The organism is Halorubrum sp. CGM4_25_10-8A (genome assembly GCF_005435025.1).
GTDB classification, from domain to species: domain Archaea; phylum Halobacteriota; class Halobacteria; order Halobacteriales; family Haloferacaceae; genus Halorubrum; species Halorubrum ezzemoulense.
This window is the reverse complement of record NZ_SGTX01000013.1, coordinates 1-53,849: the sequence shown is the minus strand read 5'-3', so window position 1 is coordinate 53,849 and position 53,849 is coordinate 1. Positions and strand designations below refer to the sequence as shown.

Annotated in this window: 56 protein-coding genes (1 of these 56 running past the window's edge); 30 read left to right on the top strand and 26 right to left on the bottom strand. The window is 69.3% G+C overall.

Going from position 1 to position 53,849, the window contains the following annotated elements; genetic code table 11:
* The 4 genes from EXE52_RS13430 to EXE52_RS13415 form a co-directional block, all read right to left on the bottom strand.
* Positions 1 to 182 carry the beginning of a bacteriorhodopsin gene (locus EXE52_RS13430; RefSeq protein WP_086216779.1) on the bottom strand. It extends 562 nt beyond the left edge of the window, so the window shows 182 of its 744 coding nt (coding positions 1–182); it begins with the start codon at positions 180 to 182; its stop codon lies beyond the left edge, outside the window.
* Complete coding sequence (locus tag EXE52_RS13425) at positions 179 to 1,723, bottom strand: methyl-accepting chemotaxis protein (RefSeq protein ID WP_049931314.1); 1,545 nt, start codon at positions 1,721 to 1,723, stop codon at positions 179 to 181. Before EXE52_RS13425 ends, EXE52_RS13430 begins: the two co-directional genes overlap by 4 nt.
* Positions 1,724 to 1,828: 105 nt before the next feature.
* A complete protein-coding gene (gene mutL / locus EXE52_RS13420) occupies positions 1,829 to 4,192 on the bottom strand; it encodes a DNA mismatch repair endonuclease MutL (protein ID WP_089307924.1) in 2,364 nt (787 codons plus the stop codon).
* 455 nt (positions 4,193 to 4,647) lie between these two features.
* Positions 4,648 to 5,781: an ABC transporter ATP-binding protein gene (locus EXE52_RS13415; RefSeq protein ID WP_049931312.1), complete on the bottom strand. Its 1,134-nt coding sequence runs from the start codon at positions 5,779 to 5,781 to the stop codon at positions 4,648 to 4,650.
* A gap of 204 nt (positions 5,782 to 5,985) precedes the next feature.
* Here EXE52_RS13415 and EXE52_RS13410 point away from each other — a divergent pair, with 204 nt between their 5' ends.
* The 3 genes from EXE52_RS13410 to EXE52_RS13400 are packed head-to-tail and all read left to right on the top strand — an operon-like array spanning position 5,986 to position 9,353.
* The gene (locus tag EXE52_RS13410) at positions 5,986 to 7,263 is read left to right on the top strand and encodes an extracellular solute-binding protein (protein WP_176450630.1); all 1,278 of its coding nucleotides are present in this window, start codon (positions 5,986 to 5,988) and stop codon (positions 7,261 to 7,263) included.
* A gap of 15 nt (positions 7,264 to 7,278) precedes the next feature.
* On the top strand, positions 7,279 to 8,274 hold the full coding sequence (locus tag EXE52_RS13405) for a carbohydrate ABC transporter permease (RefSeq protein WP_086215843.1): 996 nt from the start codon (positions 7,279 to 7,281) through the stop codon (positions 8,272 to 8,274).
* On the top strand, positions 8,271 to 9,353 hold the full coding sequence (locus EXE52_RS13400) for a sugar ABC transporter permease (protein ID WP_049931310.1): 1,083 nt from the start codon (positions 8,271 to 8,273) through the stop codon (positions 9,351 to 9,353). The genes EXE52_RS13405 and EXE52_RS13400 overlap by 4 nt, the downstream gene beginning before the upstream one ends.
* A gap of 182 nt (positions 9,354 to 9,535) precedes the next feature.
* Here EXE52_RS13400 and EXE52_RS13395 read toward each other — a convergent pair whose 3' ends face one another.
* Entirely contained in the window at positions 9,536 to 10,567 is a 1,032-nt protein-coding gene (locus EXE52_RS13395; protein ID WP_089307923.1) for a glutathione S-transferase family protein, read from the bottom strand.
* Between the two features lie 465 nt (positions 10,568 to 11,032).
* Between EXE52_RS13395 and EXE52_RS13390 the strand changes: the two genes are divergently transcribed.
* Positions 11,033 to 12,331, top strand: coding sequence for an FAD-binding oxidoreductase (locus EXE52_RS13390; protein ID WP_089307922.1), 1,299 nt, complete (start codon positions 11,033 to 11,035; stop codon positions 12,329 to 12,331).
* Positions 12,332 to 12,358: 27 nt separating this feature from the next.
* On the opposite strand, the gene EXE52_RS13385 is transcribed toward EXE52_RS13390, so the two are convergent.
* The 3 genes from EXE52_RS13385 to EXE52_RS13380 all read right to left on the bottom strand — a co-directional run bounded on the left by EXE52_RS13385 (position 12,359) and on the right by EXE52_RS13380 (position 13,461).
* Complete coding sequence (locus EXE52_RS13385; protein ID WP_086215845.1) at positions 12,359 to 12,775, bottom strand: Hsp20/alpha crystallin family protein; 417 nt, start codon at positions 12,773 to 12,775, stop codon at positions 12,359 to 12,361.
* 3 nt (positions 12,776 to 12,778) lie between these two features.
* A complete protein-coding gene (locus EXE52_RS18545; protein ID WP_017342671.1) occupies positions 12,779 to 12,934 on the bottom strand; it encodes a hypothetical protein in 156 nt (51 codons plus the stop codon).
* Positions 12,935 to 13,011: 77 nt separating this feature from the next.
* Entirely contained in the window at positions 13,012 to 13,461 is a 450-nt protein-coding gene (locus tag EXE52_RS13380) for a hypothetical protein (RefSeq protein WP_049931304.1), read from the bottom strand.
* A gap of 93 nt (positions 13,462 to 13,554) precedes the next feature.
* Here EXE52_RS13380 and EXE52_RS13375 point away from each other — a divergent pair, with 93 nt between their 5' ends.
* Together EXE52_RS13375 and EXE52_RS13370 are read left to right on the top strand one after the other, a co-directional pair.
* On the top strand, positions 13,555 to 15,408 hold the full coding sequence (locus tag EXE52_RS13375) for a radical SAM protein (protein ID WP_089307921.1): 1,854 nt from the start codon (positions 13,555 to 13,557) through the stop codon (positions 15,406 to 15,408).
* Between the two features lie 3 nt (positions 15,409 to 15,411).
* The gene (locus EXE52_RS13370) at positions 15,412 to 16,275 is read left to right on the top strand and encodes an MBL fold metallo-hydrolase (protein WP_089307920.1); all 864 of its coding nucleotides are present in this window, start codon (positions 15,412 to 15,414) and stop codon (positions 16,273 to 16,275) included.
* A 31-nt stretch (positions 16,276 to 16,306) separates the two neighbouring features.
* Here the strand turns inward: EXE52_RS13370 and EXE52_RS13365 are convergent, their stop codons facing one another.
* Entirely contained in the window at positions 16,307 to 16,927 is a 621-nt protein-coding gene (locus tag EXE52_RS13365; RefSeq protein ID WP_049931300.1) for an HAD family hydrolase, read from the bottom strand.
* 83 nt (positions 16,928 to 17,010) lie between these two features.
* Entirely contained in the window at positions 17,011 to 17,493 is a 483-nt protein-coding gene (locus tag EXE52_RS13360) for a hypothetical protein (RefSeq protein ID WP_049931299.1), read from the bottom strand.
* Positions 17,494 to 17,616: 123 nt separating this feature from the next.
* On the opposite strand from EXE52_RS13360, the gene EXE52_RS13355 reads away from it, so the two are divergent.
* The 9 genes from EXE52_RS13355 to EXE52_RS13315 all read left to right on the top strand — a co-directional run bounded on the left by EXE52_RS13355 (position 17,617) and on the right by EXE52_RS13315 (position 23,528).
* Positions 17,617 to 18,531 carry a hypothetical protein gene (locus tag EXE52_RS13355; protein ID WP_089307919.1) on the top strand — a complete coding sequence of 305 codons (915 nt, stop codon included), beginning with the start codon at positions 17,617 to 17,619 and terminating at the stop codon, positions 18,529 to 18,531.
* Positions 18,532 to 18,626: 95 nt separating this feature from the next.
* Positions 18,627 to 19,277 (top strand): halocyanin domain-containing protein, encoded by a 651-nt coding sequence (locus EXE52_RS13350; RefSeq protein ID WP_049931297.1) that lies wholly within the window; start codon positions 18,627 to 18,629, stop codon positions 19,275 to 19,277.
* A complete protein-coding gene (locus tag EXE52_RS13345; protein ID WP_049931296.1) occupies positions 19,274 to 19,663 on the top strand; it encodes a hypothetical protein in 390 nt (129 codons plus the stop codon). The genes EXE52_RS13350 and EXE52_RS13345 overlap by 4 nt, the downstream gene beginning before the upstream one ends.
* A 7-nt stretch (positions 19,664 to 19,670) precedes the next feature.
* Positions 19,671 to 20,480, top strand: coding sequence for a cytochrome bc complex cytochrome b subunit (locus EXE52_RS13340; RefSeq protein ID WP_049931295.1), 810 nt, complete (start codon positions 19,671 to 19,673; stop codon positions 20,478 to 20,480).
* Positions 20,481 to 20,484: 4 nt separating this feature from the next.
* Positions 20,485 to 21,273 carry a cytochrome b gene (locus EXE52_RS13335; RefSeq protein WP_049931294.1) on the top strand — a complete coding sequence of 263 codons (789 nt, stop codon included), beginning with the start codon at positions 20,485 to 20,487 and terminating at the stop codon, positions 21,271 to 21,273.
* 83 nt (positions 21,274 to 21,356) lie between these two features.
* Positions 21,357 to 21,788, top strand: a complete 432-nt coding sequence (locus tag EXE52_RS13330; protein WP_049931292.1) for a hypothetical protein — start codon at positions 21,357 to 21,359, stop codon at positions 21,786 to 21,788.
* A 4-nt stretch (positions 21,789 to 21,792) separates the two neighbouring features.
* Positions 21,793 to 22,077: a hypothetical protein gene (locus tag EXE52_RS13325; RefSeq protein ID WP_049931291.1), complete on the top strand. Its 285-nt coding sequence runs from the start codon at positions 21,793 to 21,795 to the stop codon at positions 22,075 to 22,077.
* 113 nt (positions 22,078 to 22,190) lie between these two features.
* Positions 22,191 to 22,922: an NAD(+)/NADH kinase gene (locus EXE52_RS13320; RefSeq protein WP_089307918.1), complete on the top strand. Its 732-nt coding sequence runs from the start codon at positions 22,191 to 22,193 to the stop codon at positions 22,920 to 22,922.
* A 162-nt stretch (positions 22,923 to 23,084) separates the two neighbouring features.
* Positions 23,085 to 23,528, top strand: a complete 444-nt coding sequence (locus EXE52_RS13315; RefSeq protein WP_049931289.1) for a hypothetical protein — start codon at positions 23,085 to 23,087, stop codon at positions 23,526 to 23,528.
* Positions 23,529 to 23,564: 36 nt separating this feature from the next.
* On the opposite strand, the gene EXE52_RS13310 is transcribed toward EXE52_RS13315, so the two are convergent.
* From EXE52_RS13310 to EXE52_RS13290, 5 genes are all read right to left on the bottom strand, one after another.
* The gene (locus tag EXE52_RS13310; RefSeq protein WP_089307917.1) at positions 23,565 to 24,887 is read right to left on the bottom strand and encodes a M28 family peptidase; all 1,323 of its coding nucleotides are present in this window, start codon (positions 24,885 to 24,887) and stop codon (positions 23,565 to 23,567) included.
* A gap of 93 nt (positions 24,888 to 24,980) precedes the next feature.
* A complete protein-coding gene (locus EXE52_RS13305; RefSeq protein ID WP_049931287.1) occupies positions 24,981 to 25,640 on the bottom strand; it encodes a DUF420 domain-containing protein in 660 nt (219 codons plus the stop codon).
* 162 nt (positions 25,641 to 25,802) lie between these two features.
* Complete coding sequence (locus tag EXE52_RS13300; protein ID WP_049931286.1) at positions 25,803 to 26,855, bottom strand: NAD(P)-dependent glycerol-1-phosphate dehydrogenase; 1,053 nt, start codon at positions 26,853 to 26,855, stop codon at positions 25,803 to 25,805.
* Positions 26,856 to 26,946: 91 nt separating this feature from the next.
* Positions 26,947 to 27,645: a LysE family translocator gene (locus EXE52_RS13295; RefSeq protein ID WP_049931285.1), complete on the bottom strand. Its 699-nt coding sequence runs from the start codon at positions 27,643 to 27,645 to the stop codon at positions 26,947 to 26,949.
* 131 nt (positions 27,646 to 27,776) lie between these two features.
* Complete coding sequence (locus EXE52_RS13290) at positions 27,777 to 28,577, bottom strand: DUF2103 domain-containing protein (RefSeq protein ID WP_089307916.1); 801 nt, start codon at positions 28,575 to 28,577, stop codon at positions 27,777 to 27,779.
* Positions 28,578 to 28,714: 137 nt separating this feature from the next.
* Here EXE52_RS13290 and EXE52_RS13285 point away from each other — a divergent pair, with 137 nt between their 5' ends.
* Positions 28,715 to 29,404: a hypothetical protein gene (locus EXE52_RS13285; RefSeq protein ID WP_086219713.1), complete on the top strand. Its 690-nt coding sequence runs from the start codon at positions 28,715 to 28,717 to the stop codon at positions 29,402 to 29,404.
* Positions 29,401 to 30,036, top strand: a complete 636-nt coding sequence (locus tag EXE52_RS13280; protein ID WP_089307915.1) for a hypothetical protein — start codon at positions 29,401 to 29,403, stop codon at positions 30,034 to 30,036. The genes EXE52_RS13285 and EXE52_RS13280 overlap by 4 nt, the downstream gene beginning before the upstream one ends.
* 28 nt (positions 30,037 to 30,064) lie before the next feature.
* Here the strand turns inward: EXE52_RS13280 and EXE52_RS13275 are convergent, their stop codons facing one another.
* The 3 genes from EXE52_RS13275 to aroA form a co-directional block, all read right to left on the bottom strand.
* On the bottom strand, positions 30,065 to 31,231 hold the full coding sequence (locus EXE52_RS13275) for a TRC40/GET3/ArsA family transport-energizing ATPase (RefSeq protein ID WP_089307914.1): 1,167 nt from the start codon (positions 31,229 to 31,231) through the stop codon (positions 30,065 to 30,067).
* A gap of 98 nt (positions 31,232 to 31,329) precedes the next feature.
* Positions 31,330 to 31,587, bottom strand: coding sequence for a hypothetical protein (locus EXE52_RS13270; protein ID WP_049931278.1), 258 nt, complete (start codon positions 31,585 to 31,587; stop codon positions 31,330 to 31,332).
* A 48-nt stretch (positions 31,588 to 31,635) separates the two neighbouring features.
* Positions 31,636 to 33,027 carry a 3-phosphoshikimate 1-carboxyvinyltransferase gene (aroA, locus tag EXE52_RS13265; protein WP_089307913.1) on the bottom strand — a complete coding sequence of 464 codons (1,392 nt, stop codon included), beginning with the start codon at positions 33,025 to 33,027 and terminating at the stop codon, positions 31,636 to 31,638.
* 130 nt (positions 33,028 to 33,157) lie between these two features.
* Between aroA and EXE52_RS13260 the strand changes: the two genes are divergently transcribed.
* Positions 33,158 to 33,685 (top strand): multiprotein bridging factor aMBF1, encoded by a 528-nt coding sequence (locus EXE52_RS13260; RefSeq protein ID WP_049931276.1) that lies wholly within the window; start codon positions 33,158 to 33,160, stop codon positions 33,683 to 33,685.
* 45 nt (positions 33,686 to 33,730) lie between these two features.
* On the opposite strand, the gene EXE52_RS13255 is transcribed toward EXE52_RS13260, so the two are convergent.
* Positions 33,731 to 34,489, bottom strand: a complete 759-nt coding sequence (locus EXE52_RS13255; RefSeq protein ID WP_086215858.1) for a DICT sensory domain-containing protein — start codon at positions 34,487 to 34,489, stop codon at positions 33,731 to 33,733.
* A gap of 157 nt (positions 34,490 to 34,646) precedes the next feature.
* Here EXE52_RS13255 and tpiA point away from each other — a divergent pair, with 157 nt between their 5' ends.
* The 5 genes from tpiA (at position 34,647) to EXE52_RS13230 (ending at position 39,894) form a co-directional block, all read left to right on the top strand.
* Complete coding sequence (tpiA, locus tag EXE52_RS13250; RefSeq protein WP_049931274.1) at positions 34,647 to 35,291, top strand: triose-phosphate isomerase; 645 nt, start codon at positions 34,647 to 34,649, stop codon at positions 35,289 to 35,291.
* A gap of 190 nt (positions 35,292 to 35,481) precedes the next feature.
* The gene (gene dnaK / locus EXE52_RS13245; protein ID WP_199239153.1) at positions 35,482 to 37,410 is read left to right on the top strand and encodes a molecular chaperone DnaK; all 1,929 of its coding nucleotides are present in this window, start codon (positions 35,482 to 35,484) and stop codon (positions 37,408 to 37,410) included.
* Positions 37,411 to 37,492: 82 nt separating this feature from the next.
* Positions 37,493 to 38,662: a molecular chaperone DnaJ gene (gene dnaJ / locus EXE52_RS13240; protein ID WP_049931272.1), complete on the top strand. Its 1,170-nt coding sequence runs from the start codon at positions 37,493 to 37,495 to the stop codon at positions 38,660 to 38,662.
* A gap of 73 nt (positions 38,663 to 38,735) precedes the next feature.
* Positions 38,736 to 39,056: a cupin domain-containing protein gene (locus EXE52_RS13235; protein WP_086219708.1), complete on the top strand. Its 321-nt coding sequence runs from the start codon at positions 38,736 to 38,738 to the stop codon at positions 39,054 to 39,056.
* Positions 39,057 to 39,141: 85 nt separating this feature from the next.
* Positions 39,142 to 39,894 (top strand): hypothetical protein, encoded by a 753-nt coding sequence (locus EXE52_RS13230; protein WP_049931270.1) that lies wholly within the window; start codon positions 39,142 to 39,144, stop codon positions 39,892 to 39,894.
* Positions 39,895 to 39,921: 27 nt separating this feature from the next.
* Here EXE52_RS13230 and EXE52_RS13225 read toward each other — a convergent pair whose 3' ends face one another.
* From EXE52_RS13225 to aglJ, 6 genes are all read right to left on the bottom strand, one after another.
* Positions 39,922 to 41,256 (bottom strand): ABC transporter ATP-binding protein, encoded by a 1,335-nt coding sequence (locus tag EXE52_RS13225; RefSeq protein WP_089307911.1) that lies wholly within the window; start codon positions 41,254 to 41,256, stop codon positions 39,922 to 39,924.
* Positions 41,249 to 42,307 (bottom strand): ABC transporter ATP-binding protein, encoded by a 1,059-nt coding sequence (locus EXE52_RS13220; protein WP_049931268.1) that lies wholly within the window; start codon positions 42,305 to 42,307, stop codon positions 41,249 to 41,251. The genes EXE52_RS13225 and EXE52_RS13220 overlap by 8 nt, the downstream gene beginning before the upstream one ends.
* Positions 42,307 to 43,491: an ABC transporter permease gene (locus tag EXE52_RS13215; protein WP_049931267.1), complete on the bottom strand. Its 1,185-nt coding sequence runs from the start codon at positions 43,489 to 43,491 to the stop codon at positions 42,307 to 42,309. The genes EXE52_RS13220 and EXE52_RS13215 overlap by 1 nt, the downstream gene beginning before the upstream one ends.
* Positions 43,492 to 43,505: 14 nt before the next feature.
* Positions 43,506 to 44,480 carry an ABC transporter permease gene (locus EXE52_RS13210; protein ID WP_049931266.1) on the bottom strand — a complete coding sequence of 325 codons (975 nt, stop codon included), beginning with the start codon at positions 44,478 to 44,480 and terminating at the stop codon, positions 43,506 to 43,508.
* A gap of 42 nt (positions 44,481 to 44,522) precedes the next feature.
* Positions 44,523 to 46,412: an ABC transporter substrate-binding protein gene (locus tag EXE52_RS13205; protein ID WP_089307910.1), complete on the bottom strand. Its 1,890-nt coding sequence runs from the start codon at positions 46,410 to 46,412 to the stop codon at positions 44,523 to 44,525.
* Positions 46,413 to 46,752: 340 nt separating this feature from the next.
* On the bottom strand, positions 46,753 to 47,760 hold the full coding sequence (gene aglJ, locus EXE52_RS13200) for an S-layer glycoprotein N-glycosyltransferase AglJ (RefSeq protein WP_086219706.1): 1,008 nt from the start codon (positions 47,758 to 47,760) through the stop codon (positions 46,753 to 46,755).
* Positions 47,761 to 47,908: 148 nt separating this feature from the next.
* Here aglJ and EXE52_RS13195 point away from each other — a divergent pair, with 148 nt between their 5' ends.
* On the top strand, positions 47,909 to 48,289 hold the full coding sequence (locus EXE52_RS13195; protein WP_089307909.1) for a hypothetical protein: 381 nt from the start codon (positions 47,909 to 47,911) through the stop codon (positions 48,287 to 48,289).
* Between the two features lie 54 nt (positions 48,290 to 48,343).
* Here EXE52_RS13195 and EXE52_RS13190 read toward each other — a convergent pair whose 3' ends face one another.
* The gene (locus EXE52_RS13190) at positions 48,344 to 48,703 is read right to left on the bottom strand and encodes a response regulator (protein WP_086215864.1); all 360 of its coding nucleotides are present in this window, start codon (positions 48,701 to 48,703) and stop codon (positions 48,344 to 48,346) included.
* A 176-nt stretch (positions 48,704 to 48,879) separates the two neighbouring features.
* On the opposite strand from EXE52_RS13190, the gene EXE52_RS13185 reads away from it, so the two are divergent.
* From EXE52_RS13185 to EXE52_RS13160, 6 genes are all read left to right on the top strand, one after another.
* Positions 48,880 to 49,911 (top strand): phosphate uptake regulator PhoU, encoded by a 1,032-nt coding sequence (locus tag EXE52_RS13185; RefSeq protein WP_049931258.1) that lies wholly within the window; start codon positions 48,880 to 48,882, stop codon positions 49,909 to 49,911.
* A 100-nt stretch (positions 49,912 to 50,011) separates the two neighbouring features.
* Complete coding sequence (locus EXE52_RS13180; RefSeq protein ID WP_049931257.1) at positions 50,012 to 50,194, top strand: hypothetical protein; 183 nt, start codon at positions 50,012 to 50,014, stop codon at positions 50,192 to 50,194.
* A gap of 80 nt (positions 50,195 to 50,274) precedes the next feature.
* Positions 50,275 to 50,502 carry a hypothetical protein gene (locus EXE52_RS13175; protein ID WP_004598402.1) on the top strand — a complete coding sequence of 76 codons (228 nt, stop codon included), beginning with the start codon at positions 50,275 to 50,277 and terminating at the stop codon, positions 50,500 to 50,502.
* A 96-nt stretch (positions 50,503 to 50,598) separates the two neighbouring features.
* A complete protein-coding gene (locus tag EXE52_RS13170; RefSeq protein ID WP_049931256.1) occupies positions 50,599 to 51,030 on the top strand; it encodes a CoxG family protein in 432 nt (143 codons plus the stop codon).
* The gene (locus EXE52_RS13165; protein WP_049931255.1) at positions 51,027 to 51,833 is read left to right on the top strand and encodes a carbon-nitrogen family hydrolase; all 807 of its coding nucleotides are present in this window, start codon (positions 51,027 to 51,029) and stop codon (positions 51,831 to 51,833) included. The genes EXE52_RS13170 and EXE52_RS13165 overlap by 4 nt, the downstream gene beginning before the upstream one ends.
* Positions 51,834 to 52,469: 636 nt before the next feature.
* On the top strand, positions 52,470 to 53,510 hold the full coding sequence (locus tag EXE52_RS13160; RefSeq protein WP_089307908.1) for a presenilin family intramembrane aspartyl protease PSH: 1,041 nt from the start codon (positions 52,470 to 52,472) through the stop codon (positions 53,508 to 53,510).
* Positions 53,511 to 53,849: the final 339 nt, after the last annotated feature.

The window sequence follows — 53,849 nt, the reverse complement described above, 5'->3', positions numbered from 1 at the left end:
CCGATACCGAGCGCCATTCCGGCATACGCGAGCCCGGCGAAGCCGGGTATCACCGCCAGCGCGGCCAGGCGACCGCGGTCCTCCGACTCGCCGAGCTTCGCGTACAGCGCCGCGGTGATCCCGAGGCCGACGAGGAAGGCGACCGCCGCGATCCAGTACGCGGCGCTGACCGCGCCCGTCATCGCGCACCTCCGTCGGTCGTCGCTCGCGAGCGCGCCGTTCCGCCCCCGGTGGCCGGCCCGTCGGCGCCGGATGTCTCATCAACGGTGAACGCCGCGACCCGGTCTTGGAGCGTCGTCACGGCGTCGGTCTGGAACTCGCGCAGGGAGTCGGACACGTCCTCGACGACCGACTGGCCCTCCTGTATCTCCGTCGCCGTCTGCTCCGCCGTCTCCGCGGTCTCGGTACTGAGCTCCGTGATCTCGTCGACGGAGCCGGCCGTGTCCTGTACCGTGTCGGCCTGGTCGGCGGTCGTCCGACGGATCTCCCCGAGCGAGCCGCTGATCTCGTCGACGGAGTCGGCGATCGTCTCGATGTCGGAGAGCGTCGACTCGACGGTGTCGGTCCCGGTCTGGACGCGCTCCTGTGTCGACCGGATCGACACCGTCACTTCCTCGGTCTGGTCGGCGATGTCGTCTATCATCGTATCAATCTCGTTCGCGCGCGACTGCGTCTCCTCGGCGAGCTCCTTTACCTCCTCGGCGACGACGCTGAAGCCGTCGCCGGAGCCGTCCGCCCGGGCCGCCTCGATCGAGGCGTTGAGCGCGAGCATGTTGGTCTGTTCCGCTATCTCGCCGATGATGTCGACGATCTCGGTGATCTCGTCCATCCCGTCCTGAAGCTGTTCGACCCGGTCGACGGCCTGCTCCGCCTCCTCCTCGACCTCGGCCATCTCGGCCAGCGCGCTCTGGGAGGAGCTGCGGGCGTCGTCGCTCGTCGCCGCGACCGCCTCGCTCCGGTCCGACAGGTCGTCGACGGTCGCCGCGATCTCCTCGGCGGACGCGCTGATGGTCTCGATGTCGGTCGCGATGGACTCGAGCTCCGCGCGCTGGTCGCCCGCCTGTCCCCGGATCGTCGTCGCGCTCTCGGTCGCGCCGGCGACGCGCCGCTCGACCTCGTTGCTCATCTCCGCCATCTCGCCGGCGTCGGCCTCGATCCGGTCGGCCATCTCGCGGACCGTCTCCACCGTCCCCTGGAGGTCGTCCATCATCCGGTTGAACGACTCGCCCACGGTCGCGAGGCTCTCGTCGCTCTCGTCGACGTCGACGCGCCGCGTGAGGTCGCCGGTCGCCGCCTCCTCCATCACCTCGGCGTACCGGTCGGCCGTCCGCCGGTAGCGGTCGGCCATCTCGGTCGCTTCCGCCCGCGCGCTCTCCAGTTCGTCTTGTGTCCGTTCCATCTCCGTCAGTCGGTCTTTCAGCGAGACCCGCATCTGCTCGATGGATCCCGCGAGCTCCCCGAACTCATCGGTCCGGGTGGACTGTACTTCCCTGTCGATGTCCCCGTTGGCGACGCGCCGCGTCTGCGCGCCGATCTCGGTGACGCTGGCGATCGTCTCGGCCGCGTTGATCGACCCGAGCGTCAGGAGACCGGCGACGGCCGCGACGACCGTCGCGTTCGCGTCGTCGGTGGCCAGCCCGACGGCGACGATGAACGCCCCCGTCGCCACGTATCCGACGCCAAGTTTCACCCCGTAGCTGTCTTTCACCGATGCGATCGGCATGTGATCCATCAGGGAAACCGACGTGTTAAACGGCGCCCCGATACTATCAGTTCTGATATCCGGGCGCCTCGCCGAGCCTCGATCCAGGTCCTCGCGCCGCCGGGCTCACTCCGCGCGCCGGCCGCCGTGTCCCGGGTAGTCGCGTTCGAACCGGGACCCGATCTCCTCGCGGTCGATCCGGATCACGACCGGACGCCCGTGCGGGCAGGCGTAGGGGTTGTCGCAGGCGTCGAGCCGGTCGAGGAGGTCGACGACCCGGCCCTCGGTCAGTGAGGTGTTCCCCGTCACCGAGGGGTAACAGGCGAGGTCAGCGAGCAGCTCGTCGACGGCGTCGACGACCGGTTCGTCGCCCTCGGCAGCGTCGTCGACCAGCGCGGACAGGGCGTCTCGCAGGAGGTCCGGGTCGAGCGCGGCGTCGAAGACGGCCGGGACCGCCGTCACCGCGACCTCGCGCTCGTCGGCGCGCTCCGCACGGAATCCGATCTCGGTGAGTTCGTCGACGAACTCCTCGAACAGCGCCGCCTCGCGGGCGGTCAACCCGACGCGGACCGGCTCCGCGAGGGCCTGCGCCTCCGCGCCGTCCGCGACGGTCGCCTTCAGCCGCTCGTAGTTCACGCGCTCGTCGGCCGCGTGCTGGTCGATCAGCACGAGCCCGTCCGGCGCCTCGGCGACGACGTACGTCTCATGAAGCTGACCGAGCACCCGCAGCGGAGGCAGCGAGTCGAACTCGCGCTCGGCCTCGGTCGCCTCGCCGTCCAGCGTCCGCTGCCGGGTCCGTGCCCGTGTTCGGGGTACCGACCGAGCCGCGTCCGCCCGGGCTCCCCTCCGGTCGCCCCCCGCCGCTCCGCTGCCATTCGCTGTCTCGTCGCCAGCCGTCGTTTCGTCGCCGACCGTCGTTCCGTCGCCGACCGTCGTTTCGTCCCCGACTTTCGTTTGGTCGCCGACTGCCGTCTCGTCGCTGGTTGCCGCTTCGCCTCGGCTCGGCTCGCACTCCGCGCCGTCGCTCTGCCGGCTCTGTGGACTGGGTCGGTCGTCGCCGCTCGCGTTGTGATTCGCGTCGCCGTCCCGGGGCTCGCCCGCGGGCTCTGCCGTTGGTTCGGCCCGGGTCCTCTCCCCCTCGCCGAGGTCGTCGACGGCCCACGCCGCGTCGTCGGACGGGTCCAGTTCGGTCGGCGTCGCGGGGTCGTCGTCGCCCTGACCCGGGTCGGCGTCGGTCACCGAGTCCGGGGTTCGGCCGGGATCTTCAGTGTTCGCCGACGTTCCGGGGTCGCCTGGCGTCCCGGAGTCGGAGACTGCCGCGGACTCGCGCCCCTCGCGGGCGGCGCGCTCGTGGTCGGTGTCCGCGCCGCCCACGGCCTCGGTGTCGGGCGTCTCGGGGGCGACCGCCGTCTCGTCGGGCGCCGACTGGCCCCGGGGCGCCGTCGACCGGATCAGGCCGTGGTCGAGCAGCGCTCCCTCGACGGCCGCCTCGACCGCTTCCCGGACCGCAGGCTCCTCGTCGAAGCGGACCTCCAGCTTGCGGGGGTGGACGTTCACGTCCACGTCGCCGGCCGGGACCTCGACGAAGAGGACCGCGAACGGGTAGCGGTCGGGGGCCAACTGACCGCCGTACGCCTCCAACGTCGCCTCGCGCAGCGTGCTCGCGGTGACGTACCGCCCGTTGACGTACGTCGAAAGGTAGTCGCGTGTCGAGCGCGTCGTCTCCGGGTGCGAGACGAGCCCCGTCACCCGCCGGACCGGTGCGTCGGCGGAGTCGTCGCCCGCGTCGGTTCCCTCCGGCGTCCATTCCACGTCGATCATCGACTCGGCGACCTCGCGGCCGTAGACGGCGAGGACGGCCGAGCGGAGGTCGCCGTTCCCCTCGGTCGCGAACGTCTCGCGGCCGTCGTGTTCGAGCGACACTGCCACGTCGGGGTTCGCCAGCGCGTACCCGGTCACCACGGTGTTGACGTGATCGAACTCGGTCGCGGTCCGCTTGAGGAACTTCTCGCGCGCGGGAGTGTTATAAAACAGGTCGTCGACCTCGACGGTTGTTCCCGCGGGACAGCCCGCCGGGCGGGCCTCGCCCACGTCGCCGCCCGCGACGGTGATCTCCGCGCCGGCCTCGGCCTCCGGGGGGCGCGAACGGACGGTGAGCCGCGAGACCGCGCCGACCGTGTACAGCGCCTCGCCGCGGAAGCCGAGCGTGGCGACGCCGCGGTCGAGGTCCTCGATGTCGCCGATCTTCGAGGTGGCGTGCTCCGCGACGGCCGCCTCCAGTTGGTCCTCGGGGATTCCGACGCCGTCGTCGCGGACGCGGATCCCCTCCGTCCCGCCCGCCTCGACCGAGACGGCGACGCGGCTCGCGCCCGCGTCGAGGCTGTTCTCGACCAGCTCCTTCACGACGCTCGCGGGCCGCTCGACGACCTCGCCCGCCGCGATCCGCTGGACGGTCCGCTCGTCCAATCGCTCGATGTCTGGCGGCTCCATTCGTACGCTCCGTCGGACGAGCGCGCACTTCAAGCCGTTGTCGGCGGTGACGGCGTGAGGGGAGGCGCTCGCGTGGTGCCGCTGTGCATACATGAACTGCGGCGGCGCGTGCCTGCGAGCGGCCGCCCTCGGCGGCCGCGAGACGGCACGCGCGAGGGAGTCGCCGGCTCCCGGAGCGAAGCGGAGGGTGCCAGCGACGAGGTTGGGGAGGGGTGAGGTGCGGTTGCGGTGCGGGGTGAGTCAAAGGGTCAGTCGCGAGGGCGAAGGCGCGCGACGCAAGCACCGCAAGGAGCGAGCAGCGCGACCGACTGAGAAGCGCAGCGAGCGTGCGCCCGCCTCGCGACTGGGGCTTTACCGGTGTCTGTCGAGGTTCCACTGGCCTCAAATCACAGCGCGCAGGCAAAGTACGAACGAACGGTTCACAGGTCCGGACTGTCTCCGAAAATCGACCTTATTCAAGCGACCGCGGCCGCGATCTCCTCGTCGGTGAGGAACACATCCTCGCCGGTCTCGGGGTCGAACAGGTGGATGTGTTCCTCCGCGAAGGAGACACCGACCTCGTCGCCGGCCTCCGGCTTCACGTCGGCGGGCGAGCGGGCGAGGAAGTCCTCGGTCACGGTGAGGTGGACGTAGTTGTCGGAGCCGATCGGCTCGACGACCTCGACGGTCGAGCGCAGGTTCTCGTCGCCGCTCGGTGACTCGTCCAAGACGATGTTCTCCGGGCGGATGCCCAGCGTGTACCGGCCGTTCCGAAGGTCGTGGCCCCGGACGTACTCCGCGGAAAGATCGAGGTCCAGCCCCGCCTCCTCGTTCCGGATCGTCGCGCCGGCGCCGTCCGTCTCCACGTCGACGTCGACGAAGTTCATCGACGGCGAGCCGATGAAGCCGGCGACGAACTCGTTGACCGGGTTCTGGTACACCTCGGTGGGCTCGCCGACCTGCTGGAGTTCGCCGTCGTTCAGGATGGCGAGCCGATCGCCCATCGTCATCGCCTCCTCCTGATCATGAGTGACGTACATCGCGGTGACGCCGAACTCCTTCTGGAGCTTCTGGATCTCCGCGCGCATTTCCGTGCGGAGCTTCGCGTCGAGGTTCGAGAGCGGCTCGTCGAAAAGGAACACCTCGGGCTCGCGCGCGATGGCGCGGCCGAGCGCGACGCGCTGCTTCTGCCCGCCCGAGAGTTCGTCGGGCTTGTCGTCGAGGAGGTTCTCGATGCCCATCATCTCCGCCATCTCGCGGACGCGCTCGTGGCGCTCCTCCGTGGTCATCTCCGTGCTCATCTTGAGCCCGAACGCCATGTTCTCGCGGACCGTCTTGTGGGGGTACAGCGCGTAGTTCTGGAACACCATCGCGACCGGGCGCTCCTTCGCGTGGATGTCGGTCACGTCTTCGTCGTCGAAGTGGACGGTTCCGGACGTCGGCTCTTCGAGGCCCGCCACCATTCGCAGTGTGGTGGTCTTCCCACAGCCCGACGGTCCGACAACGGTCACGAACTCCCCGTCGTCGATCTCCAGATCGAGGTCGTCGACGGCGACGATGGTTCCCCGGTCGAACTCCTTTCGGAGCGTATCGAGCGTGACGCGTGCCATTTCCCTGATGGCGGGTCCGCTGGCATATGAGTTCTTTGCTGTTTTCTTGATATATGGTGAAGGATCTCTTCTCAAATATCGGCTTTTCGCGTCGGTCCAGTCGATCGTCGAGTCCTGAACTCGACGCAGATCGATCCGGATCGATCGGGACGTACCCCAAACACTAAATGTATGAAAATATAATTCATCATTTGTTCTAGTCACATGAACGAGAAACGTAGAACGCTGCTCAAGGCGGTGGGGGGATCGACTGCGCTCGCGGCGCTCGCGGGCTGTATCAGCACCGGCGGCGACGGCGGGGACGGCTCCGACGGCGGGGACGGATCGGACGGCAGCGACGGCTCCGACGGCGGCACCACCGGCTCCGCGCGGCTGTGGGCCGACCTGGCCGACGCGGAGGACGAGGCGCTGACCGACTACATCGACCAGTACGAGTCGGATACGGGCAACACCATCAACAAGGAGGCGCCCGGCGGCGAGCTCGACCAGCAGCTCGAAACCGCGATCCCGGCCGGCGACGGTCCCGACTCGTGGATCTGGGCTCACGACTGGGTCGGCCGGTTCGCGGTCCGCGAGGACCCCCCGTTCCTCTACGACGCGAGCGACGACGTCGACGTCTCGCTCGACAGCTACACGCAGGCGGCGCGGGAGGCGGCGCAGTTCAACGACGGCCTCTACGGGCTCCCGTTCGCCTCCGAGACCGTCGCGCTGTTCTACAACGAGGACATGGTCGACGAGCCGCCGGAGACCATGGAGGAGATGGTCTCGATCATGGAGGAGTACCACGACCCGGAGAACGGGGAGTACGGCCTCTCGTACCCCGTGACGAACCCCTACTTCGTCAGCGGGTTCATCCAGGCGTACGGCGGGAACATCTTCGACGAGGGGAACCTCGAAGTCGGCGTCGACAGCGACGCGTGTAAGCGGGGCATGGACGCCCTCGAAACGCTGTCCGACTACGTGCCGGCCGACCCCGGCTACGAGTCGCAGATCGTCGCGTTCGCCGACGGACTCGCGCCGTTCGCGATCAACGGACCGTGGGAGCTCGGCAACCTCAGCGGCGAGGTCGAGAACCTCGGCGTTACGACGCTGCCGACCGTCGACGGGAACCACCCGCGCTCGTACTCGGGCATCCAGTTGTTCTACTTCAGCTCGATGCTTGCCGACGCCGACCAGTCCACGGTCGACGCGGCGACCGGACTCGCCGAGTGGTACACCACGAACGAGGATATCATCCAGACCAACGCCGAAGAGCAGGGGTACATCCCCGTGCTGGCCGACGTCGTGGGCAACGACGACCTCTCCAGCGAGGTCCAGGCGTTCGCCCAGCAGGTCGACCACGGCGTCCCCATCCCGACGCACCCGGACATGGACAGCGTCTGGACGCCCGTGACGGAGGCGTTAGAGCGCGTCTTCAACGACGAGCAGGACAGCGACGCCGCGCTCGACCAGGCCGCCTCCGAGATCCGGGAGGCGCTGTAGGCACCCCTCGGAGCGATGGCCTCTTCGCAACCTGGAACCGGCGTGAGCGGGCTGGCGCGTCTCCGATCGGCGCTGCCGTTCTCCAGTCGCGACTGGGGGCTGCTCCTCGTCGCGCCCGGCGTGCTGCTCTTCTCGAGTTTCATGCTGTACCCGATCTTCTACCTCTTCTACATCTCGCTGACCGACGCGACGTTCGCGGGGTCCGTGATCGGTGGGGGCGCCGACCTGATCGGGCTGGCGAACTACGCCCAGCTGATCGGCGACTCGCAGTTCTGGACCTCGATGACGACGACGTGGCTGTTCGTCGCCGTCTCGCTCGTGATCAAGGTGTTCCTCGCCGTGGGGATCGCGCTGCTGCTCAACCACGTGCGCGTCGCCGGGAAGCGCTACATGCGCGCGGCGGTGATCGTCCCGCTGGGGTTCCCCGGCATCTTCACGATCACCGTCTGGCGCGGAATGTTCAGCGACGCGCGATACGGCGTGTTCAACACGATACTGGGGCGATACAACGAGCTCATGTCGTCGCTGTCGGCGCCACAGGCCCTGCTGTTCGACGTGCCGATCGGCTTCCTGAGCGGCCGCTGGGAGGCGTTCTTCGCGTACGTCACCACGGAGGTGTGGCTGGCGTACCCGTTCATGGTGATCATCATCGTGAGCGCCTTACAGGACGTGCCCCGGTCGCTCCACGAGGCCGCGATGGTCGACGGCGCGGGGGCGCTCCAGCGGTTCCGCACCGTGACGCTGCCCGCGATCAAGGGACCGGTGCTGTTCGCGTCGATCCTCACGGCCGCGACCTCGTTCCAGCAGTTCCTGATCCCGTGGGTGTTCAATCAGGGCGGGCCGTCGAGACAGAACGAGCTGATCATCGTGTACGGCTACCGCGAGGCGATCACGTTCAACCAGTTCGGCCTGTCGGCGGCCATCCTGATCGTCGGGATCGCGTTCGTCGGCATGTTCATGTACGTGGCCGTGCGCTACGGCGGCCTCGCCGAGGGGGTGGGTGACGAATGAGCCCCCTCGAGTCCGCGGTCGCGCTTGTCGGTTCCGCGGTCGCGCTGGTCCGCTCGAAGCTGGTCGCGTTTGCGACCGCACCGAAGCGGTTCTCCGTGATGATCCGGCGCGCGATCTACGACGTCCGCACGGGGAAGCGCAGCTCGTGGGACGTGACGAAGAGCGTCCTGATGACGTTGTTCGGGCTCGCGATGGTGCTCGTGCTGCTGTTCCCGCTGTTCTGGATCACGACCGCGTCGCTCGCGGAGGGCTCGCGGCTGTTCAACACGAGCGGCATCTTCCCGGACCCGTCGACGTACAACCTCGGCGCGTACCGGTGGGTGATCTTCGAGTCCGACTTCTTCTTCGTCGACGGCGACTGGGGGTACCCCCAGCTCGTCCTCGGCGGGAGCGGCGGGCTGGTCAGCTTCCGGTGGGCCGGGACCGACACCGGTCCGGGCGCGGTGTTCAACAGCCTCTACATCGTCAGCGTAACGCTCGCGGCCGGGTTCGGCATGATCGTCCCGGCGGCGTACGCGTTCTCGCGCCGACAGTTCGTGGGGCGCAAGCGCATCCTCTACGGCTACGTGCTGTTCACGCAGATCGGCGCCGGGCTGTCGATCGCGACGCTCGTGGCGCTGTACTCGCTGTTCAGCTCCTACGGGCTCACGAACAACCTGTTCATCCTCGGGTTGTTCTACGCGGCGTCCGCGATCCCGTTCAACACGTGGCTGCTGAAGACGTATATGGACAACATCCCCGTCTCCTACGAGGAGGCGGCGATGGTCGACGGCGCGAGCTTCTTGGAGACGATCCGGGAGGTGATCCTCCCGCTGACGAAGCCGGGACTCGCGGTCGTGCTCATCTTCGTCTGGCTCGCCGGGTGGAACGAGTTCATCATCGCGCAGACCCTGCTGCGCCCGGAGAACTACCCGCTCTCGGTCGAACTGTACAACATCGCGACCGAGGGCCGGTTCTCGACGCCGTGGACTCGGTTCGCGGCGTTCGCGAACCTGTTCGCGTTGCCGGTCGCGATCGTCTACTTCGCGGCGCAGCGCTCCGTCGAAGACGGCCTGTCGTTCGGCGGCATGGAAGGGTAGCCCGGCCTCCACGCGGACCGTTCTCGGTTCTCCCTTCGTTCTCGTCGTCTCCTCATTCTCGGCCGCCCCGTTGACCGACGGCGTCGCTCCGGGGCGAGTCGTCTGGTAACGGGGCCGGATTCACCCGGTCAAAGAACCAGATGTATCCGGTAACAGGCGGAGCCGCCCGGAACCGCTCTCGCTCAGTCGTCCGCCGTCGGCGCCGGCGGCGCGCCCGTGAGCCGGTCGCGGTCGTGGTCGGCCTCGAAGTCGAGGTCAGGGCCGCGCGCGATGATGCGCGTCGGGGTCACGTCGGGGTGGGTGGTGTAGTAGTGCTCCTTGATGTGGTCCATGTTCACCGTTTCGGCGACGCCCGGCGTCTGGTAGAGGTCGCGCAGGTACGGCCAGAGGTTGTCGTACTGGTGGATGAACTGCTGGTTACACATGAAGTGGGTGTGGTACACCTGATCGAAGCGGACCAACGTGGTGAACATACAGATGTCCGCCTCGGTGAGCGAATCGCCGACGAGGTAGCGCCGGTCCACGAGCCGGTCGTCGTAGCGGTCGAGCGCGCCGAACAGGTCGTCGATCGCGTCGTCGTAGGCCGCCTGCGAGGTGGCGAAGCCCGCGCGGTAGACGCCGTTGTTGATCGGCTCGTAGATGTCCGTGATCACCTCGTCGACCTCGGCGACGGTCGCGTCGTCGTCTTCGTCGGGGAGCAGCGAAACGTCGTTTCCGAGGTCCGCGAACGCGGTCGAGAGCATCCGGAGGATCTCCCGCGACTCGTTGTTGACGACGGTCTCCTCTTTGGTGTCCCACAGCACGGGCACGGTCACCCGACACGTGGCGTCCGGGTCGGCCGCGACGTACAGCTCGCGCAGGTAGTCGCTGTCGTGGAGACGGTCGGGCGTACAGCCGTCCTTCTCGGGGGTGAACTGCCAGCCGTCCTCGCCGCGGTACGGGTCGACGACCGAGACGCCGATCGCGTCTTCGAGCCCCAACAGCGACCGCGCGAGTAGCGTGCGGTGCGCCCACGGGCACGCGTACGACACGTACAGGTGATAGCGACCGGCCTCCGGCTGGAAGCGCTCGTCCGGCTCCGCGTCGACGTGGTCCGGCACGTCGCTGCCCGCGATCCAGTTCCGGAACGTCGTCTCGCCGCGCTGGAACGCGCCCTCCTCGTCGGTCGTCTCGTAGGTGTCTGTGCGCCACTCGCCGTTCACGAGCTGGTTCATACTACACGCGTGGGCTTCGACGCGTATAACGTGGCCGGGGACACGCGTGTCACCCGCTGTATGTGGTGTGTAGATTCATATCACGATCTTCCCATTCACGACCGAGAGGCGGTGGATCGACGGCGAACTCCTCCGAAGCCCCAGCCGCGAGGCGAACGCACGCCCGCTGCGCTCCTCGCTCGGTCGCTCACTCCGTTCGCTCTCTCGTTGCGGTGCTTACGTCGCCCGCGTTCGCCTCGCGACTGCCACTTCGAGTCCCACCTACCGCAACCGCACCGCAACCGCATCGCAGCCTCACCCCTCCCCAGCCTCGCGGTTCGCGCTCTCCGAGCGCTCACCGCTCCCTCGCGCGTGCCCCTCGCGGCCGCCGCTTCGCTCCGGCCGCTCGCAGGCACGCGCCGCCGCAGTCGATCTGTCCTCTCGCCGTCCCGGTGGCTTTTCCTCGTCGCTCGCGTGTCCTGACGCATGACCGACCCAGACGAGGTAGCGCCGACGGTCGCCGTCGTCGGCGGCGGCGCGGTCGGTGTCACGACCGCGCACGACCTCGCGGCGCGCGGCGCCGACGTGACCCTCTACGAGCGCGGGGAGCTCGCGGCCGAGAGCTCCGGGCGCGCGGCTGGCCTCCTCTACGACGCCTACGCCGAGGACGTCGACGCCGCGGTCGGCGCCCGGTCGATCGAGCGCTTCCGAGTACTCGACCGGTCGCTGCCCGGCTTCTCGTTTTCGCCCTGCCCGTACGTGATCGCGGTGCGCGAGGGCGACCCCGACGCCGACGCCGTCCCCGGGATGGTCGATCGCATGCGCGGCCACGGCCGCGACGTCTCGCTCGTCGACCCCGACGCGCTCGGCGAACGGTTCCCGCCGCTCCGCACCGACGACCTCGCCGTCGCGGCGGTCGCCGAGGGGGCCGGCTGGACCGACCCGTCGAGCTACGTCCGCGCGCTCGGCGACCGGGCCGGTCGCGAGGGGGTCGCGATCGAGACGAACACCGCCGTCGCGCTCGGGCCGCGGCCCGGCGCGAAACGACACATCCGAGTCGGTGACGACGGAGCCGACGGCGATTCGGCGGCCGAGACGCGCGCCTTCGATGCCGTCGTCGTCGCCGCCGGGGCACACGCTCGATCGCTCCTCGCGGACGCGGGCGTCTCCGTCCCGGTCGTCCCCTACCGGGTCCAGGCGCTCGTGACCCAAACTGACTACGACGGGCCGATGGTCTACGACGCCACCGCGGACGCGTACCTCCGCCCGCACCCCGACGGCCTGCTCGCGGGCGACGGGACTGAGCCGGTCCCGGCCGACCCCGACGACTACCGCCGCGAGGCCGACGACTGGTTCCGCGAGGACCTCGCCGGCGCCCTCGACGAGCGCCTCGCCCGCGGGGACCGCCTCGACGGGGGCGAGGGACCCGACCGCGGCGAACGGGTCGACCGCGGGATCGACGACGCCCGGGCATGGGCCGGACTCTGTACCGCGACGCCGGACGGCGACCCGCTCGTCGGCCCGGTCGACTCGGAGGCGGGCGATCCGACGCTCTTCGTCGCCGCCGGCTGGCAGGGCCACGGGTTCATGCGCGCGCCGGCCGTCGGCGAAGTGGTGGCCGAGGGCGTGCTCGCGTCGCTCGCGGGCGCCGCCTTCGACGGGCCGGAATCGCCGTGGATCGGCGCGTTCGACCCGACGCGGTTCGGTTCGGATCGGTTCGACGGCGACGAGGCGTTCGATATCGTCGAGGGCATGTCGCTGTCGAACCGGACGGAGGAGGAATAGCAGCGGCCGCAGAGCCGAAGCCGGGGGTCAGTCGTCTTCTTCGACGACGTCGACGTCGCTCGATCCGCCGCGTTTGGGGATCTCGACGTGGAGCGTCCCGTTGCGCGTGAGCGTCGCGTTCGCGCCCTCGGGCGTCACGTTGGCGTCGCGGGGGAGGTCGACGCTGCCGGACAGCGAGACGCCGCGGCCCGGGAACACGAGGTCGTAGCCGTCGTAGAAGTCGCGGAAGCGTTCGAGCGAGACCTCGACGGTGCGGTCGAGGAAGGTGACGTCGACGTCCTCGCCGCGCACGCCGGGGGCGTCGAAGACCACGAGGTACGCGTCGTCGCTCTCGAGGAGGTCGTGCGAGAGCGGGCGGCGCTCCTGGACGCGACCCCAGCCGCGGCCGACGCGTTCGAGGGCGTTACGGAGCGCGGAGCGACCGCTTTCGACGAGTCCGTCCACCGCTCACACCTCGATTTCGACGAGGTCGCTCCCGCCGCAGTACGGACACGAGAGGTCCTCGACCGCGTGGTCGTCGGGCACGTCGTACGTGTAGTGGTTCTCGAACATGTCGAGCTCGCAGTCGTCGCTGACGCACTTGACCTCCATCGTCGATGGCATACGCGGACGTAGTATCGGCGGCGGCTTAAACGGCGTGGCGGCGGCGAGCCGGGGGTGCGAACCGCGCGATGCGGCGCTCAGACCCCCGCACCGCGCATCCGGTCCGGCACGACGGTTCGCTCGGCGACAGCGACGACTGCGATACCCAACGCCGTGCCGGCGAGGAAGCCGGGACCGTACGGGCGAAACGGGATTTCGAACGCAAGCGCGACTCCCAGCCCGACGGAGATCGCGAGGATCGCGGCGCCGAAGGCGACGTAGGTCAGCGTCTCGTAGCGATCCGGCGAGAGGCGGTCGCGGGCGAGCCACGCGATCGGGCCGACGGCGACTGCGGTCGCCGCGGCCCAGCCGGCGGCGAGTCCCCACGGTCTGGGATTGGTGCCGAGAAACTGTATCGCGGCGAGCGCGCAGAGCGCGGCGAACGAGACGTAGTTTCCGACTCGCTGCCAGCGAGCGGACCCGTCGGCGCGCGCTGGCGCGCCGTCGCCGGAGGTCGTCTCACCGTTCGGGGGCGTTTCGGAGGGCATGGTCGGGGTTTCCGCGCGTTCCGGCATAAGTAATCCGGCGCGGCTCGGGCGTTCCGCACGCTTTTCCCGTCTCGGTCGAGTACGGACGGTAACATGACCGATTCGCCCGCGTCGGCTCGGGGGTCGCTCCCGGCCGACCCGAACGACCTCTCCGTCACCATCGTCGACGGGTACGTCGACGAGCCGGCCCACTTCGGCGTCCCGCCGTACCTCTCGACGTACCCCCGATACACCGCCGGGGCGCTCGTCGACGCCGGCGTCCCCGAGTCGGCGATCACCTATCACACGATCGACGAGCTCCGCGAGGACCGGAGCAAGCACGCCGACGTCGCCGACGCCGACCTCATGATCTACGTCGGCGGGATGACGGTGCCCGGGAAGTACGTCGGCGGCACCCCCGCGGAGCCGGACGAGGTGCGAGAGCTCGGCTGGACCGCCGACGGCGTGACGCTGCTCGGCGGCCCGGTGCGCTTCGGCGTCGGCGAGGAGAACGCCGGCGCGCAGGAGACCCGACGCGACGACCTCGACTACGACTTCGTCGCGATGGGCGACGTGGAGGCCGCGGCCCACGACCTCGTCCGCGAGGGGCTGGAAGGGTACGGCAACCGGATGCGCACGAACGGGGAGGTCGACCGCTGGGCCCAGCAGGGGGCGTTCGTCGTCGAGCAGCACCCGAACCACCCCGACTACCTCATCTGCGAGATGGAGACCTCCCGCGGGTGCGCCTACCGCTGCTCGTTCTGTACGGAGCCGCTGTACGGCGACCCGGCGTTCCGCGCGGCGCGGTCGGTCGTCGACGAGGTCGACGCGCTCTCGGACCGCGGCGTGCGGCACTTCCGGCTCGGACGGCAGGCCGACATCCTCGCGTTCGGCGGCGACGGCGAGGCGCCGAACCCCGACGCGCTCCGGGAGCTGTACGGCGGGATCCGCGAGGTCGCGCCCGACCTCCGGACGCTCCACCTCGACAACATGAACCCCGTGACGATCACGGACTACCCGGATGCGTCCCGCGAGGCGATCCGCGTCATCGCCGAGCACAACACGCCCGGCGACACGGCCGCGTTCGGGCTCGAATCGGCTGACCCGGTCGTTCAGGAGGAGAACAACCTCCTCGTCACCGCCGAGGAGTGCTTGGAGGCCGTCCGCGTCGTCAACGAGGAGGGCGGCTGGCGCCCGGGCGACGCCCCCGAGACGACGCCCGGCGACCCGGCCCGCGTCACCGGTCCCTCAACCGGACCGGACGCCTCGCCGCGGCTGCCGAAGCTCCTCCCCGGGATCAACCTCGTCCACGGGCTGACCGGCGAGCGCCCGGAGACGTACGAGCACAACAAGCGCTTCCTCCAGACGGTGTACGACGAGGGGCTGATGCTCCGCCGGATCAACATCCGGCAGGTGATGGCGTTCGCGGGCACAGAGATGGCCGAGACGGGGGCCGAAGTCGCACAGGAGCACAAAGACCAGTTCCAGGCGTACAAGCGCGAGGTGCGCGAGACCATCGACAACCCGATGCTCGACCGCGTTGTGCCGCCGGGAACCGTCCTCCCGGACGTGTACCTGGAGTACCACCAGGACGGCAAGACGTTCGGGCGCCAGCTCGGCACGTACGCGCTCCTCGTCGCGGTGCCGGGCGAGCGCGAGCTCGGAACGAGCATCGACGTGGCGATCACGGACCACGGCTACCGCTCCGTCACCGGCGTCCCGTACCCGCTCGATGTCAACGTGGCCTCGATGGACGAGCTCACCGCGATCCCCGGGATCAACCGGAGCACGGCTGGTGACATCGTCGTCGGCCGCCACTACGACTCGGTCGAAGCGGTCGACGCCGGGGTCGCCGACCTCGGGGCGTACGCGGTCGCCGGCGACACCGACGTGCCGATCCCCGGTCGCGAGCGTCCCGGCTCCGGCCCCGGTCCGGCCGCGCGGTCGTCGCTCGGTCGCGGGGACTGAGCGATGTCGGTCGACGATCCCGAAGACCCCGACCGCCTCGAAGGTCCCGCGGTTACCCGGGTCGAAGTCCCCGTCGACACGCGCGCGCCGGGCGGGACCACGAACGCGTACCTGTTGGACGGCCTCCTCGCCGACCCCGCCGCCCGGACCGACGCGCTCGACGCGGCGCTCGCGGAGCGCGGATCGGTAGACGCGGACGCCCCGTCCGTCGAAGCGATCGCCGTCACCCACGCCCACCCGGACCACGTCGGCGCGGTCGCTGACTACGCCGCCCTGACGGACGCGACGGTCGTCGCCCGCGATGACCACGCGGACCGGTTCGCCGCGGCCGCCGGGGTCGAGCCGGACGAGACGGTCGCGCCGGGCGAGACGGTCGCCGACACCGCGGTCCGCGCGGTCGACACGCCGGGACACGCGCCGGACCACCTCGCGTTCGCGGCCGGCGGTCCGGGGACCGAGTCGGGGCGGTCGGTGCTGTGTTGCGGCGACCTCGCCGTCGCCGAGGGGAGCGTCGCGGTCGCCGCGCCCGAGGGCGACCTCGCCGCCTACCTCGCGAGCCTCGAACGCGTGCGCGACGCCGGCTACGACCGACTCCTCCCCGGACACGGCCCGCCGATAGACGACCCGCCGGCGGCCTGCGAGCGGCTGATAGATCACAGGCTGGACCGCGAGCGAGACGTGATCGCCGCGCTCGACGGCGGCGCGTCGGACCTCGACGCGGTCGTCGACGGCGCCTACGAGAAGGACCTCTCCGGCGTGCGGGACCTCGCGCTGGCGACGGTCGCCGCGCACGTCGAGAAGCTGGTCGCCGAGGGACGGGCCGACGAGGCGTGGCGCGCGCGGCTCGCGGACCGCGGGTTCGACTGACTCCGCGGCTCCCGCCGTCCACCGAACGCCCCTACGGCTCCGCTTCCAACTCCGCGACGACCTCGGACAGCGGCGTCTCCGTCACGTCGACGAAGCGGCCGCCGGCGGCGACGATCCCGCCGTCGGTCTCCGGGTCGTCGCCGACGTGGACGAGGCCGGTGGTGGCCGTTCCGAGCGCCTCCGCCGCGGCCTCGAACGCGGAGGGGTGCGGCTTCCGCCAGCCGCAGCCGACGCTCGTCGTGACCGCGTCGAACTCGCCCCGGAGCCCGGCCCGGATCAGCGTCCGCGGGACGAGCTCGGGGACGGCGCAGTTCGAGAGCAGCCCCACCGGGCCCCGGTCGGCCGCGCCCCGGACCGCGTCGAGCGCGCCGTCGCGCCGGGTCACGTCCGGGTCGAACGCCGCGATCACGGCGTGCCTGGCGACGTTCTGCTCCGCGTCGACGCCGCGGGAGTCCAGCGCCCGAGCGACGTGTGCGGGGAGAGGGACCTCCGCGCCGGCCGGCGCCTCGACGTGCTGCTCGCCGTACGCGACGTGCCAGTCGTCGGGGACCGTTACGCCGCGGGACTCCAGTTCGCGCGCGACCGTTTCCGCCGGGTCGGACGGGTACTCGACGTCGACGAGGGTCCCGAAGAGATCGAAGGTGACTGCCACGATACCATCGTTAGGGACAAACCCGGATTGAAGCTGTCGGTCGGGGGAACGCCTCTCGACGCCGACCGTTCGCGCCGCCGCCGTCAGAACAGCGAGCCGAAGTGGAGCGTGACGAGCCGGTAGAGTCCGGTCACCCACGCGCACAACCACAGGAGCATGAAGCCGGCGACGCCGGCGCGGAGCCGCTTCCGCCAGTGGCTCATGTCCTCGTGGAGCTCGTCGATGTCCACGCTGGGGTCCTCGTAGGCGTCGGCGTTCCGCTTCGCCTGGAAGATCCGCACGATCCCGGTGAGCGCGAACGCCAACAGGGCGTACGCCTGAACGCCGAAGAACGCGTGGAGGATCGCCATGCCGCTCACTTGGTCGAGGACGCGCGGGACCATCCACCCGGCTATCGGGACCGTCGTGAGCACCAGTCCGACGACGATGTACCGCAGGTGGCGCATCAGCACGTTCCACGACACGGTCTCTGCGTCGATCATGATCCAGGCGCCGTACAGGAGGAACGGGAGACTCGTCGTCACGGACATCCCGGCGAGGGCCGCGATGACCGACTCGTCGACCATACCGTCGATACGTGCTCCGGCGCGTAAAGCCCCCCGATCCGCGTCGGGCGCCCGCGGTCCCGCCCTCTCGCCGTCGGGGCGCGGACGAAAACAGTTAGCGTCAGGAGCACGTACCCCGGGGCGATGGAGGACACCTCGACGCGGTCGGAGCCGGAGTCGCCGTCGGAGGAGTCGGCCGACCCGCCCGACGACCCGGAAGCCCCCGACACGGAGCCCGCGGAAGACGGATCCCGGGCGACCGACGGGACTCCGGAAGCGGAGCCCGCGTCGACCGACGCCGACGGCGCTCCCGGAGACGAGGACGACATCGAGGCCCTCCGCGAGCGCGTCGAGTCCGAGTACGACTTCGACGACTTCGGCCCGTCGGACATGGCCCAGATGAGCGCCGAGGAGTGGGACGCCGCCTTCGACCCCGACACGTGGATCACCGGCGACCGGCTCCTCGACCGGGTCGACGCCGAGTTGAAGTCCCGGATCGCGACCCGCGACGTGTTCGGCGTTTTAGAGCGCGTCCGCGAGGACGGCGAGGAGCGCATCCTCGTCTACTCCGACGAGGGATACGCGATCATCCGCCCCACGGGCGAGGTACGCGGCGAGGGAACCGTGCTTCGGGACATCGAACCGGTCGTCGCCTTGGCGGCGATGGACTCGTACGAGGTGCCCGAGCCGCCGGAGGACTGGTCGCTCCCGCACCCCGACAGCGTTCCGGAGGGTTCGGGCGAGTTCGGCAACCTCGTGATACAGGCGGTCGCCGGGATTCAGGTGCTCGCCGGCGTGGCGCTCCTCGTCGCGACCGCCGCAACGGACCTCGACACGATCGTCGCGCCGGCGATGGGCATCGTGTTCCTGCTCGTCGGGGTGTTCCTGTTCGCGATGGTGGCGAACGCGCGGCTCTCGGACCGGTTCCGATCGGAGGAGTACCGCGACCGTCTGCGAGCGCTCCGCGAGGCGAAGGAGCGGCCCGAGTTCGTCCCGGTTGAGGACGGCGTCGTGACCGGCGAGGACGGCGCTACGACCGACCCCGACCGAGACGAGTAATCCGCCGATTTCGACGGTCTCAGGCCCTACAGACACCTCCGCGTCGGCGGTATCAGTCGGTGGGTTTAAGCGCACCCCGTCCTGAGTGAAACTGTATGAAAAGGCGGGACTTCGTGCGGACGGCCGGCGGCGCGACCGCCGCCGTCGCGGCCTCCGCCGGGGCGACCGGAACGGCGGCTGCACAGGAGGTACAGCCCGATTGGCCGAGCGGGGCGGCCAGCGGAAACGTGGGCTCGTACACCGACGCCCGCGGCCAAGACTCGGTGACCATCTCGGTCGGGGCCGGCAGCAACGGCCTCGCGTTCGACCCGACCCTCGTGTGGGTCGACGAGGGAACGACGATCACCTGGGAGTGGACGGGCAACGGCGGCGACCACAACGTCCAGGCGGTCGATGGCGGCGGCCCGGCCAGCTTCGACAGCGGTGACCCCGTCGGCGAGGAGGGGTACACCTACGAGTACGAGACGTCGAGCGAGGACGCCGGGATCACCCACTACCACTGCGTGCCCCACACCGCGGTCGGCATGCACGGCGGCATCGCCGTCGGCGAGGACGTCGCGACCGTCGAGGTCGGCGGCGGCGCGAACACCGGGTGGCCCGAGGACATCGCCAAGGTCGGCGTTCCGCTCCACGCCCACTGGGTCGGTATCTCCGCGATCCTCGGCATCGGGCTGACGTTCGTGTTCACGTTCTACATGCTCAAGTACGGCGAGTCCGCCCACACGGGTCACGGGGGTGCGAGATGAGCTCCGGCAACTCCTCGTACGGCGACATTCACCGGTACGAACCAGCCCGTGAGAGCACCGCCGCCGCGATCGCGATCGTCCTCCTCACCGTCATCGAGGTCGTGTTCGTCGCGCTTTTCACCTACGGGCTGATGTCCGCGTGGGCGTCGACGGAGGCCGGCAACATGTTCGTCGGGGCGCTTCTCGCCCTCATCTTTATTGATCTCGCGTTCATCCTACTCCTGTACCGGAAAGAGTTCCTTCCGGACGTGATGATCGTGAAGAAACGCCGTCGCAAGTGGGAGGACCTGTACGTCCGCGAGGAGGACAAGGACGGCAAAAGCATCGACACCGGCGGGCTGGCGGACACGCTGAAACGGGCTGTGTACCCGTACTACAAGAAGTGATTCGACAATGAGTCTGAAAAAACAAGACGACATGGACCACAACGCGTGGCTCAAGAGTCAGGACCTCACGGCCATCGAGACGGCGTTCCTGACCACGCTCATCTGGCTGGACAAGCGGCTTCGCATCGTCGACTACCTCGAACTGCTGGAGACGATGTACTACCGCGCGAACCTCCAGATGCCGAAGAGCCACACCGAGCAGTACGACCTCGACAACAAGTTCTGGTACTGGTACCCGCTGTACTCGCTCGGGTCCCTCTCTATCATCGCATACCTGCTCGCGGCGGTCTCCGGCGCGCTGCTCGGGTTCTATTACGCACCGTCGACCGCCGGTGCGGCGGCGCAGGGCGACCCGACGGCGGCGTACGACTCGATGGTGATGATCATGACGGACGTCCAGTTCGGGTTCATGCTCCGGGCGATCCACCGCTGGGCGGCGCAGTTCATGGTGGCGGCGGTGTTCCTCCACATGCTGCGCGTCTACTTCACCGGCGCGTACAAGGAGCCGCGCGAGGTCAACTGGATCCTCGGCGTCGTGCTCATCGCCCTGACGCTGCTGTTCGGCTTCTCCGGGTACGTCCTCCCGTGGAAACAGCTGTCCTTCTGGGCGGCGCAGATCGGCGTCGAACTGGCGCTCGCGACCCCGATCGTGGGCGAGTGGGCGGCCCAGTTGCTGTTCGGCGGCTTCACCCTCGGACAGGCGACGCTCGTGAGAATGTACATCCTGCACGTGTTCGTGCTGCCGTTCGTGGTCACCGCGCTCATCGCGGTCCACGTGGGCATCGTCTGGGTGCAGGGCATCGCGGAACCGCACTAATCCAATGACCGACGACACCACTCCCATGACGGACGGAGGCACCGACGACGAGGCGCGGACCGACGGCGGCCCCCCGGCGACCGTCCCGCCAGACGACGAGACGCCGACCTGGTCGGAGCGCAAGGAGCGCAGCCAGGGGCTCGCACAGCTCACCTACCAGTACTTCGAGCGGTCCCGCCGCGAGGACGAGGACCTCCGCGCGGAGTCCACGTACGTCGAGCGCGACGTGCTCGGCTTCCCGACGTGGCCCCACGAGACGATCCGGAACCTCGCTATCACGTCGTTCTTCCTCGGGATCATGCTGCTCGTGGCGTCGATCCTTCCGGGGCACTTCGGGGACCCGGCGAACCCCGGATCGACGCCGGCGATCATCCTGCCCGACTGGTACCTCTACTGGTCGTTCGGACTGCTGAAACTCAGCCCGATCAACCCCGAACTCGCGGTGTTGGGCGGCAACATCGTCATGTCCAACGAGCTGTACGGGCTCGTGGCCCACGGCGCCATCTTCGGCGTCATCACGCTCGTCCCCTTCCTCAACAAGGGGAACGCGCGGCGTCCCGTCGAGGAGCCGGGCTGGGCGGCGCTCGGGATGACCGGCGTCGTGCTGGCGATCACGCTGGCGGTGCTCGCCATCCAGAACTTCTTCCCCGTCCCGCTCGAGCTGCTGTTCTCGCTCGTGTTCATGCTCCCCGTCGTCGCCGGCATCATCACCTACGCGGTGTTGAAGACGATGCGCGAGGGGTACATGTACGACCTCAACCGCCGGTACTTCATGCTCCGCCCGCCGAAGTAACCGGTCGAGCCCCGCCCGCTTCGCCCCCGTGACCGACGCGCGGTCGCGGTCCGGTCCAGCCGTTCAGACGCTCCGTATCACCCATGTCATCCTCAACAGACGGCGACTCCTCGCAGGCGTTCGACGAGACCGGCGATCCGATCGCGGCCGACGACGACGCCGAGCCCCGCACCGAGCCGACGGGCCCGCGAGAGGGCCCGAGCGGCCGAGAGATCGTCGTCCCGTTCCGGCTGTACAAGGCCGTCACCGTCTTCTCGACGCTCGCCGCGGTCGTCACCTACTTCGTCGGGTTCACCCTCATCGACGCCGCGACGCTCCAGATCAGCTTCGTCCGGACGACCATCGTCTATCTGCTCGACAACGCCGGACTCCTGCCCCCGGAAGACGTGCTGGTGGCGATACTGGCGATCACGGGCGTGGGATTCATTATCCTCGGAACCGCCGTGTACGTGCTCGGGACCCGGTTCCGCGGACAGGGGATGGGAAAGTCTCAAGACGACCCCAGCGAAACATGAGATAATGGCAGACGAGTTCATGAAGGGCTTCGCCCTGTTCGCGATCGGCGGTCTCGGCTGGATCACCTTCGGCGGCTGGTACCGGACGCCGTCGTACTACCAGGTGTCGCAGCTCGTGAACCCGGCGGAGGGCGTGAACACGGCGTACGGCGAGATCGGCGTGTTCGCGGGCGACATGTTCTTCTGGCTGATGGTGCTCGGTGCGGCGACGTTCTGGGTGCTCATCCCGGCCAGCCGCCAGCTTCGTGACGCTCTCAACGGCGGCGACGAAGACGCCGCCGCGAACTGAACGCGAAACGCTCGTCTCGTTTCTCCGCTCTTCCTCGCGCCGTTCACCGGCGACGCGACGGCGACCGCCGGCGAACCGAGGGATTTTCACCGCCGCTCGTCCCACCCACGGCCATGAGTGAGCCGACGCGCCCCTTCGCGGTTCTCGGCGAGGGCGACCCGGCGGCGGCGATCCGATCGGCGGCGACCGACGCGGGCGCCCCGCTCGTCGACCGCGCCGAGGCAGACGTGGTCGTCGCCGTCGGCGAGGCCGCGCTCCGCGAGGCGATGCGCGCGGCCGCGAGTACGGACACGCGCGGCCACCCGATCCTCCCGGTCGGAACGGGCCGTCACGCGGTCGACCCGAGTCTCGTGACCGACCTCGTCGTCGACGGGCCGGCTCCCGAGTTCGACGTGTTCTCCCGCGTCGCTCATCCGGTCGTCGCGGTCGAACGGCCGGATAGTCGCCGCCGGTTCGCGGCCGCCGACGTCGCGTTCGTGACGGCGGCGCCGGCCCGGATATCCGAGTACGAGATCGCGTTCTCCGACGGCGAGTCGGCGTCGGTGCGCGCGGACGGCGCCGTGGTCGCGACGCCGCTCGGGAGTGAGGGGTATGCGGCGGCGGCCGGCGGGCCGCTGGTATCGCCCGGGGCGGGTCTCGCGGTCGTCCCCGTCTCGCCGTTCACGACCGCTCCCGACACGTGGGTCGCGAGCGGCCGCCTCGGGGTCACCGTCGAGCGCGAGGAGGAGTCGGTCGCGCTGGTCGTTGACGGGGACCGCTGGGGGACTGTCGAGCCACATCGCGCGGTCAAGATCGAGGCCGCGACGACGGTCGATCTCCTCGCTCCGACGGCGGAGCAGGGGTGATCCCTCCCCCGGTGGCGGCGACGGCTCGTTCCGATCGCAGCGACGGACGGCTCGTTCCGATCGCAGCGACGGACGGCTTGTTCCGATCGCAGCGACGCCGCCCCTCCCCGCGGGCGCGCCGATCGGAAACACTCTAATACGTCGTGAACGGAAGTGGTGGATATGGACCCACTGCAGTTCCTCGTTCCCCTCGGCTGGCTGTCGGCCGTCGGGCCGGCGCTGCCGTACGCGATCTTCGTGATGACAGTCGCGAACCTCGCCACGCGGCACCTCGCGCACAGGCGGCACGTCGAACAGGGACAGGAGGCGGACAGCGTGGAGGCGTACACGCCGCACGTGTTCACTAACGTCGGGCTTGTCCTCCTCTCGTTCGTCTACATCCTCGGTTCGCCGGTGAGAGGGACGATCCTCTCCGTGCTCGTCCTCGCGATGTTCGTCGCCGACTTCTTTGAGCTGGAGGCCCGCAACGTCGAGGCCCGGAACGACATGACGATCGAGGCGCCGAAGAGCTCGATCGCCGCCTCGCTCGTCGTGTTGGTGTGGTCGTCGTACTTCGCGCTGTTCTTCCTCGTCGAAGGGATCTGGAACCAGTTCGTCGTCGCCTGACGAACCGCGGACCGCCGCTTTCTCGCTCGCCTCGCGTCAGAACGGCCAGTCGCCGGTGAGCTTCATCCCCGTCGCCTTCCCCTCGGCTTCGAGCGCCGCCGCGATCTCGTCGGTGTTGCGGCGGGGAACCGACGCGTCCGCCTCGGCGAGCTCGACGACCAGCTCGGTCAGGAGGATCGCCTGCTCGCGGAGGTTTCGCGACTCCAGCTTATCCAGCGTGTCGGCGTGGGTGTGGCCCCAGCCGCGGCCGCGCCCCTCGGTCTCGCCCGAGACCATGTACCCGGGGATCCCCCGCTTCACGAACGGCCAGTGGTCGCTGTGGGGGACCAGCTCGCTCCCCGTCGCGATCGGGTGGTCGAAGCGGTCGCTCACACGGTCGGCGGCCGCCGCCAGCGCGTCGAAGTCGTGGTGGTCGAGCCGCAGCGTCCGACCGAACACGTTGCTGTCGACGTTGACGACCGCGCGGACCGCCTCCCTGTCGGCCGCCTCGGCGGCCACGGACGAGCCGACGAGCCCGACCTCCTCGGCGCCGAACGCGGCGAACCGGACCCGCACGTCGAGCTCGCCCTCGCGCGCAGCGAGCGCCCGCGCGACCTCGACGATCGTCGCCGTCCCCGCCCCGTTGTCCATCGCGCCCTCCGCGATGTCGTGGGCGTCGACGTGCGAGGAGACGAGCAGGTGTTCGTCGGTGTCGGGGCCGAGTTCGGCGACCGCGTTGCCGCTCGTCGCCGTCGGCGTCTCGCAGTCGACCGCGACGGTCAGGTCGTCGCCCTCGCGTCGCCGCGCCAGCCGGGCGCCGGCCTCCTTCGAGACGCCGACCGCCGGGATCGCCCCCACGGGCGCCTCCGCGGTCCCGACACTCCCGGTCGGCGGGAGGGTCCCCTCGACGTGGTTGGCGAAGACGAAGGCGGCGGCGCCGGCGTCGACCGCGCGGTAGTACTTCTCCCGGCGATGGATGAATCGGTCGACGGCGTCGGGGGTGTCCGACGACACCATCACGACCTTCCCCTCGAGGTCGGCCTCGAAGTCCGCTGGAACGCCGTGACCGAGGTCGACGAACTCCCCGGTCACCTCGGCGCTCGGGCTGCGCGGTAGCGCGATACAGGCGTTCGGGCCGACGGCGACCGGCTCGTCCGTCGCGGCCTCGCGGACCGCGCTGTCGCCGCGCTCCCAGCCCTGTATCTCGAACTCCTCGACCGCGGCGTTCCGCGCGCCGGCCGCGGCGAACGCGTCGCGGGTCAGCTCAAGCGCCTCGCGCTCGCCCGCCGAGCCGGCCATGCGGTCGCCGACGTCGACGAGGTCGAGGAGGTGGTTCCAGCCCGCGTCGCTCGTGAACGTCTCGCCGATCCAGTCGGTCATGGGTGTGGGTGTCGCGGCCGCCGGTCAAGCGTTTCGGTGGCGGCGGGGGCGGCCGGGATCCCCCGGCGAGACGCCGGGGCCGAGGGGGAGGAGTTAAACCGGGACGGCCGGCAGGAGGACCGTCGCGGCCTCGGCGGCCGCGAACGTCGAGTCGTACAGGTGGTTCAAGAGGAGGTAGGTGACGACCCCGAGCGCGAGCGAGAGGATCCACGCGCTCGCGGCGATCCGACCGACGCGCCGGTGTGGCGTCTCCGTCCGGAGCTCCTGTTCTGTGTGGGTGAGCCCGAGGACGATCGCGTAGAGGACGACGGGGACCGAGACCACGGAGAGAATGATGTGGATCGCGAGCATGATCAGGTACGCGGGGTACACCCAGTCCCACAGCGGGACCCACGCGTACGACGAGTCGAGGACGAACTCCTTGGTGCCGCCCCCGGCGACCTTCGGGAGGTACATCCCGAGGAACAGGAGGATGAGGACGAACGACGTCGTCATCGCCGCCGCGTGCTTTTTCACCTCGTCGTTCCGGATCCAGTACCAGCCGAGCGAGAGGGAGATCACGGTGACCGTGTTGACGGCCGCGATGGCGTGCGCAAGCAGATTGACCGTTTCCTGCGTGAGCGTCGGGAACAGCGCTTGGAACTCCGGAACGAGGAACACGCCCCCCACGGCGCCGTAGCCGACGACGGTGAGGAGGACGGTTATCGCGGTGGCCCGCTCTTTGGCCCGGTCGCGAACGCTGGCGGTGGACATATCAGGTGTACTCCCGGGAGCGTTATTGGCCTTTCGAGGTCGGAATCGAGAGCCGGAGATCGGGGACGACGCGGGGCTGTTCCGCGGGAGTGACGCGGGGCCGTTCTTCGGGGGCGACGCGGGGCCGTCCGGCGGCGTCGCTCGCCGCGCGCCGAACCGGGATCACTCCTCGATGACGCCGGTCGCGGTCGCGACCCCTATCGCCGCCTCCTCGTTGATCCCGCCCTGGAGGATGGTGTAGCGGTCGCGGATCTCGTGGGCGCTCGTGAGCGCGGCGATGAGCTCCGCGTCGTCGATCCCCAGCTCGCCCGCGGTCGTCGGGGCGTCGAGCTCGGCGAGCGCGTCGCGGATCGCCGCCCACCGCCCGTTCTCGCCGCTGTGGAGGAACTCCGTCATGATCGACGCCACGCCGACCTGGTGGCCGTGGAGCGCCTTACCGGGCGCGATGCGGTCGAGCTGGTGGGAGATGAGGTGTTCCGCGCCCGAGGCGGGCCGCGAGGAGCCGGCGATCGACATCGCGACCCCGGAGGAGACGAGCGCCTTCACCACGACCCACGCCGACTCCTCTAGGCCCGGCCGGATCATGTCGGCGTTCTCGACGAGCAGCTCCGCGGTCATCTCCGAGAGCGCGCCCGCGTACTCGCTGTACTCGACGTTCCGCAGGCGGCGGGCGAGCCGCCAGTCCTTCACCGCGGTGTAGTTGGAGATGATGTCCGCACAACCCGCGGTGGTGAGCCGCCACGGGGCGTCCGCGAGCAGCGTCGTGTCCGCCACGACGGCGAGCGGCGGGTCGGCGGCGACCGAGTGACGCGTGTCGCCCTCTGGGATCGACGAGCGCCCCGAGACGATACCGTCGTGGGAGGCGACCGTCGGGACGGAGACGAAGCCGACGTCGAGGTGGTCGGCTGCCATCTTCGCGATGTCGATCGGCTTGCCGCCGCCGAGCGCGATGAGGTAGCCCGGGTCGACCGCCTCCGCGGTCTCCTTCAGGTCCTCGACGGCCGCGAAGGAGGCGTTCTCCACGACCGCGGTCGCGGGGTCGTCGAACTGGGCTCTGACGCGGTCGCCGGCGATCTCGTTCGGCGTCGGGCTCGTCACGATCAGCGGCCGCCCGGTGAGATAGAGCTCGCCGACCGCCTCCCCGAGGTCGTCGAGGACGTCGTGTCCCACGAGGACGTTCCGCGGGAGCTTGATCCACGTCGTCTTCTCGAACATACGGGACGGTCGCGCCGACGGGTCAAAGCCGTTGTCCATGTACGGCGGGCGCGACCGCCGCGGAGCGGCCGACGGGCGACGGCCGCCCCGGTTACGCCCCAAGCGCGGCCAGCGTCGTCGCCGCGTCGTAGAGGAAGTAGACGCCGAAGCCGGCGAGCACGAACGCCGACGCGACGGCGACGATCGGGGCGAACGCCTCGATCCTGCGCTCCGCGGCGACGAGTCCCGTGGGGAAGCCGAGGACCCAGACCAGCACGCCGAGGAAGAACCCGCCGATGAGCGCGGGCGAGCCGGTGGCGACCACGAGCGTCCCGGCGAGGTCGGCTCCGACCACCGGGAGCCGGGACAACACGTCGAGTTCGCCCGGCTGAAGCAGGCCGACGCCGATCGTCAGCCAGAACAGCACCTGGTACGGGTTCGTCAGGGCGAGCACCAGCGCCTTGCGGAACCCCTTCCCCTCGGCCGCGATCGGCTCCTCGCCGGAGGTCGGACGGAACGACGCCCGCGCGCCTTGGGCCGCGCCGACGGCGAAGTACAGCATAAGGACGCCGCCGACCGCGACCATGACGCCCTGTAACAGCGGGAACGACTCCACGACCGCGACGACGCCGACGTACGCGAGGACGAAGAAGATCGCGTCGGCGGTCGCCGCGCCGAGGCCGGCCCGGAAGCCGGCGAAGCGACCGCGGAGGACGGCCTCCTCGGCGATCACCGCGTTCATCGGACCGGGCGGCGCCGCGAGCGCCAGCCCGAAGACGACGCCCGCGCCGAGCGTGACGAGGGTACTCACACCGCTCGCAACGACCGGTCTCGTGAAAAATCCCGCGACAGCGACGCGGTCGGTAGTGGCCGCTTCCGGGCGCTGCGACCGAGATACGCACATCGGACGCCAGATCCGCACACGCCGGGCGGGGCCGGAAGCTACACGTCTTGGAGCTCCGCGTCCCGGAGCGCCTCGTTGAGGTCCTCGCGGACGCGCTCGCCGGTCTCGCGGTCCATCGCCGTGGTGACGATCCGGTTCTCCTGGACGCTGGAGCCGTCTCGCAGGAGTAGCCGGACGTTGCCGTTGGTCCCCGCGCGCGTCGCCTTCGCGCGGAGGCCGGTCCGCGACCCCGTCCCGCCGGCGTCGATGGGACCGGGAACGATCTTCTTCACGTGCGGGTGTTCCGCGACGGTCTGGACGGCCTTCCGCCCCTTGCGGTCGCCGATGAGCGTCGAGTGCGACCCGCCGATCTTCTCGCGCGGCGGGGTCTCGACCACCGCCAGCGACCGGTCGCCGCGACGGTCGAGCACCCACTCTACGAGGGGGCTCACGTCCGGCTTCCCGCCGTCGTCTGCGGGGTCGCTCGACGTTGTCCCGTCTCGGTCGCTCCCGCCGGCGCCGCCGTCGGGCACCCGGTAGAACTCGTGGTGGAGCTGCGCGCGCGTCTCGCGGAGCGGCTCGCGCTCGCCGGCGGCGTAGACGGTCTCCGGTCGCTTGCGTCGGATCTCGTCGGCGACGCGCCCCGCGAAGTTCCGCAGTTGGACCTCCGTCAGGCGCTCGGTGTCCTCCGGGCGCGTGGTGATCGTCGTCTCGCCGACGACGGCGTCCTCGTCCAACATCGTCAGGTGCGCGCGGTCGGCGTCGAACTCGGCGACGACCGCGTCGGCGTTGGCGGTGTTACAGGTCAAACAGTAGTCCCCCGGCTTCTCTAACGGGGTCCCACACCGCCGACAGTTCATACCGACAACACGGCCGTGGAAGGTAAAAGCGCGTCCGTTCGCCGCCGGTCTCGGGACCCGTTCGCCGCCGTACACCGTCGCGCCCACCGCTGATCCGGAGCGACAGCTTATAATCCTCCCCGGCCTCGGTACCGGACATGGACGGAGACCGACGCCGCGACGCCGAGACCGGCTCCGACGCGAGCGTCGGCGACGGGGAGTCCGGCGAAGAACTCGCCGGCACGCTGGGATCCGTCGAGGACAGACTCACGCAGCTGATCCGCGACGGCCGGCTCAACGCCCTCGTCGCGTGGGCGATGATCGCCGTCCTGGGCGGAGTCCTCGTCGAGAGCGCGCTCGACTACGACCTGCTGTCGGCGGCGATCGCGGTCGGACTCGGCGGCGTCTTGCTCGCGCCCACGGTCGCGGCTCGCGACTGGCGGACGATGCTCCCGGCCGAGCTGGTGGGCCTCGCGCTGCTCCCGGTCCTCGTGGGCGCGCTCCTCGGCGGCGAGTTAGGGACGTTCGCGGCGTACGTCGCCATCGCGGCGCTGGCGCTCGTGATCGCCGTCGACCTCCACATGTTCACGTCGCTGCGGCTCACCCACTGGTTCGCGGTCGCCTTCGTCGTGATGACGACGCTGGCGACGGCGGCGGTGTGGACGGTGCTGCGCTGGAACCTCGACCAGCGCGTCGGCACCGCGTACCTGACGACGAACGACGCGCTGATGACCGAGTACATGTACGTCACGCTGGCCGGGATCGCGGCCGGACTCCTCTTCGACGGCTACTTCCGCCGCCGGGGACGTCTCCTCCGTCGCGTCATCCGCCGGGTGGTGCGGCGATGACGCTGCTCCCTCGGCTGTCGCTCGCGTCGCAGCGTCGACTCACGGGCGCGATGCAGGTCCTGCTCGTCGGTATCGTCGCGTACGGCTTCCTCGCGGGCGAGCAGAAGGCAGTAAGCAACGGGGTCATTGCGCTCCTCGTCACGCTGGTCCCCGCGGCGCTCGAGCGCCGGTACGACCTCCCGCTCGACCCGTGGCTCGCCCTGTGGATCACGACGGCCGTGTTCCTCCACACGGTCGGCTCGGCCGGGTTCTACGCCCGCGTCGAGTGGTGGGACCACATGACGCACGCGCTGTCGGCCTCCCTGGTCGCCGCAGTCGGCTACACGACGCTCCGGGCGATCGACCTCCACAGCGACGGGATCCGGATCCCGTCGCGGTTCGCGTTCGTCTTCATCGTCCTCATCGTCCTCGCGTTCGGCGTGCTCTGGGAGCTGTTCGAGTTCGGCTTAGACATCGTCGCGACCGAGACCGGCATCGACATGCCGCTCGCGCAGCACGGGCTCGACGACACCGTGCTCGATCTCATGTACAACACCGCGGGCGCGGTGCTGGTCGGGCTGTTCGGACAGGCGCACCTCGCGGGCGTCGCGGAGCTGGTCCGGGACCGGATCTTCGGGAGCGCGACCGAGTAGCGCCGGACGCGAGCCGTAGTCGGACCGCTCAGTCCAGGCAGGCCGCGACGACCCGCAGCGCGGCCTCACCCCGGACCTCGTTCGCGAGCAGCGGCACCCGCTTCACGTCCCGGGCGCGGAACAGGTCCGTCGCCTGGCGGAGCGCGCTCTGCTGGACCTCCCACCGGCGGGCGCAGAACTCGCAGGTGTCGGGGTTGGGCTCGACCACCCAGTCGGGGTCGATCCCGGCCCCGTTCCCGCCGGTCACGTCGCCGACGCCCTCCATCACACGGTTGACGACGAGCGTGTTCACCGGGATTCCGAACTCGTCGAGCCGCGCGACGAGCCGCTCGGACTCGACGACGCTCATCTCCTCGGGGATCATCACGACGCGGAAGTCCGTCTTCGCGGGGTCGCGCAGGACCGCTCGGAGTCGCTCGATGCGTTCGCGGAGCTCCTCGAGGTCCGCCGAGGGGTCGGGGTCGTCGTCGCCGCCGCCGAACATCCCCTTGATCCCGTCCATCATCCCGGAGAAGCGCTGCCGGAGCTTCATCACGCGCCCGAGCATCGAGTCCATGATCTCCGGCAGCTGGAGCAGGCGGAGCGTGTGACCGGTCGGCGCGGTGTCGACGACGACGCGGTCGAACCGCGGGTCGTCGAGGTACTCCAGCAGCTGGCGCATCGCCGCCGCCTCGTCGGCGCCGGGCATCGTGCCGCCGAGGAGTCCGCCGAGCCCCTCGCCGTCCTCGCCCTCGGCGCCGCCCATCGGCCCCTCGCCGCCCATGCCGCCCATCGCGTCGCCCATCTCGCCGAGCCCGCCGAGCGGGTCGCCGTCCGCCCCGAACATCCCCTCGTCGACCGCGGCGTCGGGGTCGATCTCGGCGGCGTACAGGGGCACGTCCTCGCGGATGCGCGCCGGCTCGGCGGGGATCTCGGTCTCGTAGGTGTCCGACAGCGAGTGCGCGGGGTCGGTCGAGACGACGAGCGTCCGGACGCCGCCCGCGGCCGAGGCGAGCCCCGTCGCGGCCGCCATCGTCGTCTTTCCGACGCCGCCCTTCCCGCCGTACAGCACGTAGTCGGGCGCGTCGACGCCCGCGGGCAGGTCGGCGAGCTCCTCGTCGACGGTCAGCTCCTCGTCCGTCTCCGCGGGCTCGACCGCGGTGTCGTCGTCGGCCTCGTCGACCCGGTCGACGGGCTCGACGTCGATGTCGTCCATACGCGTGTGTCGGTCCGGTGGGCTTGTGTAGCCGTCGGTCCGGATTCGGCGGCGACCGTCGCGCTTCGAGCGGTGACCGGATGACGCCGCGACCGCGGTCAGCCGAGTCGCTTCATCGAGATCAGCGCGGTCGGAATCATTATCGGGATCGTGAGAATGGCCCCAGTGATCACGACGAACGGCGCGACCCCGCCGACCGGGTACGCGAGCAGGTCGACGGCAAGCAGGTTGACCGTGGTCACAGTCACCGTGTACGCGATCACGGTGAGCACCACGATCGCCGAGAACACGACGCCGACGACGACCGCCGCGTTCGGTCCGTCCGCCGCTCCGTTCGACGCCGGATCACCGCTCATCTGCTGTCTGCCACCATATACTATTGTGTGTATTGCGAACGGCTATAACTATTCCCTTCCCCGCGCGTCCCCGCGCTCGACGGTCGCCCCGAGGTCGGCCATCGCGTCGAAGAAGCCGGGGAAGGAGACATCGACGTGTTCGGCGCCGCGGACGGTCGTCGTCCCCTCGGCCGCCAGCGCGGCGACGGACAGCGCCATCACGATCCGGTGGTCGGCTCGGCCGTCGACGGTCGCCCCGACGAGATCGCTTTCGCCTCCGTGAATCGTGAGTACGTCCCGCCCTTCGGTCGTCTCGGCGCCGAGCTTTTCGAGTTCCTCAGCCATCGCGGACACCCGGTCGGTCTCCTTGTAGCGGACGTGCTCGCAGTTCTCGATCCGCGTCTCCCCGTCCGCGACCGCGCCGAGCGCGGCGATCGTCGGGAGCAGGTCGGGCGTTCCCCCCACGTCGACGGTGACGCCGGAGAGATCGCCGCGCTCGACCGCGATCGCGCCGGCCTCGCGGTCCCAGTCGACGGGCGCGCCCATGCGCTCGACGATCTCGACGATCGCGGCGTCGCCCTGCGCGCTCGGCCGGGCGCCCTCGATCCGGAGCGGCTCGCCGGGCGCGGCCGCGACCGCGCCCGCGCCGAGGAGGTACGAGATAGAGGAGAAGTCGCCGGGGACCGCGTACGTCTCGTCGCTTGGCGCGTACGTCTGTCCGCCCGGGACCGAGAACCCCGTGGCGCCCGCGGCACCGTCGAGCGGATCGCCGTCCTCGTCGACCGGGGTCGCCTCGACGCCGAAGTCGGCGAGCAGTTCGAGCGTGATGTCGACGTACGGCGCCGACTTGAGGTCGGTCGTGAGCTCTACCTCGATTCCCTCCTCGGTGACGGCGCCCGCCATCAGCAGCGCGGTGACGTACTGCGAGGAGACGTCGCCGGGGATGGCGACCTCGCCGCCGGCGAGCGGGCCGGTCACGACGAGCGGGGCCTGCCCGTTCGACCGCGTCGACTCCGCGCGGACGTCGAGGTCGGCGAGCGCGTCGAGGAGCGGACCCTGCGGGCGCGAGCGGAGCGACTCGTCCCCGGTGAGGACGGTGGTGCCGTCCGCGAGCGCGGCCGCGGCGGTGACCAGCCGCATCGTCGTCCCAGAGTTCGCGCAGTCGATCACGTCGTCGGGGACGGCGGTGCGGCCGCCGAACCCCTCGACCGAGAGCGCGTCGGCGCCCGTCAGGCCGGGCTCGCCTTCGGCGGTCGAACTCCCGTCTCCGGCGCGCGCGACCGAACCGCCGAACGCCGCGACGGCGCGGGCGGTCGCTCGCGTGTCCGCGGACACCAGCGGCGACTCGACGGTCGCGCCGTCGCTGTAGCCGGCGGCGAGCAGCGCGCGGTGGGTGTAGCTCTTCGACGGCGGCGCGCGGGCGGTCCCTCGCAGGGTCGAGCGCGTGACGTGGACGTCCATACCAGTCCTGCCGGCCGCGGCGACAAGTCGGTACCGACAGCGGCACGATTGCGGTCGGGACCTCGCCGGCGTGACCCGCGCCCGGCGCCGCGGCACACCCTTTATACCATCGGGAGCGCTAGCGTCGCGTATGCCCCAGTGTGAGATGTGCGGCGCCGAGGAGGCCTCGCTGACGACGACGAAGGTCGAAGGCGCCGAGCTGGAGCTCTGTAGCTCGTGTACGGACTTCGGCACCGAGGTCCGCGACGAGTCGACGAGCTCCGGCGGCGGCAAGTACTCCACCAGCTCCAGCACCGGGAAGTCGTCTTCGTCGTCCGGATCGTCCGGCTCCGGCGGCTCGTCGGGGAGCTCGACTCGCCCCCGCGACATGTTCGACGACATGGACGAGATCGCCACCGACTACGACGAGCTGATCCGCGATGCGCGGGAGTCGCGCGGGCTGAGCCAGGAGGAGCTGGCCGACCAGCTCAACGAGAAGGCGAGCCTCATCCGCAAGCTCGAACGCGCCGACACGCTCCCGACCGACGAGGTCCAGCGCAAGCTCGAGCGCGCGCTCGACATCTCGCTGGTCGAGGGGCAGTCGACCGACGACGCCGACTGGGAGACGGACGACGCCGGCACGATGACGCTCGGCGACGTCGTCAAGCGGAAGGACTGAGCCGCGACGACGCTCCGGCCCCGCCGTACTCGTTATTCCCGGCCCTCAGACGGTCGCGCCGCCGCCGTCCGTCTGCTCCGATCCGCCGTACCGCTCGGTCAGGTAGTCGATGATGTAGTCGACCGTCTCGGGGTCGTAGCTCCAGAACCCGTAGAACTCGCCGGGCGCGCGCTCCTCGGCGAGCAGCGCGCACTTGGCGTCCTCGTAGCCGCCCCCGTCGTACGCGACGAACCACGTCTCGCGGATCTCGGCGGTCTCGCCGACGTGGACCGTGTAGGTGCCGACGTCGGGTGCGTCGCCCTCGGCGGCGGCGTACGCGTGGACGTCGAGCCGGTCCTTCTCGCCGAGCAGGTCGTAGGTGTCCGCCTCCCCGGTGAGGACGTCGAGGGTCTGGAACCCCGCGTGGAGCTCTCCGTCGCCGACCCGCCAGGCGCGGTCCTCGATCTCCCGCGACGCGGCGACCATGTCCTCGCGGGAGTAGGAGGTAAACATCGTCTCGTCGAGGTGATCCAACACCGGCTTCCCGACGTTGCCGGGCGTCTCACCTCGCTCCGCGGGTGTCTCCCCCTCGTCTCCGCCCCGCCCCGGCAGCAGCTCGTCCACGGTGACGCCCGTGACGAACTCGCCGTCCCGCGCCAGCACGGCGAACGCCTCCGGTCCGGAGGCGGTCTGATCGTCGACGATCCGGACGTTGCGGTCGGCGAAATACTCCCGGAGCTCCTCCGTAACCGCCGGTTCTGCGTTGAACACGGTCAGCGTGGCCTCGTGGGCTTCCACGCCGGCGATGAGCTCGATGAGGGACATCTCTTGTCGGACCCACAGCATCGGGGTATAAGGTCGTTTCTGCTCTCCGCCCCCCGGGTCGCCCGGTTCCCGGGGTTGTGAGGGGTCGAAACGACGGGACCCCGAGCGAGCGTCGCGAAGCACGAACCTATTTGCGCCGCGCTCCCCGAGTAGAGGTATGTTCATCCTGGTGAACCTCAAGGCGTACCCGTGCGATCCGATCGAGGTAGCGACCGCGGCCCGCGACGTCGCCGAGGCGTCCGGCGCGCGGATCGCCGTCTCGCCGCAGGCGGCCGACCTCGCCCGCGTCGCCGAGACGGGCGTTGAGACGTGGGCGCAGCACGTCTCGCCGAACGAGCACGGTTCGCACACGGGTTCGACGCTCGCCGAGGCCACCGCCGACAACGGCGCCGAGGGGACCCTGATCAACCACTCGGAGAAGCGACTGAAGCTCGCCGACATCGACGGTTCGGTCCGCGCGGCCGAGCGCGCTGACCTGGAGACGATCGTCTGCGCGAACAACCCCGCGCAGGTCGGCGCCGCCGCCGCGCTCGGCCCTGACGCCGTCGCGGTCGAGCCCCCGGAGCTCATCGGCGGCGATGTCTCCGTCGCCACCGCGGACCCGGGTATCGTCGAGGACGCGGTCGCGGCCGCCGAGGCCGTCGACCCCGCGGTTGACGTGTTCTGCGGCGCCGGCGTCTCCACCGGCGAGGACGTGTCGACCGCCGGCGACCTCGGGGCCGCCGGCGTCCTGCTGGCCTCCGGCGTCGCGAAGGCCGACGACCCCGAGGCGGTCCTCGAAGACCTCGTGAGCGGGATCTGAGCCGGCGAGTCCGGGCCGGTTCGCGTCCGCGAGCCCGAGACCGGCGCTGCGTTTGCGGATCGGTATAAAAACATCGATGTGAGCGACTCACACGATCGAGAAAACGCACGACGGCGGCGGCTTTCTTCTCCCGGGGAGATCGCGGCGTCTAGTAACCTTTAACCGAAACAAGCCGCTATCTGTGACCAAGATGGCGAGCAACAAAATTCTCGGTATCGACCTCGGTACCACCAACTCCGCGTTCGCGGTGATGGAGGGCGACGAGCCCGAGATCATCGCCAACGCCGAGGGCGACCGGACGACGCCCTCGGTCGTCGCATTCGCCGACGACGACGAGCGCCTCGTCGGCAAGCCGGCGAAGAACCAGGCCGTCCAGAACCCCGACCGCACGATCCAGTCGATCAAGCGGCACATGGGCGACGGCGACTACACCGTCGAGATCGGCGACGAGGAGTACACGCCGGAGCAGGTCTCGGCGATGATCCTCCAGAAGATCAAACGCGACGCCGAAGAGTACCTCGGCGACGACGTCGAGAAGGCGGTCATCACCGTCCCCGCGTACTTCAACGACAAGCAGCGGCAGGCGACGAAGGACGCCGGCGAGATCGCCGGCTTCGACGTCGAGCGCATCGTCAACGAGCCGACGGCCGCCTCCATGGCGTACGGGCTCGACGACGAGTCCGACCAGACCGTCCTCGTGTACGACCTCGGCGGCGGCACGTTCGACGTGTCGGTCCTCGACCTCGGCGGCGGCGTCTACGAGGTCGTCGCCACGAACGGGGACAACGACCTCGGCGGCGACGACTGGGACGAGGCGCTCATCGACCACCTCGCCGACGAGTTCCAGAACAACCACGGGATCGACCTCCGCGACGACCGGCAGGCGCTCCAGCGCCTGAAGGACGCCGCCGAGGAGGCGAAGATCGAGCTGTCGAACAAGAAGGAGACCACGGTCAACCTCCCGTTCATCACCGCGACCGACAGCGGGCCGGTCCACCTCGAACAGTCCGTCACCCGCGCGACGTTCGAGAGCCTCACCGCGGACCTCATCGACCGTACCGTCGAGCCGACCGAGCAGGCGCTCGCCGACGCCGACTACTCGAAGTCGGACATCGACGAGGTCATCCTCGTCGGCGGCTCGACACGGATGCCGCAGGTCCAGGAGAAGGTCGAAGAGCTCGTCGGCCAGGAGCCGAAAAAGAACGTCAACCCCGACGAGGCGGTCGCGCTCGGTGCGGCGGTCCAGGGCGGCGTGCTCTCCGGCGACGTCGACGACATCGTCCTCCTCGACGTGACTCCGCTCTCGCTCGGTATCGAGGTGAAGGGCGGCCTCTTCGAGCGGCTCATCGAGAAGAACACCACGATCCCGACCGAGGAGTCGAAGGTGTTCACCACGGCCGCGGACAACCAGACCTCCGTCAACGTCCGCGTCTTCCAGGGCGAACGCGAGATCGCCGAGGAGAACGAGCTGCTCGGCGCGTTCCAGCTCTCCGGCATCCCGCCGGCGCCGGCCGGAACCCCGCAGATCGAGGTCTCGTTCAACATCGACGAGAACGGGATCGTCAACGTGGAAGCAGAGGATCAGGGCTCCGGTAACGCCGAGTCGATCACCATCGAGGGCGGCGTCGGCCTCTCCGACGAGGAGATCGAGGAGATGCAAGAGGAGGCCGAGAAGCACGCCGAGGAGGACGAGGCTCGCCGCGAGCGGATCGAGGCCCGCAACGAGGCCGAGACGACGATCCAGCGCGCCGAGACCCTCCTCGAAGAGAACGAGGAGGAGCTCGACGACGACGAGCTCGTCACCGACATCGAGGCGGCCATCGAGGACGTCGAAGACGTGCTCGAAGACGAGGACGCCGAGACCGACGAGATCGAGTCCGTGACCGAGGCGCTCACCGAGGAGCTCCAAGAGATCGGCAAGCAGATGTACGAGGGACAGGCCGCGCAGGCCGGTCCGGGCGGCGCGGGCGGCGCCGGTCCCGGCGGGATGGGCGGCGCTGGCGGTCCGGGCGGTCCGGGCGGTGCGGCGGGCCCCGGCGGTGCCGGTCCCGGCGGCGACGCGGACGACGAGGAGTACGTCGACGCCGACTTCGAGGACGTAGACGACGACGAGGAGTAACGCCCTCTCACCCGACGCTCGACGCCTCGACCCCGCCGCTTAAATCGACCCGTCGATCAACACCAATTAACAAACGCAACGCATGACCGAAGATTTCTACGACGTCCTCGGCGTGTCGCGGGACGCCAGCGAGGAGGAGATCAAGAAGGCGTACCGCAAGCAGGCCGCCGAACACCACCCCGACGTCAGCGACGACGAGAACGCCGAGGAGCGGTTCAAGAAGATCCAGAAGGCCAAGGAGGTGCTCACCGACGAGCAGAAGCGCCAGCAGTACGACCAGATGGGCCACGATCGGTTCACCCAGGCCGACAAGCGCGGCGCGACCGGCGGCGGTGCCGGTCCGGGCGGCGCCGGCGGTCCCTTCGGCGGGGCCGGCGGCGCTGGCGGCGCCGGCGGGTTCGAGGACATCTTCAACCAGTTCTTCGGTGGCGGCGGTCGCGGCCGCGGCGGCGGTGGCGGCGGCAACCGCCCGCGGCAGGGGCGCGACCTCAAGACCGGACTGACGATCGACCTCGAAGAGGCGTTCAACGGGGCGACCAAGGAGGTCACGCTCACGCGACCGACCGAGTGCGACACCTGCGGCGGCGCGGGGCATCCCCCGGACGCCGACGTGGAGACCTGCCCGCAGTGTAACGGCCGCGGGCAGGTCCAGCAGGTCCAGCAGACGCCGCTCGGGCGCGTCCAGCAGACGTCGACGTGTCCCCGCTGCGAGGGCGAGGGCGAGCTGTACAGCGAGGACTGCGCCGACTGCGGCGGCGACGGCGTCGTCCGCGAGGAGGCGACGCTGTCGGTCGAGATCCCGGCCGGGATTCGCTCCGGGCAGAGCCTCCGGATGGAGCGCGAGGGCGCGCCCGGAGAGAACGGTGGCCCGAGAGGCGACCTGCTCATCGAGGTCGATGTCGACGTCGGCGACCGGTTCGAGCGCGACGGCGACGACCTCCGCGTCAACGAGGCGATATCCTTCCCGCAGGCCGTCTTCGGCGACACCGTCGAGGTGGAGACGGTCGACGGAACGGTCGAGATGGATGTCCCCGCGGGGACCCAGAGCGGCGAGACCTTCCGGCTTCAGGGCAAAGGGATGCCCCGCCTCCGTCGTCGCGGTCGCGGCGACCTCTACGTCCAGGTCGCCGTCGTCGTGCCCGAGTCGCTCAACGACGAGCAGCGCGAGGCGCTGGAGGCGTTCGCGGAGGCCGGCGGCGAGGACATCGACGTCGGCGGCGGCTTCTTCGAGAAGCTGAAAAGCTCCTTCTGAGTGGCGTTCGCGGCGCCGCGCCTCTTCCCTCGCGGCCCGTAGCTTTTCGATCCCTCGCGGCGACGGTCAGCGCATGGGCTACGACACGACGGCCTACGACGACGTGGAACCGCGCGCGCCCGGGATGTTCTTCCTCCGAGAGGCGCTCGACTGCGAGCGGCTCGGCGTGACCGTCGTCGAGGCCGACGACGGCTGGGAGGGGATGGAACACGACCACGGCGACGCCGACCACGAGGAGGTGTACCTGCTGCTCCACGGCGAGGCGACGCTCACCGTCGACGGGGACGCCGTCGCCCTCGCGCCCGGCGACGCGGTCCGGGTCGACCCGGAGTCCACCCGCGACCTCGCCTTCTCGGCCGACGGCTCGAAGATGGTGATCGCCGGCGCGCCCTGACGCCGCCCCGACGCAGTCCGGTCGGGCCGCGGGGTCGCCTCCGGGACGCCGCAGCGTTAAGACGCGCGCGTTCCGAGAACCGAGTATGGAACTCGTCGGCGAACTCCTCGCGCGCGACCGACGCAGTCGCGACGTGGCGCTCGTGACGCCGGACGGCCGGGAACGGACCTCCCACGACCTGATCACGAACGGCTACAAGGCGGCGAACGTGCTCCGGTACCTCGGCGTCCGGACGGGCGCGACCGTGGCCGTCGAGCCGATTCCGGGATTCCACACGACGCTCGCGTTCCTCGGCGCGGCCGCCGTCGGGGCGCCGGTCCGGTTCGACCCGGCGGCGGGGATCGACGCCGGCGACCGCGTCGTCCTCGCACCGGTCGCGACCGCGGCCGCGCTCGATCCGGCGCCAGGAACGAACCTCGCCGCCTTCGGCGGCTCGCCCGAGCGTCCCGACACCACGCACTGGGAACAGGAGCTGTGGAGCGAGAACCCCGGGATGCCGCCGAGCGACATCGCCCCCGACGACGCCGTCGTCCGCGGGGCGGACCTGTCGGTCAGCCACCGCGACCTCTGTTCGCGCGCCGCGGCCGCGGTCGAGGCCGCCGGGATCGGAGACGAGACGCGAGTCGTCCTCAGAGCACCCTTCTCCGACCCCTCGGCGCTCGCCGCCGGCCTCGTCGCCCCGCTCTCCGCCGGCGGAACGGCGGTGCTCGCGGCGACGGGCGGCGGAGACGCGTCTGGCGACGAGTCTCGCGGCGACGTGGCGGTCGCTCCGGCGGGAAAACCAGTACCGGAGCCGCGGCGGATCGACCCGGCGTCGCTCGCGTCGACGACCGAGTGAGCGGTCCCGGCTCGGTCGCGGCCGGGATCAGTCGTCCGCGGGGTTCGGCTCCGCGGCCGCCTGACCCTCGTGTCGGAGACAGGCGGACTCGTGGTCCGGCGTGTGGACCGTCCGTTCCGGCTCGGTCTCGGCGCACGGCGTCGTGATCGAGTTTCGCAAGACCTCTCCCGCCCGCTCGTCGTTCCCGTCGATCAGGAGATCCAGCGCCTCCGAGAGGGTCCGTTCGAGGTCGGGGTCGTCGACGGTCTCCCCGATGTCGAACTCCCGGCGGATCTCCGCCTGGACCTCCGCGTCGGTCGGGTCGGAGCCGCCGGCGGCGATGTTCTCGCGGACCTGTTCGACGTCGACCTCGCCCGCGCTGACCTTGTCGCGGAAGTTCAACAGCCCGCGCCAGTCGGCCTGATCGACGTCGACGCCGTCCGGTTGGATCACCTTGTGACACCGGGTGTGGAACCGACACCCGCTCGGCGGGTTCGTCGGACTCGGCACTGTGCCCTTCAGCTCGATGCCGCCGACGCTCGCGCGCGGGTCCGGCGTCGGGATCGAGGACAGCAGCGCCTCGGTGTATGGGTGTTGCGGGTCGGTGAAGATCTCCTCCACCGGCCCGATCTCGACTATCTCGCCGAGGTACATCACGGCCACGCGGTCACAGATCTGGCGGATGACGGACATGTCGTGGCTGATGAACAGAAGCGACAGCCCGAACTCGTCTTGGAGGTCGTTGATCAGCGAGAGTATCTCCGCCTGGATGGAGACGTCGAGCGCGCTCACCGGCTCGTCGGCGATGATGAGGTCCGGGTTCAACACGAGCGCCCGGGCGAGCGCGATCCGCTGTTTCTGCCCGCCGGAGAACTCGTGCGGGTACCGGTCGAAGTCGCTCGCCGAGAGCCCGACGCGTTCGAGCAGGTCCTCGACGATGGCGCGACGCCGGTGGCGGTCGCTCATCCCGTGGACCTTGAGCAGCTCGCCGACGGCGTTCCCCACGGACACCCGCGGGTCGAAGCTCGACGACGGGTCTTGGAAGATCATCTGGGCGCCCCGCCGGAACGCCATCATCTCGTCGTCGTCGAACTGCGTCACGTCGTTGGGGTGGGTTCCGTCGGGGTCGCGCGTCGCGCCCCCGCGTCCGTTCCCGTTGAAGATGACCTCGCCCGAGGTCGGCTCCTCCAAGTGGATCACCGAACTCGCCGCGGTCGACTTCCCGCACCCGGACTCGCCGACGAGTCCGAGCGTTTCGCCCTCTTCGATGTCGAAGCTGATCCCGTCGACGGCGCGGGCGGCGCCGACCTTCCGGTTGAACAGCCCCTTCCGGATCGGGTAGTGTTTCTTCAGGTCGCGGACCGAGAGCAGCGGCTCAGTCATCGGCGGGACCCACCTCGCTGTCGCCGTCGGCCGCTCCGTCGCCCGGTCCGAGCCCGTCGCTCCTGACTACCGACGGGTTGCCGCCCGGCCCGTAGTGGACGCAGGAGACCTCCTGGCCCGGCGCCACCTCGACCTCGTCCGGCTGGTCGCCGGTGCGACACGCTTCCTCGGCGTACTCGCACCGTGGAGCGAACCGGCAGCCGTCCGGCGGGTCGTGCGGGTCCGGGAGCGTCCCCGGAATGCCGCCGCCGGATCCCCCGAACTCCGGCAAACACTCCAGCAGTTGCTGTGTGTACGGATGCCCGGGGTGATCGAAGATGTCGAGGACGCCGCCCCGCTCCATCACCTTCCCGGCGTACATCACGACGATCCGGTCGGCGATCTCCGCGACGACGCCGAGGTCGTGCGTGACGAACAGGATTCCCATCTCGAACTCCTCTTGGAGGTCGTCGAGGAGCCGCAGGATCTGCGCTTGGACGGTCACGTCGAGCGCGGTCGTGGGCTCGTCGGCGATGAGCAGGTCGGGGTCCCCGACGAGCGCCATCGCGATCATCACGCGCTGCTTCTGTCCGCCGGAGAACTCGTGCGGGTAGTCGTCGAACCGCGAGCTCGCGTTCGCGATCCCGACGCGGTCCATGAGGTCGACCGCCTTCGCGCGGGCCTCGTCGTCGGAGACGTCCTGGTGGATCTGGAGCGCCTCGGTGATCTGCCACCCGACCGTGTAGCAGTGGTTCATCGCCTCCTGCGGGTTCTGAAAGATGTGTGCGATCTCGTTGCCCCGGATGTTCTGAAGCTCCGATTCGGGGAGCGACAGCAGGTCGCGCCCGTCGTACCGGACGGTCCCCTCGATCTCTCCCGGCGGGGTGTTGATAATCCGCGTGATCGACTCCGTCGCGACCGTCTTTCCGGACCCCGACTCGCCGACGATACACACCGTCTCGCCGGTGTCGACGCTGAAGTCGATCCCGTCGACCGCGGTGAGCGTTCCGTTGTCGGTGCTGAACGTCGTCGTGAGGTTTTCGACCTCGAGTAGTGGCTGATCGTCGGCCATTATTCGTTCTCCGCCTCCGCTTCGGGGTTCAGCGCGTCCAACAGCGCGTCACCGAGGAAGTTGAACGCGAGGATGGTCAGGAACAGCACGATACCCGGCGCTAACACGATCCACGGGGCGAACGAGAGGTCGCTCCGCCCGGCGGAGATGAGCTGCCCCCACGAGGGCACCGTCGAGTCGCCGATCCCGAGGAACGCGAGCTGGGCCTCCGCGAGCAGGAAGCCGGGAATGAGCAGCGTGAGCTGGGTGATGATGCTGCTCGCCGCGTTCGGCACGACGTGTCCGCGGATCACCTGATACGTGCTCGCGCCGCTGATCCGGCTCGCCTTGATGAACTCCTCCTCGGAGATCGACAGCGACTTGCTCCGGATGTAGCGGGCGGTCCCGCCCCAGGCGAACAGCGAGAACACCACGATGAACATTCCCAGTCCGGCCCCGTAGATGTACAGGATGAGCAGGAACATCAGGAACGTCGGGAACGAGAGGATGATGTCGACGAACCGCATCATGATCTCGTCGACCCACCCGCCGGCGTACGCGCTGAGCGTCCCGAACGAGATCCCGATCGTGGCGACGATGGTCGTCGTGATGAAGGCGATCTGCATGCTGATCGTCATCCCGTAGACGATCATCGTGAACACGTCCTTCCCGCCCTGCGTGGTCCCGAGCGGGTGTTGCCAGGTGCCGTAGCACCGTCCGTTCATCACCTCGCCGACGCACGTCGCCGGCGTCGTGTCGACGACGGAGGTGAACACCGGCGGCTGGTAGGCGATGAACAGGTCCTGTTGCGGCGCGTTCATGACGAGCGGGCCGACGAGCCCGCCGACGAACACGATGCCGAGCCAGCCGAGGCTCACGACCGCGGGGCGGTTGCGCTTGAACTCCTTCCAGTAGTACCGCGTCATCCGCGGGTTCTGGTACAGCGGCAAGACGAGGTACCAGAACGCCAGGAACAGCGTGAAGATGAAGAAGAAGTCGAGGCTCTCCAAGTTCCGTTCGAGGCCGATGAACTCGAAGGTCGGGGTGCGCTGGCCGGTGAAGCGCCAGTCGTACACGCCGAGCAGCGCGAGCGGCAGGGTCGTCAGCAGCATCCCGATCGAGTTGGTCGACAGATCGAACCGCCCCGACCGCGAGAGGTCGTTCCAGTCGACTTGATCGAACCGTTCGGAGTCTTCAGTTGCCATTGTTTTCGGTTATGTTACCTGTCATCGTAGCTGATCCGCGGGTCGAGCACGGTGAACACGATGTCCTCGAGGAGGTTCCCGATGACGGCGACGAAGGTGAAGAACAGCGTCGTCCCCAACACGAGGTTCGTGTCCTGCGCGAGCAGCGCTTCGTAAGTCAACCGTCCCAGTCCGGGGATACCGAACACGACCTCGACGAGGAGTGACGACCCGAGGAACAGCGCGAGGAGCTGTCCCACGAGCGTCGTCGAGAGCGGGACGAGGGTCGGTCGCATGACGTGATACGCGTACGCACGAAGCGGGGAGACCCCCTTCGCCTTTGCCGTCTTCATGAAGTCGGCGTTCTGGAACTCCGCGGACTCGTTCCGGGAGACGCGCATGACGGCGCCGATCGACCCGGTGACCAACACGAACACCGGGACCGACAGCTGGATCGCGTTCTCCACGCTGAACACCGGTGCGCTCGTGTTGTAGATCACCGGTATCACCTCCAGCCACACGCCGAAGATCAACAGGAGGATGATCCCGAAGAAGAAGTTCGGGATGGCGTAGCCGAAGAAGGCGAACCCGGTCGCCGCGTGGTCCTTCCAACTGTACATGTTCGCGGCGGAGTAGACGCCGACGAGCGGCCCCAAGGTGATCGTGAGGATGGTCCACGGAATCGAGTACTGCGCGGTGTAGTACAGCGCCTGCGTGACCGCCTCCATCACGGGCTGGCTCCGGCTCACGGACCAGCCCCAGTCGAGCGTGTACACGCTCCGGATGAAGTCGAAATACCGGACGTGAAGCGGCTGGTCGAGCCCGCGCAGCTCGCGTACCCGCTCGGCCGCCTCCGCCGGATCGCCGCCTTGAAGCGCCGCCTGCGTCGCTGCCCGCTGGACGGCCGGGTTCGGCGCGGCCGAGAGCAGCAGGAACGTGATCGTGACGATAATGAGCGATACGACTGCTGCCCAGAGAACCCGAGCGGTGACGTACCTTCCAAATCCCATGTGATGTGTAAGTCGGTAGGGTGAGAACGGGGTGGCTCGCTCTTACTCGTCCGTCGACGGGTAGAACTCGGACCAGCGGGGCTGCCAGGTGAAGTGGGAGGAGGCGAGTCCGCGGTAGACCCCTTGGATCAGCTCCTCTTTGCCGATCGCCGCCGCCATCGCCTGGCGGAACGGAACGAGCTGGAACATGTTGCCCGGACCGGTGTTCCACCCGTTCGCGCGCTGGTTCACGGAGATGATCGTGTTGTACGGCGTGGGGACCTGCCGGACGGTCACGTTATCGTCTTCGCTGTACGACTCGTACTGCTCCGGCGGAATCGCCGCCGCGTCCGCCTCGCCCGTCTCGAGCGCACCGAGACGCGACGCCTGCTCTTGAACGACGCTGATCGACGCCTCCTCGAAGAGCGGCCCTTCGGAGAACAGGTCCGGCCCCTCGTCGATGTCCCGGAGGTAGTACTCGTCGTTCCGGACGTACTCGGTACCCGAGCCGCGGTTCCACTCTTCGAGCTCGAACGGCCCGAGGTTCCCCGAGAACTGGAGTTCGAGGAGCTCCTCGTCCTGCTGGAGCCCCTCCACGTCCTCCTCCTCGACGTACGGTTCGAGGAGGGCACGCGGAATCGGGTAGAGGTACGGGTCGTACGTCTGGGGCCACAGCACGTTCGACGTTTCCAGCGTCGCCTCGAACTCGAGTTCCCCGGTCTGCTCGACTTCGACGCCCTCCCAGCTGTCCGAGTCGGCGGTGTTCGCCCAATCGGCCTGTTGGACCTCCTGGATCTGATAGACGAAGTCCTCGGCGGTGACCTGCCCGTACGGCTCGCTGAACTGGAGGTTATCACGGAGTTCGAACGTCCACACCTCGCCGTCCTCCGTGGACATGTCGTACAAAAGCGGGAAGTACTCCTGGTTCTCGTCGAACGTGTAGCCGGGATCGATCGCGCGCTCGATGGCCGTTCCGGCCCCGGACTCGTTGTTGTACAGCGGGTTCAGCGTGTTGAAACTGGCTCCCGTGACCGTGTCGTACGAGCCCGACACGCTGGGGTCGTCGATGTGCCACGCCGGGAGGTCCCAGCCGTTCGAGAAGTTCTCGATCGGACCGGTGAGGTCGGGGTTGTACCCGATGATATCGTCGCCCAGAGTGAGCATGATGTAGGGCTGTTCGCGCGCGAGGTTCGCGAAGATGTCAACGAACGCCTGCCGGATCTCGTCCCGACTCGTCGCCTGCCTCGCCTGCTCGAACAGGGACTCGACGTCGAACTGCGGGTAGTAGCCGACCGGGTTGAAGTTCGCGTTCGCCCCGTCGAAGAACGTCTGGTTCGTGAGGGGGTTGAGCGGGTACGTGTTCAGCCCGAAGTTGACCGACATATCCCACGCCTCGTTGCTCGTGACGGAGCGCGGCCCCGGGTTCCGCGGTCCGGGGTTCGACCACTCCACCTCTTCGCCGTTAACCGTATCCGTCCCGCCTTCGGGGTCGCCCGAGTAGTACTCGTTACTGAACCGAGTCCCGTCGATCGCTTCGGGAGTGACGCTGATACCAAGGTTGTTCTCGAGTTCCTGTGCGATGAACTCCGCGAGGAGCTGGTTGGTCTCGGAGGCGGCGCTGTGATAGATGTCGATCTCGACCTGGTCTCCTTCGGGGTTGACCATGACGTCCCCGTCGAAGCCGTAGTCGTATTCCGACTCCTCGAACGCCTCCCGTGCCAGGTTGCGAGCGACCTCCGATCCGTAGAGGTCACCGACCCCGAACCGGGGGAAATCGGGAACCTCGAGTTCGCCGCCCCCGCCGCCACCGCCGTCAGAGCCGTCCGACCCGTCACCGCCGTTTCCGGAACAGCCGGCGAGCGTTACGGCGCCGGCGAGGCCGAGCGCGGAGAGCCATTGTCGCCGGCCGATATGCCGGGAATCATCACGATTCTCAATGTTTCGCCGTGGCATACCAAGTAGTAAGATTGTGTGTATAAAAAACTTCAGACTTATGGATAGTTGTTAGGGACGATCATCTTACATCCGTGTTAGTGATCGCCGGTCTTAGGGACGTATTCATGATTGGAACGCACATTTTACCGGAAATATGGTTTTCTGTCCCTCTCCGAAGCGAAACGTAGACAGCGTCTCTCCCGTCATCGCGGCGTGCGAGTCGGCTTCGGTCGTCTGCCCTCGCGAGGCGGATCGTCGTCCGCCGCTCTCCGGTTCGGTGTTCGTCGGTCGTCCTCGCCCTCCCCAGCTTAACCGTCGCGTCGGTCTCGCTCGCCGACCGCGTCAGGCTCTCGCCGGGTCACCGCTCCGGTTCTCTCGCTTCGGGAGTTTCGTCCGGTCTGGAGGCATCCCCGCCGTCGCCGGCCGCCGCAGAGCCCCCTGTCGCTCCGCCGCCGACGGCCTGCTCGTAGCGTGCGATCTGCTCGCGGTGGAGGGTGTGGATCATGTCGGCGAGGAAGCCGAACACGAGCAGCTGGATCCCGAGGATCGTCGCGCCGACCGCGCCGACGGCGACCACCTCGTGACTGATCCCGAACGCGAGGTACCGGTACAGCACGAACGACGCCATCGCGATTCCCGCTGCCGTCGACGCCACGCCGACGCTCCCGAAGTAGAACAGCGGGTTGTTCGTCTTGGCCTTCCGGTACAGCTCTAGGAAGATCACCCCGCCGTCCCGGACAGGGTGAAGGTTCGTCGCGGAGCCGCCGGGCCGCTCTCGGTACGTGATCGGGACCACGGCGACCGGGACGCGGTTCTTCACGCACTCGACGGCCATCTCGGTCTCGATACCGAACCCGTCCGCGGTGAGGTGGAGCCGCAGGAACGACTCGCGGGTGAACGCGCGGTATCCCGAGAGGATATCGCCGTAGTCCTCGCGGTGGATCGCCCGGAACGCGAGGTTGATCAGGCGGTTGCCGACCCGGTTCAGGCGCGTCATCGCACCCGGGCGCATGTCCGCGAAGCGATCGCCGACGACGTGTTCGGCCTCGCCGTCGAAGAGCGGGTCGAGCATCGCCGCCGCGTCGTCCGCGTCGTACGTGGCGTCGGCGTCCGCCATCAGCACGTACGGGGCCTCCACGTGGTCGCGGACCGCCTCCCTGACCGCCTGCCCCTTCCCGCGGCCGGACTGTTCGACGACGCGCGCGCCGGAATCGCGGGCGATCGACTGCGTGTCGTCCGTCGAGCCGCCGTCGATAACCAAGACGTTCTCGAATCCGGCGTCCCGGAAGTCCGCGACGACGCGTGCGACCGTCTCGGCCTCGTTCATCGTCGGCAACAGGACGCAGACGCCGTCGTGATCGGTCATCAGACGAGCGATCACGGGGGAGTCGCTAAACTCTGTCCCTCCTCGCCGCCGCGACGGTCCCCTCCGGGCGTCGTCGCCTTCGCCGGCGCCGCGTCCGTGGGTGCCGCGACCACCCACACTCATGTATGTGAACACTGATCATGTGTGTATGTCTCAGCCCTCGGACGTACGCGTCGACGAACTGCTCAGCGCCGCTCGCACGGCGACGGGCGACGAACTGCGGAGCCTCACTTACTTCACGCACGACGACATCGACCAGCTGTACCTCCGCAGCGACCTGAGCCAGACCGCCGATCTCGTCGGCTTCGCCGAGAACGAGCGACAGGGGTTCCACGCGCAGTCGATGTACGCGGACACCCAACTCGGCGACTACCGGTTCACGGTTCGCGTGTTCGTGAACGGCTACCTCACGCGCGTGATCGCGAACGACCACGGCGTCTGGGCGACCACCGACTCGATGGAGATAGACCGGTTTGAGGAACTCGCGAGCGCGCTCGCAGCGATCCTCCGCTCGTTCGACCCCGCCTGACCGTCCCCGCGGGAGCACACTTCTCCTCGTCGAGACTCGACTCCGAAAGGGCGTTTACCCGAGGTGGCTCTCGAACTCGCCGACCAGTTCCGCAGCGTCGACCGGCTTCGTCACGTAGCCGTCGGCGCCCGCCTTCACCGCCTCCATCATCTTCTCCTGTTGGTCGACGCTCGTACACATCACGATCACCGCGTCGGGCCACCGGTCTTTGATCGCCGCGGTCGCCTCGATCCCGGTCATCTCCGGCATCACGACGTCCATGGACACCGCGTCCGGCTCGTACGCCTCGAACAGCTCGACCGCCTCAGCGCCGTTTTCCGCCTCGTCGACGACCTCGAACCGGTCTTCCAGCGCGTCGCGGACGACGGTCCGCTGGAAGGAGGAGTCGTCGACGACGAGTACCCGCTCGGTCATACCATCTCTCCCTTCCTGACCGACATAAACGCGCGGATCGAACGCGCTGTTGCGCGGTCGACGGACGCGGTCGACATCCGTCGGCCTTCGGCCCGGCTCGATCACCTTGTATATTCGATGCTGCGTATAATGAACATGGGAACAAGGTTAAGGTCTATCCCGCGATACGGTGGCGTATGGAAACGCGGAAGGTCCAACGGTTGGGGCCGTCGACGCTGGCGATGACCCTTCCGGCCGAGTGGGCGCAGGAACACGGCGTGAACAAAGGCGACGAGGTGTCGCTCCGAATGGGTGGGAAGGGGACCCTCACGGTGCTTCCCGAGTCTGTGAGCTCCGAGGAGTCCGAGGCGGTGATCAACGCCGACGCGCTCGACGCGCGCTCGCTCGAACGCGCGATCGTCGCGCAGTACGTGCTGGGGCGGCGCGTGATCCACGTCCGCAGCGAGGGCGCGCTCGACAGCGAACACATCAACGCCGTCTACAAGGCGGAGACCCAGCTGATGGGGCTCGGCGTCATCGAGGAGACGCCCGAGGACATCTCGATCCGCTGCTCCGTCGACCCCGAGGACTTCACCCTCGACAACCTCCTCGAACGGCTGGAGAACACCGGCTCCACCATGCGCGGCGAGGGCGTGAAGGCGCTCGCGCACGGCAACCCCGACCTCGCGCAGCGCGCGCTCAACCGCGAGCGGCAGGCGAACAAGATCTTCGTCCTCCTGTTGCGGCTCATCTTCACCGCCTACCAGAACCCGAACCTCGCGCGCGCCGTGGGCTTGGAAGAGGGGTTCCCGCTCATCGGCTACCGCTCCGTCGCGAAGAACCTCGAACTCACCGCCGACAACGCGGAGGACATCGCCGAGATCGTGATGGAGGCCGACGGGCACACCCTCGACGTCGACAGCGCGACGATGCGGCAGATCCGCGAGTTCACCGATCAGGTGGACGAGCTGACCGCGCTCGCGGTCCGCGCCGTCGTCGAGCGCGACTACGACCTCACCGTCGAGTGCCGCGACCTGTTCTCGCGGCTGGAGGACCGCGAACAGGAGATCCTCGACGAGCTGCCGAACGACCTGGACAACGAGACGCTGCTCATGACCCGCGAGGTGCTCGTCAGTCTCCAGCACACCGCCGAGTACGCCATGCGGAACGCCGAGATCGCCGCGAATCTCGCCCTCAACGAGGCGTCCGAACACGTCGAGATCATCTGAGGCGGGCGTGGCGCCCGCGTCACGGCTGCCTCCGGTGACTACCAGCCGTCGGCGTCACGCGGTTCGTATGAACTAAGTGGCCCCCCGCGAAGCGGTTCGTATGAGCGAGGCTTCCATCGAATCGGACAAAGAGGTCGGCGTCGCGCTCGCGCTCGGCGCCGTCGCGGCCGTCAGCGCCGTGGTGATGCTAGCGTACCCGGGGCAGCTCGGGAAAGCGTGGGGGTTCGCGGGCGCGTTCGTCTTCGCGACGCTCGCCGTCGGCGCGGTTCAGTTGTTCAGCTGACCGGGCGCTCCCCGCCGTCGACCGGCCGTCCGGTTCCAGAACGAGAAACCGTTAATAGCGTCAGACGCGTAGACGGGACAATGAGCGAGTACACCGAGGAGGAACAGCGGATCCTCGCGTACCTCACGGACAGCGTCACCCGTGGTGAGCGGTACGTTCGCTCGAAGACGATCGCCGACGCGATCGGACTCACCGCGAAACAGGTCGGTTCGCGGCTTCCCCGCCTCGCCGAGAAGTCGGACGACGTCGACATCGAGAAGTGGGGTCGCGCCAAGTCGACGACCTGGCGCGTGACGCCCGACGGGTGAGGCTCGCGCCGGCGATCCCCCGGCGCCCCGCCCCGTCCTTCGCGGTCGACTCCGTCGACGCGCAATTTTAACACCCGTAGCCCTAAACGGTGACGTATGACCGTTCGAGTCTCCCGGACGTTCGAGTTCGACGCGCCGCCAGCCGACGTGTGGGCGTTCATCTCGGACGCGGAGCAGCGCGCGGGCGCCATCAGCGTGGTCGACTCCTTCGAAGTTCACGACGACCGAACCGCGACCTGGCACGTCGCGCTCCCGATACCGATGATCCGCTCGACGATCGACGTCGAGACGGAGGAGGTCGCGCGCGACCCGCCGAACCGAGTGAAGTTCGTCGGGAAGTCGCGGGCGTTCCGCGTGACCGGAGAACACGAGATCACCGAGACCGACGACGGCGGCTGTCGGCTCGCCAACGAGTTCGTCGTCGACGGGAGCCTCCCGGGCGTCGAGTCCTTCTTCAAGCGCAACTTCGACGCCGAACTGGACAACTTGGAGGACGCGCTCCGGGCCTCGCTCGCCTCGCCGGCATGAGGCTCGCCGGCGTCCAGCTGGCGGTCGAGGGCGGCGACGTCGAGGCGAACGTCGCGCGGGCGCTCGACCGCGTCCGGGGGGCCGCCGCCGAGGGCGCGGACCTCGTCGTCCTCCCCGAGCTGTTCGACGTCGGGTACTTCGCGTTCGACTCGTACGGCCGCGCCGCGGAGAGCCTCGCCGGCGACCGCCTCGCCCGGTTCGCGGCCGCGGCCGACGCGAACGACGTGGCCGTGCTCGCCGGCACGGTCGTCGAGGACCTGTCGGCGTCGGCCGCGGACGGGTTGGCGGTCCCGGCCGAGTCCGGGCTCGCGAATGCCGCGGTGCTTTTCGACGCCGACGGCGAGCGCCGGCTCGTCTACCGGAAGCGGCACCTGTTCGGCTACGGCTCCGAGGAGACGGACCGGATGGTGCCCGGCGAGCGGACGCCGGTGGTCGACCTCGCGGGCGTCACGGTCGGGGTGACGACCTGCTACGACCTCCGATTCCCGGAGCAGTTCCGCGCGATGGCCGATCGGGGCGTCGAGTGCGTGCTGGTCCCGAGCGCGTGGCCGTATCCGCGGATCGAGCACTGGCGGACGCTCGGACGGGCGCGGGCCATCGAGAACCTGACGTACGTCGCCGCGGTCAACGGGAGCGGTCGGTTCGGTGACGACGAACTCTGCGGGCGGAGCGCGGTGTACGACCCGTGGGGGACCGCGCTCGCGTCGGTCGGCGACGAACCGGGCGTCGTCACCGCCGCCGTGGACCCCGAGCGGGTCGCGACGGTCCGCGAGGAGTTCCCCGCGCTCCGCGACCGTCGCTGAGCCGGCTCGCGGCGCGTCGTCTCCCGCGACGAACGCCCCCTCGACCGGATCCGGATCTCACACATTTATACGCGTGAGGCACGTATCTTATTTTGCCGAAGACCGACGCTTTTCTCGTTGGAATTCGGCGTTAATCGATCCGCGCGCCCGTCCCGACCGCTCGGGCGGCGACGCCGACGACAGCCCGGGGGTCCGCTGTCCGGCCGCCGCCCGCCGCCTCTCGCCGCCGCCTCGCCTTTCGCCCATCGCTCCTCGACTCCTCCCCTTTCGCCCACCGCTCCTCGACTCATCTCCTTCCGTCGTCTCCAAGCCGTGAGCCTCCGCCACGGCTCATCGTCCGGTCCGCCAATGAAAATATCCGTGCTGATAACTCGGGCGATACGTTCTTACGTCGCTCGGCTGAGGAGGTAAACGCCGCGGACGAATCCGGCCGGCCCCATCCCGTTTCGGGCGGGCCGGCCGGCCACTCGCTTCCACCGTCCGTCGTCCGTCGGCTTGGGTTCGGGTCCACCCGCTCCCACACCGAGCCCGAACCCGTTTCTGTGCGCCGCCGATTCCTCGATAGCGGTCGGTACCGTCGGCGCCCGCGGCCCGAAGCGCAAGGACGAAACCCTCGGCCGACGAACCGACGGTCGAATGTTCCCCCGCGAGTACCGCGGCGTCGCCTTCGTGGTCGGGCTGTTCCTGGTCGTTCAGGTGGGCGCGCTGGCGCTGGTCCCGGAGTTCGCCGCGAGCGGTTATCAGGCGGTCGAGAACCCCGACAACCCCGCGAACAGCGTGCTGTACGTCGTCGCCATCGTCGCGATGACCGGAGTGATGCTGGCGGCGTTCCGGTACGACTTCGACGGGGCGATCCGGCTGCTGATCGTCGGCGTCTCGGCGTGGCTCTCGTGGTACGTGTTCTCCGCGCTCGTCCCGCCGCTCGCGGCGGCCGTCCCCGCGGTCGCGGTCGCAGTCGGCCTGATCGTCCACCCCGAGTGGTACGTGATCGACACCGCGGGGGTGTTGATGGGCGCGGGCGCCGCCGGGCTGTTCGGTATCTCCTTCGGCCTGTTGCCCGCGCTGATCCTCCTCGCCGTCCTCGCCGTCTACGACGCGGTCTCCGTCTACGGCACCGAACACATGCTGTCGCTCGCGGAGGGCGTGATGGACCTGAACATCCCGGTCGTGCTGGTGATCCCGCTGTCGGTGTCGTACTCCCTGCTCGACGGAGAGGCGGCCAGCGACGAGGCCGCGGGGGTCGACGCGGACGAGGAGGTCGATGCGGACAGCGAAACCGACGCGGAAGCGGAAGGCGATGTAGACGCGGCGGCTGACACGAGCCCGGACGCTGACGCGGCAGGCGAGGTTCCGGACTCGCCCGAGCCGGGCGACCGCGACGCCTTCTTCATCGGTCTCGGCGACGCCGTCATCCCGACGGTGCTGATCGCCAGCGCGGCGACGTTCTCGCCGGCCGCGAACCTCGCCGTCCCCCTCCTCGGCGTCAACCTCCCCGCGCTGCTCGCGATGGTCGGGACCCTCGGCGGGCTGCTCGTCCTCATGCGGTGGGTGATTCGGGGGCGAGCGCACGCGGGGCTCCCGCTGTTGAACGGCGGCGCGATCGGTGGGTATCTGATCGGTTCGATCGCCGCCGGGGTCCCGCTCCTCGAAGCGCTGGGGCTCGCGACGTTCTTTTAATTCGGCTCGGGTGTAGCGGTTCGTCCGTCCGCGTGAACGCCCGAAACCTCGACTTCTCGGCCGTCTGTTGGCCTCGTCTATTAGCGCCTATCTGGGGTGACCACCGCCGGAGCCCCAGCCGCGGGGCGGGCAGACGCTCGCTGTCGTTCGAGACGCCGAAGGCGTCTCGTGACGACGAGAGAGCTTCGCTCTCTCGAACCACGCTCCTCGTCGCTCGCTTCACTCGTCCCTGCGGCGCTTGCGTCGCCTCTGCCCGCCCCACGACTGCCTCTTCGAGTCCCGCCCCGCGGCTGCCCCTTCGAGTCCCGCCCGACCGCGAGGCTGGGGAGGCGCGAGGTG

What these genes read in the sequence shown, in the direction of transcription:
- EXE52_RS13280 (WP_089307915.1), top strand. Translation starts at nt 29,401, where the DNA reads ATGACGCTGCTCCCTCGGCTGTCGCTCGCGTCGCAGCGTCGACTCACG.
- EXE52_RS13210 (WP_049931266.1), bottom strand. Translation starts at nt 44,480, where the DNA reads ATGGGATTTGGAAGGTACGTCACCGCTCGGGTTCTCTGGGCAGCAGTC.
- EXE52_RS13270 (WP_049931278.1), bottom strand. Translation starts at nt 31,587, where the DNA reads ATGAGCGGTGATCCGGCGTCGAACGGAGCGGCGGACGGACCGAACGCG.
- EXE52_RS13425 (WP_049931314.1), bottom strand. Translation starts at nt 1,723, where the DNA reads ATGCCGATCGCATCGGTGAAAGACAGCTACGGGGTGAAACTTGGCGTC.
- EXE52_RS13350 (WP_049931297.1), top strand. Translation starts at nt 18,627, where the DNA reads ATGAAAAGGCGGGACTTCGTGCGGACGGCCGGCGGCGCGACCGCCGCC.
- EXE52_RS13325 (WP_049931291.1), top strand. Translation starts at nt 21,793, where the DNA reads ATGGCAGACGAGTTCATGAAGGGCTTCGCCCTGTTCGCGATCGGCGGT.
- EXE52_RS13255 (WP_086215858.1), bottom strand. Translation starts at nt 34,489, where the DNA reads ATGTCCCTCATCGAGCTCATCGCCGGCGTGGAAGCCCACGAGGCCACG.
- EXE52_RS13320 (WP_089307918.1), top strand. Translation starts at nt 22,191, where the DNA reads ATGAGTGAGCCGACGCGCCCCTTCGCGGTTCTCGGCGAGGGCGACCCG.
- EXE52_RS13235 (WP_086219708.1), top strand. Translation starts at nt 38,736, where the DNA reads ATGGGCTACGACACGACGGCCTACGACGACGTGGAACCGCGCGCGCCC.
- EXE52_RS13375 (WP_089307921.1), top strand. Translation starts at nt 13,555, where the DNA reads ATGACCGATTCGCCCGCGTCGGCTCGGGGGTCGCTCCCGGCCGACCCG.
- EXE52_RS13370 (WP_089307920.1), top strand. Translation starts at nt 15,412, where the DNA reads ATGTCGGTCGACGATCCCGAAGACCCCGACCGCCTCGAAGGTCCCGCG.
- EXE52_RS13300 (WP_049931286.1), bottom strand. Translation starts at nt 26,855, where the DNA reads ATGTTCGAGAAGACGACGTGGATCAAGCTCCCGCGGAACGTCCTCGTG.
- EXE52_RS13290 (WP_089307916.1), bottom strand. Translation starts at nt 28,577, where the DNA reads ATGAACTGTCGGCGGTGTGGGACCCCGTTAGAGAAGCCGGGGGACTAC.
- EXE52_RS13260 (WP_049931276.1), top strand. Translation starts at nt 33,158, where the DNA reads ATGCCCCAGTGTGAGATGTGCGGCGCCGAGGAGGCCTCGCTGACGACG.
- EXE52_RS13185 (WP_049931258.1), top strand. Translation starts at nt 48,880, where the DNA reads ATGGAAACGCGGAAGGTCCAACGGTTGGGGCCGTCGACGCTGGCGATG.
- EXE52_RS13415 (WP_049931312.1), bottom strand. Translation starts at nt 5,781, where the DNA reads ATGGCACGCGTCACGCTCGATACGCTCCGAAAGGAGTTCGACCGGGGA.
- EXE52_RS13330 (WP_049931292.1), top strand. Translation starts at nt 21,357, where the DNA reads ATGTCATCCTCAACAGACGGCGACTCCTCGCAGGCGTTCGACGAGACC.
- EXE52_RS13165 (WP_049931255.1), top strand. Translation starts at nt 51,027, where the DNA reads ATGAGGCTCGCCGGCGTCCAGCTGGCGGTCGAGGGCGGCGACGTCGAG.
- EXE52_RS13410 (WP_176450630.1), top strand. Translation starts at nt 5,986, where the DNA reads ATGAACGAGAAACGTAGAACGCTGCTCAAGGCGGTGGGGGGATCGACT.
- EXE52_RS13225 (WP_089307911.1), bottom strand. Translation starts at nt 41,256, where the DNA reads ATGACTGAGCCGCTGCTCTCGGTCCGCGACCTGAAGAAACACTACCCG.
- EXE52_RS13230 (WP_049931270.1), top strand. Translation starts at nt 39,142, where the DNA reads ATGGAACTCGTCGGCGAACTCCTCGCGCGCGACCGACGCAGTCGCGAC.
- EXE52_RS13305 (WP_049931287.1), bottom strand. Translation starts at nt 25,640, where the DNA reads ATGTCCACCGCCAGCGTTCGCGACCGGGCCAAAGAGCGGGCCACCGCG.
- EXE52_RS13160 (WP_089307908.1), top strand. Translation starts at nt 52,470, where the DNA reads ATGTTCCCCCGCGAGTACCGCGGCGTCGCCTTCGTGGTCGGGCTGTTC.
- EXE52_RS13335 (WP_049931294.1), top strand. Translation starts at nt 20,485, where the DNA reads ATGACCGACGACACCACTCCCATGACGGACGGAGGCACCGACGACGAG.
- EXE52_RS13400 (WP_049931310.1), top strand. Translation starts at nt 8,271, where the DNA reads ATGAGCCCCCTCGAGTCCGCGGTCGCGCTTGTCGGTTCCGCGGTCGCG.
- mutL (WP_089307924.1), bottom strand. Translation starts at nt 4,192, where the DNA reads ATGGAGCCGCCAGACATCGAGCGATTGGACGAGCGGACCGTCCAGCGG.
- EXE52_RS13405 (WP_086215843.1), top strand. Translation starts at nt 7,279, where the DNA reads ATGGCCTCTTCGCAACCTGGAACCGGCGTGAGCGGGCTGGCGCGTCTC.
- aglJ (WP_086219706.1), bottom strand. Translation starts at nt 47,760, where the DNA reads ATGACCGATCACGACGGCGTCTGCGTCCTGTTGCCGACGATGAACGAG.
- EXE52_RS13340 (WP_049931295.1), top strand. Translation starts at nt 19,671, where the DNA reads ATGAGTCTGAAAAAACAAGACGACATGGACCACAACGCGTGGCTCAAG.
- EXE52_RS13175 (WP_004598402.1), top strand. Translation starts at nt 50,275, where the DNA reads ATGAGCGAGTACACCGAGGAGGAACAGCGGATCCTCGCGTACCTCACG.
- EXE52_RS13215 (WP_049931267.1), bottom strand. Translation starts at nt 43,491, where the DNA reads ATGGCAACTGAAGACTCCGAACGGTTCGATCAAGTCGACTGGAACGAC.
- EXE52_RS13180 (WP_049931257.1), top strand. Translation starts at nt 50,012, where the DNA reads ATGAGCGAGGCTTCCATCGAATCGGACAAAGAGGTCGGCGTCGCGCTC.
- EXE52_RS13355 (WP_089307919.1), top strand. Translation starts at nt 17,617, where the DNA reads ATGGAGGACACCTCGACGCGGTCGGAGCCGGAGTCGCCGTCGGAGGAG.
- EXE52_RS13170 (WP_049931256.1), top strand. Translation starts at nt 50,599, where the DNA reads ATGACCGTTCGAGTCTCCCGGACGTTCGAGTTCGACGCGCCGCCAGCC.
- EXE52_RS13360 (WP_049931299.1), bottom strand. Translation starts at nt 17,493, where the DNA reads ATGGTCGACGAGTCGGTCATCGCGGCCCTCGCCGGGATGTCCGTGACG.
- dnaJ (WP_049931272.1), top strand. Translation starts at nt 37,493, where the DNA reads ATGACCGAAGATTTCTACGACGTCCTCGGCGTGTCGCGGGACGCCAGC.
- EXE52_RS13315 (WP_049931289.1), top strand. Translation starts at nt 23,085, where the DNA reads ATGGACCCACTGCAGTTCCTCGTTCCCCTCGGCTGGCTGTCGGCCGTC.
- aroA (WP_089307913.1), bottom strand. Translation starts at nt 33,027, where the DNA reads ATGGACGTCCACGTCACGCGCTCGACCCTGCGAGGGACCGCCCGCGCG.
- EXE52_RS13205 (WP_089307910.1), bottom strand. Translation starts at nt 46,412, where the DNA reads ATGCCACGGCGAAACATTGAGAATCGTGATGATTCCCGGCATATCGGC.
- EXE52_RS13345 (WP_049931296.1), top strand. Translation starts at nt 19,274, where the DNA reads ATGAGCTCCGGCAACTCCTCGTACGGCGACATTCACCGGTACGAACCA.
- EXE52_RS18545 (WP_017342671.1), bottom strand. Translation starts at nt 12,934, where the DNA reads ATGCCATCGACGATGGAGGTCAAGTGCGTCAGCGACGACTGCGAGCTC.
- EXE52_RS13310 (WP_089307917.1), bottom strand. Translation starts at nt 24,887, where the DNA reads ATGACCGACTGGATCGGCGAGACGTTCACGAGCGACGCGGGCTGGAAC.
- EXE52_RS13195 (WP_089307909.1), top strand. Translation starts at nt 47,909, where the DNA reads ATGTCTCAGCCCTCGGACGTACGCGTCGACGAACTGCTCAGCGCCGCT.
- EXE52_RS13395 (WP_089307923.1), bottom strand. Translation starts at nt 10,567, where the DNA reads ATGAACCAGCTCGTGAACGGCGAGTGGCGCACAGACACCTACGAGACG.
- dnaK (WP_199239153.1), top strand. Translation starts at nt 35,482, where the DNA reads ATGGCGAGCAACAAAATTCTCGGTATCGACCTCGGTACCACCAACTCC.
- EXE52_RS13285 (WP_086219713.1), top strand. Translation starts at nt 28,715, where the DNA reads ATGGACGGAGACCGACGCCGCGACGCCGAGACCGGCTCCGACGCGAGC.
- EXE52_RS13220 (WP_049931268.1), bottom strand. Translation starts at nt 42,307, where the DNA reads ATGGCCGACGATCAGCCACTACTCGAGGTCGAAAACCTCACGACGACG.
- EXE52_RS13390 (WP_089307922.1), top strand. Translation starts at nt 11,033, where the DNA reads ATGACCGACCCAGACGAGGTAGCGCCGACGGTCGCCGTCGTCGGCGGC.
- EXE52_RS13190 (WP_086215864.1), bottom strand. Translation starts at nt 48,703, where the DNA reads ATGACCGAGCGGGTACTCGTCGTCGACGACTCCTCCTTCCAGCGGACC.
- EXE52_RS13380 (WP_049931304.1), bottom strand. Translation starts at nt 13,461, where the DNA reads ATGCCCTCCGAAACGCCCCCGAACGGTGAGACGACCTCCGGCGACGGC.
- EXE52_RS13275 (WP_089307914.1), bottom strand. Translation starts at nt 31,231, where the DNA reads ATGGACGACATCGACGTCGAGCCCGTCGACCGGGTCGACGAGGCCGAC.
- tpiA (WP_049931274.1), top strand. Translation starts at nt 34,647, where the DNA reads ATGTTCATCCTGGTGAACCTCAAGGCGTACCCGTGCGATCCGATCGAG.